Annotated in this window: 51 protein-coding genes and 1 tRNA gene (2 of these 52 cut by a window edge); 31 read left to right on the top strand and 21 right to left on the bottom strand. The window is 54.8% G+C overall.

The features are described 5' to 3' along the window. From infA to AC2TEM_RS15665, 6 genes are all read left to right on the top strand, one after another. Positions 1–165 carry the 3' portion of a translation initiation factor IF-1 gene (gene infA / locus AC2TEM_RS15640; RefSeq protein ID WP_005978431.1) on the top strand. It extends 54 nt beyond the left edge of the window, so 165 of the gene's 219 nt are visible here — the last part of the coding sequence; its start codon lies beyond the left edge, outside the window; it ends in the stop codon at positions 163–165. Between the two features lie 10 nt (positions 166–175). Continuing rightward, positions 176–754, top strand: coding sequence for a Maf family protein (locus tag AC2TEM_RS15645; RefSeq protein WP_170425063.1), 579 nt, complete (start codon positions 176–178; stop codon positions 752–754). Next, positions 751–1,773, top strand: a complete 1,023-nt coding sequence (locus tag AC2TEM_RS15650; RefSeq protein ID WP_170425060.1) for a ribonuclease E/G — start codon at positions 751–753, stop codon at positions 1,771–1,773. The genes AC2TEM_RS15645 and AC2TEM_RS15650 overlap by 4 nt, the downstream gene beginning before the upstream one ends. Continuing rightward, positions 1,770–1,952, top strand: a complete 183-nt coding sequence (locus AC2TEM_RS15655; protein WP_170402469.1) for a DNA gyrase inhibitor YacG — start codon at positions 1,770–1,772, stop codon at positions 1,950–1,952. Before AC2TEM_RS15650 ends, AC2TEM_RS15655 begins: the two co-directional genes overlap by 4 nt. A gap of 79 nt (positions 1,953–2,031) precedes the next feature. Then, positions 2,032–2,106: transfer RNA gene (locus AC2TEM_RS15660), tRNA-Phe, on the top strand. 313 nt (positions 2,107–2,419) lie between these two features. Beyond that, positions 2,420–4,513: a tetratricopeptide repeat-containing sulfotransferase family protein gene (locus tag AC2TEM_RS15665; RefSeq protein WP_170425051.1), complete on the top strand. Its 2,094-nt coding sequence runs from the start codon at positions 2,420–2,422 to the stop codon at positions 4,511–4,513. Between the two features lie 77 nt (positions 4,514–4,590). Here AC2TEM_RS15665 and AC2TEM_RS15670 read toward each other — a convergent pair whose 3' ends face one another. Together AC2TEM_RS15670 and xylB are read right to left on the bottom strand one after the other, a co-directional pair. After that, positions 4,591–7,686, bottom strand: a complete 3,096-nt coding sequence (locus tag AC2TEM_RS15670) for an autotransporter outer membrane beta-barrel domain-containing protein (protein ID WP_480856300.1) — start codon at positions 7,684–7,686, stop codon at positions 4,591–4,593. Between the two features lie 714 nt (positions 7,687–8,400). Continuing rightward, positions 8,401–9,837, bottom strand: a complete 1,437-nt coding sequence (gene xylB / locus AC2TEM_RS15675) for a xylulokinase (protein WP_170425045.1) — start codon at positions 9,835–9,837, stop codon at positions 8,401–8,403. Positions 9,838–9,958: 121 nt separating this feature from the next. Between xylB and AC2TEM_RS15680 the strand changes: the two genes are divergently transcribed. The 8 genes from AC2TEM_RS15680 (at position 9,959) to AC2TEM_RS15715 (ending at position 18,514) form a co-directional block, all read left to right on the top strand. Further along, on the top strand, positions 9,959–10,984 hold the full coding sequence (locus AC2TEM_RS15680) for a LacI family DNA-binding transcriptional regulator (protein WP_170425042.1): 1,026 nt from the start codon (positions 9,959–9,961) through the stop codon (positions 10,982–10,984). 95 nt (positions 10,985–11,079) lie between these two features. Then, entirely contained in the window at positions 11,080–12,384 is a 1,305-nt protein-coding gene (locus AC2TEM_RS15685) for an ABC transporter substrate-binding protein (protein ID WP_170392705.1), read from the top strand. Positions 12,385–12,493: 109 nt separating this feature from the next. Beyond that, positions 12,494–13,360 (top strand): carbohydrate ABC transporter permease, encoded by an 867-nt coding sequence (locus AC2TEM_RS15690; RefSeq protein WP_170392706.1) that lies wholly within the window; start codon positions 12,494–12,496, stop codon positions 13,358–13,360. Between the two features lie 12 nt (positions 13,361–13,372). Next, positions 13,373–14,203, top strand: a complete 831-nt coding sequence (locus AC2TEM_RS15695; protein ID WP_010443328.1) for a carbohydrate ABC transporter permease — start codon at positions 13,373–13,375, stop codon at positions 14,201–14,203. 11 nt (positions 14,204–14,214) lie between these two features. Continuing rightward, on the top strand, positions 14,215–15,219 hold the full coding sequence (locus tag AC2TEM_RS15700) for an ABC transporter ATP-binding protein (protein ID WP_170425039.1): 1,005 nt from the start codon (positions 14,215–14,217) through the stop codon (positions 15,217–15,219). Then, complete coding sequence (locus AC2TEM_RS15705; RefSeq protein ID WP_170392708.1) at positions 15,216–15,989, top strand: L-iditol 2-dehydrogenase; 774 nt, start codon at positions 15,216–15,218, stop codon at positions 15,987–15,989. The genes AC2TEM_RS15700 and AC2TEM_RS15705 overlap by 4 nt, the downstream gene beginning before the upstream one ends. Then, positions 15,989–17,488, top strand: coding sequence for a mannitol dehydrogenase family protein (locus AC2TEM_RS15710; RefSeq protein ID WP_170425036.1), 1,500 nt, complete (start codon positions 15,989–15,991; stop codon positions 17,486–17,488). Before AC2TEM_RS15705 ends, AC2TEM_RS15710 begins: the two co-directional genes overlap by 1 nt. 417 nt (positions 17,489–17,905) lie before the next feature. Then, a complete protein-coding gene (locus AC2TEM_RS15715) occupies positions 17,906–18,514 on the top strand; it encodes a histidine phosphatase family protein (protein ID WP_170425033.1) in 609 nt (202 codons plus the stop codon). A gap of 430 nt (positions 18,515–18,944) precedes the next feature. On the opposite strand, the gene AC2TEM_RS15720 is transcribed toward AC2TEM_RS15715, so the two are convergent. The 5 genes from AC2TEM_RS15720 to ugpB all read right to left on the bottom strand — a co-directional run bounded on the left by AC2TEM_RS15720 (position 18,945) and on the right by ugpB (position 24,061). Further along, positions 18,945–19,892 carry a glycerophosphodiester phosphodiesterase family protein gene (locus AC2TEM_RS15720; protein ID WP_480790566.1) on the bottom strand — a complete coding sequence of 316 codons (948 nt, stop codon included), beginning with the start codon at positions 19,890–19,892 and terminating at the stop codon, positions 18,945–18,947. After that, on the bottom strand, positions 19,892–20,947 hold the full coding sequence (gene ugpC / locus AC2TEM_RS15725; RefSeq protein ID WP_170425030.1) for a sn-glycerol-3-phosphate ABC transporter ATP-binding protein UgpC: 1,056 nt from the start codon (positions 20,945–20,947) through the stop codon (positions 19,892–19,894). The genes AC2TEM_RS15720 and ugpC overlap by 1 nt, the downstream gene beginning before the upstream one ends. A gap of 3 nt (positions 20,948–20,950) precedes the next feature. Beyond that, on the bottom strand, positions 20,951–21,787 hold the full coding sequence (ugpE, locus tag AC2TEM_RS15730; protein ID WP_170392936.1) for a sn-glycerol-3-phosphate ABC transporter permease UgpE: 837 nt from the start codon (positions 21,785–21,787) through the stop codon (positions 20,951–20,953). Positions 21,788–21,807: 20 nt separating this feature from the next. Beyond that, a complete protein-coding gene (gene ugpA, locus AC2TEM_RS15735; protein ID WP_155150415.1) occupies positions 21,808–22,689 on the bottom strand; it encodes a sn-glycerol-3-phosphate ABC transporter permease UgpA in 882 nt (293 codons plus the stop codon). Positions 22,690–22,750: 61 nt separating this feature from the next. Next, entirely contained in the window at positions 22,751–24,061 is a 1,311-nt protein-coding gene (gene ugpB, locus AC2TEM_RS15740; protein ID WP_170392713.1) for a sn-glycerol-3-phosphate ABC transporter substrate-binding protein UgpB, read from the bottom strand. A 181-nt stretch (positions 24,062–24,242) separates the two neighbouring features. Here ugpB and AC2TEM_RS15745 point away from each other — a divergent pair, with 181 nt between their 5' ends. Continuing rightward, on the top strand, positions 24,243–25,145 hold the full coding sequence (locus AC2TEM_RS15745) for a LysR substrate-binding domain-containing protein (protein WP_170392714.1): 903 nt from the start codon (positions 24,243–24,245) through the stop codon (positions 25,143–25,145). Between the two features lie 505 nt (positions 25,146–25,650). Further along, positions 25,651–26,487, top strand: coding sequence for a TauD/TfdA family dioxygenase (locus AC2TEM_RS15750; protein ID WP_170392715.1), 837 nt, complete (start codon positions 25,651–25,653; stop codon positions 26,485–26,487). Between the two features lie 328 nt (positions 26,488–26,815). Here the strand turns inward: AC2TEM_RS15750 and AC2TEM_RS15755 are convergent, their stop codons facing one another. Continuing rightward, the gene (locus tag AC2TEM_RS15755; RefSeq protein ID WP_170425027.1) at positions 26,816–27,571 is read right to left on the bottom strand and encodes an isochorismatase family protein; all 756 of its coding nucleotides are present in this window, start codon (positions 27,569–27,571) and stop codon (positions 26,816–26,818) included. A 27-nt stretch (positions 27,572–27,598) separates the two neighbouring features. Further along, a complete protein-coding gene (locus AC2TEM_RS15760; RefSeq protein ID WP_170425024.1) occupies positions 27,599–28,045 on the bottom strand; it encodes a VOC family protein in 447 nt (148 codons plus the stop codon). 70 nt (positions 28,046–28,115) lie between these two features. Between AC2TEM_RS15760 and AC2TEM_RS15765 the strand changes: the two genes are divergently transcribed. Beyond that, positions 28,116–29,012 (top strand): LysR family transcriptional regulator, encoded by an 897-nt coding sequence (locus AC2TEM_RS15765; RefSeq protein WP_170425021.1) that lies wholly within the window; start codon positions 28,116–28,118, stop codon positions 29,010–29,012. A gap of 231 nt (positions 29,013–29,243) precedes the next feature. Here AC2TEM_RS15765 and AC2TEM_RS15770 read toward each other — a convergent pair whose 3' ends face one another. Further along, positions 29,244–30,161, bottom strand: coding sequence for a LysR family transcriptional regulator (locus AC2TEM_RS15770; protein WP_170425018.1), 918 nt, complete (start codon positions 30,159–30,161; stop codon positions 29,244–29,246). Between the two features lie 103 nt (positions 30,162–30,264). On the opposite strand from AC2TEM_RS15770, the gene AC2TEM_RS15775 reads away from it, so the two are divergent. The 5 genes from AC2TEM_RS15775 to AC2TEM_RS15795 all read left to right on the top strand — a co-directional run bounded on the left by AC2TEM_RS15775 (position 30,265) and on the right by AC2TEM_RS15795 (position 35,328). Next, positions 30,265–31,224, top strand: a complete 960-nt coding sequence (locus tag AC2TEM_RS15775; RefSeq protein ID WP_170425015.1) for a tripartite tricarboxylate transporter substrate binding protein — start codon at positions 30,265–30,267, stop codon at positions 31,222–31,224. A gap of 69 nt (positions 31,225–31,293) precedes the next feature. Further along, positions 31,294–31,761, top strand: a complete 468-nt coding sequence (locus tag AC2TEM_RS15780) for a tripartite tricarboxylate transporter TctB family protein (RefSeq protein WP_170425010.1) — start codon at positions 31,294–31,296, stop codon at positions 31,759–31,761. Between the two features lie 6 nt (positions 31,762–31,767). After that, positions 31,768–33,282, top strand: coding sequence for a tripartite tricarboxylate transporter permease (locus tag AC2TEM_RS15785; protein WP_170425007.1), 1,515 nt, complete (start codon positions 31,768–31,770; stop codon positions 33,280–33,282). Next, entirely contained in the window at positions 33,275–34,390 is a 1,116-nt protein-coding gene (locus AC2TEM_RS15790) for a lyase family protein (protein WP_170425004.1), read from the top strand. Before AC2TEM_RS15785 ends, AC2TEM_RS15790 begins: the two co-directional genes overlap by 8 nt. A 56-nt stretch (positions 34,391–34,446) precedes the next feature. Further along, positions 34,447–35,328: an NmrA family NAD(P)-binding protein gene (locus AC2TEM_RS15795; protein ID WP_170425001.1), complete on the top strand. Its 882-nt coding sequence runs from the start codon at positions 34,447–34,449 to the stop codon at positions 35,326–35,328. Here the strand turns inward: AC2TEM_RS15795 and AC2TEM_RS15800 are convergent. Together AC2TEM_RS15800 and AC2TEM_RS15805 are read right to left on the bottom strand one after the other, a co-directional pair. After that, on the bottom strand, positions 35,325–35,963 hold the full coding sequence (locus tag AC2TEM_RS15800) for a substrate-binding domain-containing protein (protein ID WP_170424998.1): 639 nt from the start codon (positions 35,961–35,963) through the stop codon (positions 35,325–35,327). The two genes, AC2TEM_RS15795 and AC2TEM_RS15800, sit on opposite strands and share 4 nt — an antisense overlap. Positions 35,964–35,966: 3 nt before the next feature. Next, complete coding sequence (locus AC2TEM_RS15805) at positions 35,967–36,227, bottom strand: helix-turn-helix domain-containing protein (RefSeq protein WP_170424995.1); 261 nt, start codon at positions 36,225–36,227, stop codon at positions 35,967–35,969. A gap of 103 nt (positions 36,228–36,330) precedes the next feature. Here AC2TEM_RS15805 and AC2TEM_RS15810 point away from each other — a divergent pair, with 103 nt between their 5' ends. Beyond that, positions 36,331–36,567: a PACE efflux transporter gene (locus AC2TEM_RS15810; protein ID WP_170424990.1), complete on the top strand. Its 237-nt coding sequence runs from the start codon at positions 36,331–36,333 to the stop codon at positions 36,565–36,567. Between the two features lie 58 nt (positions 36,568–36,625). Here AC2TEM_RS15810 and AC2TEM_RS15815 read toward each other — a convergent pair whose 3' ends face one another. After that, on the bottom strand, positions 36,626–37,660 hold the full coding sequence (locus AC2TEM_RS15815; RefSeq protein ID WP_170609172.1) for a hypothetical protein: 1,035 nt from the start codon (positions 37,658–37,660) through the stop codon (positions 36,626–36,628). A 670-nt stretch (positions 37,661–38,330) separates the two neighbouring features. Here AC2TEM_RS15815 and AC2TEM_RS15820 point away from each other — a divergent pair. Continuing rightward, positions 38,331–41,423 carry a hypothetical protein gene (locus AC2TEM_RS15820; protein ID WP_480790564.1) on the top strand — a complete coding sequence of 1,031 codons (3,093 nt, stop codon included), beginning with the start codon at positions 38,331–38,333 and terminating at the stop codon, positions 41,421–41,423. A 226-nt stretch (positions 41,424–41,649) separates the two neighbouring features. On the opposite strand, the gene tcuB is transcribed toward AC2TEM_RS15820, so the two are convergent. Genes tcuB through AC2TEM_RS15835 form a run of 3 tightly spaced genes read right to left on the bottom strand, consistent with a single transcriptional unit; the run spans position 41,650 to position 44,796 of the window. Then, entirely contained in the window at positions 41,650–42,720 is a 1,071-nt protein-coding gene (gene tcuB / locus AC2TEM_RS15825) for a tricarballylate utilization 4Fe-4S protein TcuB (protein ID WP_170424983.1), read from the bottom strand. Further along, positions 42,710–44,104, bottom strand: a complete 1,395-nt coding sequence (tcuA, locus tag AC2TEM_RS15830) for an FAD-dependent tricarballylate dehydrogenase TcuA (RefSeq protein ID WP_170424980.1) — start codon at positions 44,102–44,104, stop codon at positions 42,710–42,712. The genes tcuB and tcuA overlap by 11 nt, the downstream gene beginning before the upstream one ends. A gap of 11 nt (positions 44,105–44,115) precedes the next feature. Next, positions 44,116–44,796: a GntR family transcriptional regulator gene (locus AC2TEM_RS15835; protein ID WP_170392730.1), complete on the bottom strand. Its 681-nt coding sequence runs from the start codon at positions 44,794–44,796 to the stop codon at positions 44,116–44,118. 78 nt (positions 44,797–44,874) lie between these two features. On the opposite strand from AC2TEM_RS15835, the gene AC2TEM_RS15840 reads away from it, so the two are divergent. Further along, on the top strand, positions 44,875–45,939 hold the full coding sequence (locus tag AC2TEM_RS15840) for an AbrB family transcriptional regulator (protein WP_170424977.1): 1,065 nt from the start codon (positions 44,875–44,877) through the stop codon (positions 45,937–45,939). Here the strand turns inward: AC2TEM_RS15840 and AC2TEM_RS15845 are convergent. The 5 genes from AC2TEM_RS15845 to AC2TEM_RS15865 form a co-directional block, all read right to left on the bottom strand. Next, positions 45,908–46,888: a D-2-hydroxyacid dehydrogenase family protein gene (locus AC2TEM_RS15845; protein ID WP_170402496.1), complete on the bottom strand. Its 981-nt coding sequence runs from the start codon at positions 46,886–46,888 to the stop codon at positions 45,908–45,910. The genes AC2TEM_RS15840 and AC2TEM_RS15845 overlap by 32 nt on opposite strands. Further along, positions 46,885–47,121 carry a hypothetical protein gene (locus AC2TEM_RS15850; protein WP_170391780.1) on the bottom strand — a complete coding sequence of 79 codons (237 nt, stop codon included), beginning with the start codon at positions 47,119–47,121 and terminating at the stop codon, positions 46,885–46,887. Before AC2TEM_RS15850 ends, AC2TEM_RS15845 begins: the two co-directional genes overlap by 4 nt. Positions 47,122–47,172: 51 nt before the next feature. Continuing rightward, complete coding sequence (locus AC2TEM_RS15855) at positions 47,173–48,261, bottom strand: 4-oxalomesaconate tautomerase (protein WP_170424974.1); 1,089 nt, start codon at positions 48,259–48,261, stop codon at positions 47,173–47,175. Positions 48,262–48,353: 92 nt separating this feature from the next. Beyond that, positions 48,354–50,384 (bottom strand): tripartite tricarboxylate transporter permease, encoded by a 2,031-nt coding sequence (locus AC2TEM_RS15860; protein ID WP_480856301.1) that lies wholly within the window; start codon positions 50,382–50,384, stop codon positions 48,354–48,356. 79 nt (positions 50,385–50,463) lie between these two features. After that, positions 50,464–51,552, bottom strand: a complete 1,089-nt coding sequence (locus AC2TEM_RS15865; protein WP_170402506.1) for a type 2 periplasmic-binding domain-containing protein — start codon at positions 51,550–51,552, stop codon at positions 50,464–50,466. 139 nt (positions 51,553–51,691) lie between these two features. Here AC2TEM_RS15865 and AC2TEM_RS15870 point away from each other — a divergent pair, with 139 nt between their 5' ends. The 6 genes from AC2TEM_RS15870 to kce all read left to right on the top strand — a co-directional run. After that, on the top strand, positions 51,692–52,360 hold the full coding sequence (locus AC2TEM_RS15870; protein ID WP_170424968.1) for a response regulator transcription factor: 669 nt from the start codon (positions 51,692–51,694) through the stop codon (positions 52,358–52,360). A 53-nt stretch (positions 52,361–52,413) separates the two neighbouring features. Further along, positions 52,414–53,724, top strand: a complete 1,311-nt coding sequence (locus tag AC2TEM_RS15875) for a sensor histidine kinase (RefSeq protein WP_480856302.1) — start codon at positions 52,414–52,416, stop codon at positions 53,722–53,724. Between the two features lie 190 nt (positions 53,725–53,914). Then, positions 53,915–55,036, top strand: coding sequence for a ring-hydroxylating oxygenase subunit alpha (locus AC2TEM_RS15880; protein WP_170424965.1), 1,122 nt, complete (start codon positions 53,915–53,917; stop codon positions 55,034–55,036). Further along, positions 55,033–56,559 (top strand): choline-sulfatase, encoded by a 1,527-nt coding sequence (betC, locus tag AC2TEM_RS15885; protein WP_170424962.1) that lies wholly within the window; start codon positions 55,033–55,035, stop codon positions 56,557–56,559. Before AC2TEM_RS15880 ends, betC begins: the two co-directional genes overlap by 4 nt. A gap of 32 nt (positions 56,560–56,591) precedes the next feature. Next, a complete protein-coding gene (locus tag AC2TEM_RS15890; RefSeq protein ID WP_255612000.1) occupies positions 56,592–57,359 on the top strand; it encodes an SDR family NAD(P)-dependent oxidoreductase in 768 nt (255 codons plus the stop codon). Then, positions 57,359–57,671, top strand: partial view of a 3,5-dioxohexanoate:acetyl-CoA acetone transferase gene (kce, locus tag AC2TEM_RS15895; protein WP_170395496.1) — the 5' end (the start) only. The gene runs 620 nt beyond the window's last position; 313 of the gene's 933 nt are visible here — the first part of the coding sequence; its start codon is at positions 57,359–57,361; the stop codon falls past the right edge of the window. The genes AC2TEM_RS15890 and kce overlap by 1 nt, the downstream gene beginning before the upstream one ends.

The following is a 57,671-nucleotide window of genomic DNA, read 5'->3' on the forward strand; positions in this document are numbered from 1 at the left end:
AATGCGACGTTTCGGGTCGAGCTGGAAAACGGCCATGAGATCATCGCACATACGGCAGGCAAGATGCGCAAGAACCGCATCCGTGTTCTGGCCGGCGACAAAGTTCAGGTCGAAATGACCCCATATGATCTGACCAAGGGTCGGATCAACTATCGCTTCAAGTAACGCTTCGTACATGGCGTTTATCCTCGGATCGGGCAGCCCGCGGCGGCTGGACCTGCTGGCGCAGCTTGGCGTTCGGCCCGATGCGATCCGTCCGCCGGATATCGATGAAACCCCGCTGAATGGCGAACTGCCAGCCCCCTATTGCAGCCGCATCACGCGGCAAAAAGTTCAGGCTCTTCAAGCTGATAGCGATGATATCACCTTATGTGCTGACACAACGGTCGCACTGGGTCGCCGCATTCTTGGCAAACCCGAAGACGCGGGACAAGCTGCAGAGTTTCTGCACGCCCTGTCCGGCCGACGCCATCGGGTGATCACTTCGGTCGCTGTGCGGCGCGGGGATAAAATCCTCCAGCGTGACGTGGTTTCTCAGGTAAAAGTGAAACGTCTGTCCGACAGCGAAATCAATGCCTATCTTGCGACGGATGACTGGCAGGGCAAGGCCGGAGCCTATGCAATACAAGGTCCTGCCGGCGCGTTCATCCCGTGGATTTCAGGCTCGTTCACCGGTATCGTCGGCCTGCCCCTGTCCGAAACTGCTGCACTGCTGCAAGGCATCGGCTATCCCTTATATCGCGAGGTTTCATGAAGGGTCGTACCATCATTCTGGATCATATTCAGGGACGCGAAGCTGCAGCTCTGATGGTGGATGGTATTCTCGACGATTTCCTGATCGCCACAGATGCCCCTGCGCCAGGTACGATCTACCGCGCCCGCGCCGATCGCCCGGTCAAAGGTCAGGGCGGCATGTTTCTCACCACACCCGACGGCCCGGCTTTTCTGAGGCAAGTCAAAGGGTTGGCGCCCGGTGCTTTGCTACTGGTGCAGGTGACTGGATACGCCGAGCCCGGCAAAGCCATACCCGTCTCGAACCGTATTTTGTTCAAAAGCCGCTTTGCGATCGTGACACCTGACGCGCCCGGCCTGAACATCTCGCGCCGTATCCGTGATGAAGATACGCGCGACCAACTTCTCGAAATCGCGCATGAGCAAATGGGAAACAGCACGCACGGCCTGATCCTGCGCTCGTGCTGTCAGACGGCGGATGCAGATGAAATCGCTGAAGATATCTCTGCCATGTTGGCACTTGCCGAGCAGGTATTGGCTGATACAGGCAGTGAACCAGAATTGCTGAGCGAGGGCGATGGTCCGCATATCCTGGCCTGGCGTGATTGGACGGACCCGGCCGAGGTCGTGACCACATCCGGCGGATTTGAGGACCACGGTGTCGTTGATGCGCTCGATACAGCAAAGGGGGTTTCCGAAACGCTTCCCGGTGGAGGACACCTCTATATCCAACCGACCCGCGCGCTGGTTGCGGTGGATGTGAACACCGGCGCCGACACATCTCTCGCGGCGGGAACCAAAGCTAACTTCGCCTGCGCCAAAGCCCTGCCGCGCGCCCTGCGCGTGCGCGGGTTGGGGGGGCAGATCACTCTGGACCTTGCACCGATGCCCAAGAAAGACCGGAGGGGTTTCGAATCGGCCTTGCGGTCGGCATTCAAGTCCGATCCTGACGAGACGATCCTGGCCGGTTGGACCCCGCTTGGCCATTTCGAACTACAGCGCAAACGTGGTCGTATCCCATTGACGGAGATCCTGAAATGAGCTGCCCGATCTGCGGAGAAGATACCCAGCAGGCTTTTCGACCATTCTGCTCCAAACGCTGCGCGGATATCGATCTGGCAAAATGGCTAAACGGTTCTTATGCGGTGCCATCGCAACGTGAAGAAGACGCCGAGACGACCTCGGAACCAACCGAAAGCCCCACGTCCCTCCCGCATTGAAAAAATGTCAAAAAGCCTCTGGACACCGCCTGTGGCAAGTCATAGAAGGCCTCCACCCAATGGCAAACGCCATTCCCGTGCCCGGGTAGCTCAGGGGTAGAGCAGTGGATTGAAAATCCTCGTGTCGGTGGTTCGATTCCGCCCCCGGGCACCATTCCCAACAGGTAAACTTCTGTTTCCCTTCAGCTTTAACCGGAGCTGATCAATGGCGTAATACATGCCCGAGAGCAAAACCGTTTCCGTCTCATTTACGAACGCAGGGGGTTTCTTAAGTTACTTAGCGGGTCGCAATGCATTGGTGCAGGCCACAAACGCCTCTAATAATCGTGTGTTTACGCTTGGAGCATCTGTCCGGGTTAACAGCCTGTTGAAATAACGCATACGGGTGTTAAACCCGAATTGCTCTGACAGGCAGTTGACACCGATATGGTGGCATCAATTCACTTTTTTTGCCGGAACTGAAACGCATGACACAAGGCCGTAGGATACCATTGAATGACGCTGTTAAATTGGGTGTGACGCATTTCAACAAAGGTGATTATCAAGCTTCAGAGACACTATTTTCCAACATTGTCCAAACAGTTCCGCAGCACGCGCTTTCGCATCAAATGCTTGGACTTATTGCCTTTCGCTCGGGCAGGCAGGAAGATGCTGTGCGTGCGATGACCGAAGCAGTTCGCTTAAAACCATATGACGCGACCTTTCTGGCAAATTTCACCGAGATTTTGCGCGCCTCTGGCAGGATCGAACGGGCCGTCGAAACCGGACTGAAAGCAGTTGGTATAGCCCCCGACAGCGCTGTTGCGCATTCAAACCTGGGCCTCGCATACTATGATCAGAACAGTCTGGAGCAGGCAGAAGCCTCGCAACAGCGTGCATTGGCCTTGAACCCTGATTTCGACCGTGCGCTGAATAACCTGGGCAGCATCGCAAGGGACAATGGGGACAGAGAGAACGCCGCGAAGCTTTATCGCAAAGCTTTGGACATCGCGCCGGGATCCAACGAAACGGTCAATAATCTCCTTTCCGTTCTGATCGAAGACGAAAAACTAAATGATGCGCTTGCGTTCGCTGAAGCGCGGCTTAGGCATTTTTCCAAAGATGCTGAGCTTCAACGAAATTTCGGTCGCATCTTCCTTTTGCAAGGCAAGCTGGACAAGGCCGAAAGCGCCTTTCGCAATGCGATTGCCCTGAACCAGAACAAGGCAGACAGCTATATCGGTCTGTCGCAGGTGTTGTTCGAAAAGAACCATCCAAAACTGGCTCTTATCGAGGCTGAACAGGCCCTTCGCCTTGAACCCGACTCTGCTTCGGCCCTCCACCAGTTTGCTTTGGCAACCGCGCATCTTGGCGATATCGACAGCGCGGTGTCACACTATCACAAAGCGCTTGAGCTGAAACCTGACATGGTAGCAAGCCGACTGGCGCTTGGGCATCTTGAGTTAGAAAAAGGAAACTTCGAAAACGCCCGCGCGCATTTTGAAAGCGCCGCCGGAATGGACGGCGACAAGCTGAGCGCGCTGATCGCCCTTTCAAAACTTGAAAAGGCGACGCCAGACAGTGACGTATTCAAATCACTGAAGCGGAGAGCCCGGGAAGCTGCCAAGATGCCTCCCCAAAAAGCGGTCGCATACCATTTCGCGATGGGTGAGTATTTCGAGCAGATGAATGAGTATGACAATGCGTTTCATCACTTTGACACGGGTGTCCGGCTAAAGCGTAAGTTGATCGACTATGACCCAGACGCGTCGGATCGTCTGACGGACTCGCTGATCGATGCCTTTGATCTCCAGACGATTGATCGTCTCCGGACCTGCGCGAACGACAGCACCTACCCGATTTTTGTCGTTGGCGTGCCGCGCTCGGGAACAACGATGACAGAATCCATCCTGAATGCGCATCCCAGCGTCTTTGGGGCCGGTGAACTGAACGACCTGCAGCAACAGTTTGGCAAGATCGGAGACCAGCAAACACATGTGCCCGAGGTACTGGCAGCACTTTCCGACGCTGAATTGAAACGTCGCGCCGACAATTACATAGGTATTCTGCGGCAACATGCGCCCGAGGCCAGACATGTCGTGGACAAAATGCCTGCGAACTTTCAGTTGATTGGCTTGATCCACGGCGTTCTGCCCAACGCGAAAATCATTCACGTTGCGCGTAATCCCTTTGACACCTGCCTGTCCTGCTACACCAGATTGTTCGAGCGCAGCCAGTTGCACAGCTATGATCTTGTCGAACTTGGGCGCTACTTCAACAACTACATCCGTATCATGAATCACTGGCAGAACACTCTGCCCTCGGATGCTTTTCTGACCGTACACTACGAGAATCTCGTTGATGACCTTGAACACGAGGCGCGGCAGATGATTGCGCATTGCGGGCTGGATTGGGATGACGCTTGTCTGGACTTCCACAAATCCAAACGTCGCGTTCGTACCGCAAGTATCCAGCAGGTTCGGAAACCACTGTATAAATCGTCAAAAGCCAAGTGGCGTAACTATGAAACGCAGTTGCAACCGCTGATCGATATTATTGGCGACAACGCAATCCGGTTCTGAGTGTCGGAACACCAAACGAAAAAGGCCGGTTGACTGACCGGCCTTGGATAAAACGATGTGCGTGGATCAACCTTCGATCAGAACCGCCACTCGTAAGACGCCCAAACCGCTTGCGTTGACACATCGGCACCGACGGTTGATCGGGCCTCAAGGTTCAACCTGCCGCCGTGATCAAATGCCTTTTGGTAGCTCAGACCAATTTCGCCAAAGGTTTCGGTGCCGCTGCCACCGGACGCCAGTTGGAGCGTATTGCCGAAGATTGTCACATCAACCGCAGACGGGGCATCCGAGTCGCGGTAAACCGCAGCCAGCGAGGCTGACAGCGTTCCGCTTGCCAGCGATGTCGAATAGCTTCCGCCCAACCGCGTTTCGTTGAACGTGACGTCTCGGTCTCCAACCGTCGCATTGGCGGATGAACCGGTTTCGGTATAACCATCCAGATCCTGCCGACCGTAGAGGAAACTCGCCCGAGGCGTGAGCACAGCACCGCTTTGCAACGTGTAATCGCGTTGAGCCGCGACCATGGCTGTGAACATATCACTGGAATAGTCTGCGTCGGCATCCGAGCCGCTAACGTCACGCGTTTCATTGTGGTCAAGATGGCCATAGCCCAGCCCGAAACTTAGATCCGCAAAGCCAAAGTTCTGGGCGACAAGCCCGCTGAGATACACACCCGTGGTGTCGAAAGACGCGGCACCAAAACTTCCATCATTTTCAAGGTAGCTGGCCCCAATACCGTACCGCAGACCTGTCCCCAGATCGCGCGTCGTACCGGCGCTGACACTCCACATGTTCGAGGACAGCGCGAGCGTGTCCGATCCCGCATCCGCGTCGCTTTGGCTGCCGCTGATCAGGAAGTATGGGCGGAACCCTTCAATCGGTCCGCTGCCGCTTGTGCTAAGTACCGTACGCTCACCACTACTACCCAGATCAGGGGACCCTTGCACCTGACGGGCAAGGTCATAGGACAAGCCCGCAATCTCGAAGGATTGGTTCAGATTCGGTTGTATTTCTTCTGCGTCAAAAGAGGCGTAGACCGGTGCCGACCCGCCTTCACCATCCACAAACCAGCCTTGGCTGGGCGCAGAGACCTTCGTTGCAAAGTCGCCCTGCGTGGTGTCGTCATCCTGAAAACGATAGACGGCCCTGCCACCCACATTTGTCAGGTTAACGTTGTGATCGCTGACCCGGATTGTTCCATCAATATCCGCAGTGGTCTCGATATTCAGCGTACCACCCCCGTCGCCCAGAAACACGGCGTAACTTTCACCGGACGACGTGGCAGAGATGTCGCCAGTGATATTGACCGTGCCTTCCGCCTCATCGACATACAGACCGTAGGCTTCCGCAAGGGTACCATCTGCAGATACCTGGATCGTACCGCTGTGTGTTATCACACCATCCTGTGACAGATTCCCTGCGCCAAGCCCGTAAGCGATTGCGTCTCCATCACCAGAGGCCGAGACGTCGATATCGCCGCTGTTTTGCAAGGACCCGCCGACGTCACTGGCAGCAATCCCCAGCGCAACGATCTCGGTCACAGATTTTGCGGTTGCATTGACAGTCACAGAGCCACTGTTGCTGAACGATCCGCCGGCGGCGATATCGTTTGGCTCAATCCCCAAAGCCTCTGCCCGCGATGCACCATCCACATCAAGCGATACCGCGATATTGCCCGAGTTGATGAAACTGCCTTCGATGTCAGATATGTCGATCCCGGTTGCATTAGCACTGACCACGCTTTGTGCTGTCGCGTCGATCTGAATCGCACCGGAATTTGAGAACGACCCGTCTGATGAGATATCGCCCAAATCCAGACCAAAGGCCTCAGCGATAAATCCATTCTGGGTTTGCAGGGTAACCTCTACGTCGCCAGTGTTTGAAAACACGCCGTCGATGTCGTCCCCGATTAGACCAAACGCTCTGGTTAAAAATGATCCATCCGACTTGATCTCAACGGAAACCGTACCTGAGTTCGCGAATGAGCCACTGTCTTCAAGGGTTCCCATCTCGACCCCGGCTGCATAGGCCGAAGACGATCCGTTGTTTCTGGCACTGACCTGAATAGTACCCGAGTTGGTGACATTGCCGCTGATATCGTCAATTTCCAGACCAGCCGCATTGGCCGAGGAAGTTCCAACCGCAGCGACCGTGATTGACGCCGAGTTCCGGAACTGTCCGGACACATCATCCATTTCGATGCCATCGGCGAAGGCAAAAGACCCTTCGGTTTCGACTTCGATCGATCCAGAGTTTGTGACCTGGCCCGTAATGTCACCCATGTCGATGCCATTGGCATGAGCTGACGACCCGGCAACCGCACGGACCTGGATACTGCCGCTGTTTTCAAACGTGCCCGAGACATCACGCAGATTGATACCTTCTGCAAACGCACTGGTTCCATCTGCCGTCGCCGTAATCGTACCCGAGTTGACAAATACTCCGGCAAGATTGCGCCCATTGATCCCGGCCGCAGTCGCCGAGGACGCCGCCGAAACTGAGACCGTCAGGTTTCCACTATTCTGCAACCGGTCAGAGATATCGCCAACGCCGATGGCTTCACCAACCGCTTGGTCCGCGTTGCCGGCGATGATGCTGACCGTACCGGTATTCGAGAGCGTTCCAACCACGTCACCTGTCAGGATGCCAACAGCTGCTCCAAAGTTCGAAGCAGAGTTCGCAATACGAATTGTGCCGGTACTCTGCAGCGAACCGGACACGTCACCCTGAATTTCGATCCCTGTCAGGACCGCAGCGGCGCCAGTTGCCGCGCCCATCGTGATTGTGCCTGAGTTCAGAAGCGAACCGGATAGGTCTCCGCTTACGACAATCCCGGCGTGGGTAGTGTTCAAACCTTCCGGCGACGACAGCAGCCCCGCGTTGGTAAGCACGCTGGAAAAATCCGGTACATTGACAACTACCAGACCCGAACCGGACAGTGGGTCCACTGTGATTGATCCTGAACTGGTAATCGTATGATCTTCATCTGATGCACTCACCAAAGGGGTGGTCCGCGCCGTCGAAACAACCTCTGCGCTTCCGATGCCGACAGAGAGGGCCACAATCGACGCTGTGCTTAGAAAGAGCGATGGCGCAATGCTTGCGACCTTACCCTTGAATTTCGTCAAACGACCACCACGCGCGTCTGCGCGTTTCTTCTGCTCTACCAGCATCAATTCCTGCCTCACCCGGCTAGGTTACCATTCCTCGCGCCCCCGGTTTGCTCCGGAGTACACACACTACGCGCCGCTTTTAGGCACGCCTCGGGAGGTTATAAAAGGGTAAATAGAGGCTGAATTATGGCTAAATCAGCACTTTAGGACTTTGGTTAATTTAACTTACGAGACCTTGCTCCACAATGAGACTTGAGACCCGTCATCTCGTTGTCTCACAGCCGGAAACTGGGGCGCTGGGGATCAAATTCAGGCGACGGATCCGCCATTCGTCAAATCTTCCAGCAGCGCGCCTTGCAATTGGATTTTTCCGGCATACCCCGATTTCTTTTAAACTGAACTCGTCTGTGTCTTGATAGTGCCTTCCTCTGCAATGCGAATTTCTGCCATCTCGGACGACTAGCAACCCTTGCTCAAAGGCCGGAAAACCTTGTGTTTGGCATCAGAAAACAGCAATTCCACAAAATAGGCGTCCAACAGGTCTTCGAGCGGTCTGGACGCGCGCTACTTTGCATTTCAAAGGCACCTCGTATCAGCACATCTTGAGGACCGCGTTCCCTGACACCACGACCGCGTCGAACATGGAAAGCATGATCAGTACGTCCCGGACATGGATATCCTCCCATTCGTCGATCCAAGCCATGCCCATTGCTTCACCGACGCAGGTCAATCTAACGCGGGGGACGATCTAGTTGCCGATGATTGTTGGGGCAATCAATTTACACCTTTAACCGCAGAATAAAGTCGGCGGAATTTCATCAACCGCTCGGAAAGTGCAGCCAATTCAGCGGGTTCAAACCTTTCGGTTGTGGGCGGCTGATATGCCAAATCGGCTTTCGTCAACGCGCCGAGACCACACGCCGCGAGCCGGGCTGCGCCATATGCCGGACCGGAATCCGCCCCATCAGATCGTACAATGGGTTTTCCAATCACCGTTGCGATCAAACCAAGCAACAATTCTGATCGGCTGCCTCTTCCTATGGCGGCCAATTCGGGCAGGTCGTCAATTGTGTCACCAAAACTGAGCGCTGCATCGGCAAAGCTAAACGCAATTGCCTCAACTACAGAGCGGCAGATGTCAGCACGTGTTGTTGAATCCTCCAGTCCAAAGAAACTGGCCCGAATACGTGGGTCTCCGTGCGGGCTGCGTTCACCCGTCAGATAGGGCAGAAAAATCGGAACGCGATCACTGTTGACCGTTTCAGCAAGCGCGACAACTTCGGCAGAAGTCAGCCCCAACTGATCCCCAATCCATGAAATGGGCCTTGCCCCGTTCAGCATCGCAGCCATTTGATACCAACGATCGGGCAGCGTGTGTGCAAAAGCATGAACATAGCGTTCAGGGTTAGGCTTATAACTTCGATTAGCCACAAATAGCTGACCGGATGTCCCAAGTGAGATGAACCCACGCCCTGGCTCGGTAGCACCCAATGACACCGCCCCTGTTGCCGCGTCCCCTCCTCCGGTCACGACGGGAATACCGGGTTTCAGCCTTGTCTCTGCCGCAGCTCGCGCGGTCACTTTCCCAACAACCGTTTGACCGTCGAATACTGGCGGTAACCAGTCGGGCTTTACAAATGTGGCTTCGGCGACAGCGGCATTCCATTTGCGCGACGCCTGATCAAGCCACATTGTTCCGGCCGCATCGGACGTATCGGTTGCCAATTCTCCATGCAGGCATAAGCCGATATAGTCTTTGGGCAGCAGTATATGGGCAAGTCGACCGTAATGTTCGGGCTCATGTTGTCTAAGCCATGCAATCTTAGGTGCGGTAAAGCCTGGCAAGGGCAGGACACTCGCAATCTGTCCAATCTGTGGTTCGGCCGCACGCAGTTCATCACACTCGCGTGCTGATCTGCTGTCATTCCAAAGGATCTCCGGGCGGATCGGACGCAGATCGCGGTCCAGCAAAACGGCTCCATGCATTTGACCGGACAATCCGACGGCCTTGATTTCGGACAATCCAATTCGGCCTGCAAGTTGGTTCAAAGCGTCTACTGTCGCCTTCCACCAAAGGTCCGGGTGCTGCTCAGACCAGCCGGGCTGGGGTGAAGATGTCTGTATCCCCACCGAAGATGTCGCGAGAATCCGGTCCCTATCCGCGTAGGCAAGCTTGACAGCCGAAGTTCCGATATCGATCCCGAGATACACTCAAACCCCTCGCCCCGTTCAACTACTCGGAGACCGTCTGGCTATTGATTTTTTAGCGCGCGCAAAGAATATGTAAAGATACGATAAAATCAAGGCGGCTATGATCCGCAGGCAGACTAGCATGACCAAGATTAAGAATATGGAAGAGTTCGCGGCCCTCAGCGGCATTTCGCGGCCCACAGTATCCAAATATTTCCATGATCCCGAAAGTGTTCGCCCGACGACAAGGGCGCGCATCGAAGAAGCGCTCGAACGGTTTGATTACCGCCCTAACATTTATGCGGTGAACCAGAACCGAAAGCTGACCAAGAATATCGGCATCGTCGTACCATATTTGTCTGACCCTTTCTTTGCAGAAATCGCACGGTATCTGGAACAATCCTGCATCGCGGCGGGCTATCGACCGTCTCTCTTCAGCTCACATGGCGAGCAAAAGCTCGAGAACGAAATTCTGGACGGCCTGCAATCCCTGAAACCCGCCGGGGTTTTGCTAGCCCCTTTGGGGCGTATCTCGGACCGATCCGCGATCGAGAAATTCTGTGCCAACGTGCCAACGGTCTTATTTGACAGTAACCTGGATGGTTTGGGGGCTGCCTTTGTTGGATCGGACAATTTCAGTTTTGTGTCACAAACCGTCGAATACATGACCCGCACGGGCGAACCGCCATCTTTCTTTGAAATGCGTACGCCTGCGAATCCGAACGCCAACAAACGTCGAAAAGCCTATGTTGAGGTGATGGAGCGTCTCGGGTTCGAGCCTCATATCATCAAAGTCGACGGCATAGGCTGGGCATTTGAAGAAATCGGTCACCGGGGCGCGTTGAAAGTTCTGGACGAGCGTCAATTGAGGACGAATTCAGTTCTATGCAGCAATGACCGACTGGCAATTGGCTTTCTCGCGGCCTGTTACGAACAGGGGATTCGGGTCGGACGCAAGAACGATTGTACGCTGCGCGTGGCCTCAAATGACGATCATCCGTTCGCAAAATTCACCTGCCCTTCTCTGACCTCAGCTGCGCATGACTACGACAACGTAGCCGGAAGAAGTGTCGAAACGCTGTTCGAACTCATTGAAAACGGGGGAGAATTTGAGACGCGAACAGAAACCCTTTTCCCTGCGCGGCTCGTATTAAGGAATTCGGCATAACTCGATAATTTTAACGCGCGTAAAGTTTTTATTGACGGCGCGACAATTTACGCTCTACGCTCTCTGCACGACATCCAAGCTCAGGGAGGACAGGGATGTATCTGAAGCACGCACTTCGCGCGGCGACTGCATTGACATTCGTCGCTACGGCCGCAGCCCACGCGCAATCTATCACGATCGCCACCGTGAATAATGGCGACATGATCCGGATGCAGGGCTATACTGACAAATTCACCGAAGCGACCGGTATCGACGTCGAATGGGTAACGCTGGAAGAGAACGTGCTGCGTCAGCGCGTCACCACCGACATCACGACCAAGGGCGGTCAGTTCGACATCATGACCATCGGCATGTACGAGACGCCCATCTGGGGCGCGAATGGCTGGTTGGTTCCGCTGGATGGTTTGTCCGAAGACTACGATGTCGGGGACATTCTGCCCGCAATGGCGGGGGGCCTAAGCCATGAAGGGACGCTGTACGCAGCGCCATTCTATGGTGAAAGCTCGATGATCATGTACCGCACTGACCTGATGGAACAGGCCGGCCTTGAAATGCCCGACGCGCCGACCTGGCAATTCATCCGCGAAGCTGCCGCTGCGATGACGGATCGGGACAATGACATCAACGGCATCTGCCTACGTGGCAAGGCTGGTTGGGGTGAAGGCGGCGCCTTTATCACCGTGACAGGCAATTCCTTCGGCGCACGCTGGTTTGACGAGGATTGGAAGCCCCAGTTCGATCAGCCGGAATGGAAAGAAGCGCTCACTTTCTTCGTCGACATGATGAATGAATCTGGCCCGGCAGGCTTCGCCACCAATGGGTTCAATGAAAACCTGTCGTTGTTCCAGCAGGGCAAGTGTGGCATGTGGATCGACGCAACCGTCGCGGCATCCTTCGTGACCAATCCTGACGACTCGACAGTGGCAGACAAGGTTGGTTTTGCACTGGCACCGAACTCGGAAGGCGTAGATAAACGCGCCAATTGGTTGTGGGCCTGGGCGCTAGCGATCCCAGCGGGCACGCAGCAAGAGGACGCGGCAAAGCAATTCATCGAATGGGCGACCTCGAAAGACTACATTGAGTTGGTGGCCGAAAATGAAGGCTGGGCCAATGTGCCGCCGGGCGCGCGAACCTCGCTCTATGAGAACCCGAACTACAAGGAAGTTCCCTTTGCGAACATGACCTTGGAGTCGATCCTGATGGCCGATCCACAGAATTGCTGCGCACAGCCGACGCCATACACGGGTATCCAGTTCGTCGCGATCCCCGAGTTTGCCGGTATCGCTACGCAAGTAAGTCAGGAGTTCTCGGCAGTTTATGCCGGACAGCAGTCAGTGGACGAAGCACTCGCCAAAGCGCAGGCCTTCACCACCGAAGAAATGGAAGCCGCAGGCTACTGAGGCATCCCTCCCCGGCGGGCGGGCAGAGGTCTGCCCCCCGCTCTACCCTTCCACAACTCGCGTTTTTCTCGCAGGCTTTGGTTATGCCTGAACAGAGAGGGTTTGCGTCATGGCAACTCAACATTCCCGATCCGTCGCGCGCCTGATGATGGCACCCGCAGTGGTCCTGCTACTTGGCTGGATGCTCGTGCCCCTGACGATGACGCTGTATTTTTCCTTCAAGAAATATCTGCCCCTTCGCGGTGGCGACTTGGGCTGGGTCGGGTTCGACAACTATGTCCGGTTTGTCTCGTCCAGCTCCTTCTGGCCCGCTGTGCAGGCAACGCTGATGATCGTAGGCGGCGTCTTGGTGATCACCGTAATTCTGGGCATTCTACTAGCGATGCTGCTGGATCAACCCATGTGGGGTCAGGGCGTTGTCCGTATCCTCGTGATCGCTCCCTTCTTTGTCATGCCCACCGTGTCTGCGTTGGTGTGGAAGAACATGTTCATGGATCCTGTGAATGGGTTGCTGGCCCATCTATGGCGCTTTTTCGGGGCCGAGCCGATCTCATGGCTATCCGAGGCCTCAATGACTTCGATCATCATGATCGTCTCATGGCAGTGGCTACCCTTCGCGACACTGATCCTGCTGACCGCAATTCAGTCACTGGACAGTGAACAGCTGGAAGCAGCCGAAATGGATGGTGCGCCAGTCCTGAAACGCTTTTATCACATCGTCCTGCCACATCTGAGCCGCGCGATAACCATCGTGATCCTGATCCAGACGATCTTTCTTCTGTCGATCTTCGCCGAAATCTTCGTGACCACCGGCGGCGCCTTCGGCACCCGCACCCTCACCTACCTGATCTTCCAGCGTGTGCTGGAAAGCCAGAATGTCGGCCTCGGATCAGCCGGAGGTGTCTACGCCATCATCCTTGCCAATATCGTTGCCATCTTCCTGATGCGCATCGTCGGCAAAAACCTGGACGCGTGAGGAGGAACGACCATGGCCCGCGCCGTCACATCCCGTCGTAAATCGCTGAACACCGCCCTTGCCTGGGCCGTTGGTCTGCTGATCTTTTTCCCGATCCTCTGGACGATCCTGACCAGCTTCAAAACCGAGGCTCAGGCGATCGCCAGCCCACCGCTGTTCCTGAACTTCGATTGGACGCTCGAGAACTATGCAATCGTACAGGAACGCTCGGATTACATGCGGTTCCTGTGGAATTCGGTGATCATCGCAGGTGGATCAACCATTCTGGGCGTGATCATCGCAGTGCCCGCAGCATGGGCCATGGCCTTCGTGCCGTCCAAGCGTACCAAGGACATCCTGCTGTGGATGCTGTCCACCAAGATGCTGCCCGCGGTGGGTGTTCTCTACCCGATCTATCTGCTGTTCATCCGGTTGGGCCTACTGGACACGCGCGGAGGGCTGGTCGTGGTGCTGATGCTGATCAACCTGCCGATCATCGTCTGGATGCTTTACACCTATTTCCGTGAAATCCCCGGTGAGATTCTGGAAGCCGCCCGGATGGATGGTGCCACGCTGAAAGAGGAAATCCTCTATGTGCTGACGCCGATGGCCGTGCCCGGCATCGCCTCGACGGTCTTGCTGAACTTCATCCTTGCATGGAACGAGGCATTCTGGACGCTCAACCTGACAGCCGTTGATGCGGCCCCGCTGACCGCCTTCATCGCCAGTTATTCCAGCCCCGAAGGCCTGTTCTTCGCCAAGCTCAGCGCGGCATCGACCATGGCGATCGCACCAATCCTCATCCTTGGCTGGTTCAGCCAGAAACAACTTGTCCGCGGCCTGACTTTCGGCGCTGTGAAATAAGGAAGACGACTATGGGACGTATCCAACTCAAGTCAGTGACCAAAAGCTTCGGTGACGTAGAGGTCATTCCACCACTAGATTTGACTATCGAGGACGGTGAATTCACCGTCTTCGTCGGGCCCTCTGGTTGTGGCAAGTCCACGCTGTTGCGGCTCATTGCGGGGCTAGAGGACATCACTTCGGGCTCCATCGACATTGATGGCGCGGATGCAACCGACGTACCGCCCGCCAAACGTGGTCTGGCAATGGTGTTCCAGTCTTATGCTCTGTACCCGCATATGAGTGTGCGCAAGAACATCGCCTTTCCCTTGCGTATGGCCAAGCTGGATCAGGCCGAAATCGACAAGCGGGTCGAAGGCGCAGCAAGCGTTCTGAACCTGAGCGATTATCTCGACCGCCGCCCGGGGCAGCTTTCAGGTGGGCAACGCCAGCGCGTTGCCATTGGTCGCGCCATTGTTCGTGAGCCCGCGGCATTCCTGTTCGACGAGCCCCTTTCAAACCTAGACGCGGCGCTGCGCGTCGGCATGCGGCTGGAGATCAGCGAACTGCACGAACGTCTGGCGACAACGATGATTTACGTGACGCACGATCAGGTTGAAGCCATGACAATGGCCGACAAGATCGTCGTGCTTCAGGCCGGTGTGATCGAACAGGTAGGCAGCCCGCTTGAATTATATCGGACGCCGCGCAACTTGTTTGTTGCAGGGTTCATCGGCTCGCCCAAAATGAACTTCATCGAAGGACCAGAGGCGACGAAACACGGTGCACAAACAATCGGTATTCGCCCGGAACACATCGCGGTTTCTGAAACTGAAGGTGAATGGTCCGGGATCGTCAGCGTTTCAGAACACTTGGGATCGGACACCTTTTTTCACGTCCACGAGACCGGCCTGGCCGAAACCATTACCGTCCGCGCAGATGGTGAGGTCGGCTTCCGCCATGGGGATCGAATTCACCTGACCCCGCGTGCAGATGTCATCCATCGGTTTGACGCGAAAGGCTTGCGGATCGAATGACACGCTTGGCAGGCAAAACCGCCCTGATCACCGGGGCTGCGCGAGGCATCGGATTGGCCTTTGCCAAAGCTTATGTTGCAGAAGGCGCGCGTGTTGCCATCGCCGATATCGACATCCAGCGTGCGAAAGACGCCGCCGCAGAATTGGGTCAGGTTGCATTCGCCATCGAGATGGACGTGACAAACCAACAAAGCATAGATGAGGCCGTCGCAAGAGCCGCTACACATTTCGGCCCTATCGACATTCTGATCAACAATGCGGCAATCTTCACCGCCGCCCCAATCGTTGAGATTGAGCGGGAAGACTACAACCGCGTGTTTGACATCAACGTCTCGGGTGCTTTGTTCACGATGCAGGCGGTCGCCCGGCACATGATCGAGCACGGGACCAAAGGTCGGATCATCAACATGGCATCTCAGGCTGGGCGAAGGGGGGAACCTTTGGTCGCGGTTTACTGCGCCAGCAAGGCGGCGATCATATCGCTGACCCAATCGGCAGGGCTGAACCTGATCGCTCATGGGATCAACGTGAACGCAATTGCTCCGGGTGTTGTTGATGGCGAGCATTGGGACGGCGTTGATGCGTTCTTTGCAAAACATGAAGATAAACCGCTCGGCCAAAAGAAACGCGAAGTGGCGGCAGCTGTTCCCTATGGGCGGATGGGTCGCGCAGAGGATCTGACCGGGATGGCGGTGTTTCTGGCCTCTGACGAAGCCAGATACATTGTCGCCCAGACATATAACGTTGATGGCGGAAACTGGATGAGCTGATGAACCCTGTGGCAAACGCAAATCCTGCAGTACATCTAAGGCGAGATAACCTTTCAAACCTGCCGACAACTGTCAGGACCCCATCTTACAGGTGCTCGGACCTGACGCCCGGCATTGTCCATATCGGTCTCGGGAATTTTCACCGCGCGCATCAGGCTTGGTATATCCACCAGTTGATGCAGCAAGGTCAGGCCCACGACTGGGCAATCATCGGAGCCGGTGTGCGAAGCTACGATTCCGAGATGCGAGGGCGTCTGCTGGCGCAGGACTGCTTGACGACATTGATCGAACTGGACCCGAAAGGGATGTCCGCCGAGGTAATTGGTCCGATGATCGATTATCTTCCGGTCGAGGCCGGCAATGCAGCGTTGATCCGCAAGATGTCCGAGCCTTCCATCAAGATTGTGTCTCTGACAGTGACCGAAGGTGGATATTACCGAGATGCCAACACGGGTGCCCTCGACACAGATCACCAAGAAATTCTTCATGATGCAGCAAATCCAAACCAGCCGCGCACGGCCTTCGGTGCGATCATTGCGGCGCTCAAGCAGCGCAGGGCGCAGGGCATCAAACCCTTCACCGCGCTGAGCTGCGATAACCTTAAGGATAATGGCGTTATCCTGAGGAACTGCGTTGTCGGTCTAGCACGCCTGTCTGACCCTGCTCTGGCCGACTGGATAGACCAGAACGGCGCATTCCCCAATTCAATGGTGGATTGCATCGTGCCTGCTACAACAGACCAAGTGATATCACAATGCCACGCACTTGGCGTCGATGACCAAGCACCCGTATCGCACGAGAACTATCGCCAATGGGTGATCGAGGACGATTTCTGCGCCGGGCGCCCACCCCTTGAACAGGTTGGCGTCACGCTGACCCGTGATGTCCAAAGCTATGAGACGATGAAACTGCGCATTTTGAACGGCGGTCACCAGTTGCTTGCTAATGTCGGCGAAATACTTAATGTCCCGACAATTTCGGATTGCATGCAGGACCGGGATATCCTGGCGTTTTTCAGAAAGGTCCAAGAAGAAGAAATTCTGCCTCATGTCGCAGCCGTCCCCGGAGCGACTGCAAATGAATACCTTGAGCAGGTTGAGACGCGATTTGCAAATACGGCCATTCACGACACGACGCGCCGGGTTGCTTTCGATGGATCGGCGCGACACCCCGGGTTCTTGCTGCCGTCACTTCGTGATGCACTTGCGGCAGGCTCTTCCATAAGCGGGCTCGCGCTGGCCGAAGCTTTCTGGTGCCGGATGTGTGCAGGATACCGTGAAGATGGCTCCGAAATCGCCCCCAATGACCCCCAATGGGAGAGTCTACAGAAAGCTTCGCTGGCTTCCAAAGACGATCCAGAACTCTGGGTCGGCCAGCAACACTATAGCGATGCTTGCGCCCTCGGCGCAGGCTTTCCCAGAGCTTTTGCCTTCTGGCTAACTACGATCTGGAAACACGGCAGTCGGGCAGCTATCGCGGAATATATCAATCGCAGTTGAGCCCTTTTCTGAACGCGCTTTGCAGAGCAGGGTCAGTCGCCGATACGAATATCGAGCGACACAGTATTCAGCCATCCGGCCTTAGCGAAGCCGTTGATTTTGATACGACCCCAATACCCACTACGCGCAAGTTTTGCGATTTTCGCCTATAAGTTCTTCCATCATGTCCACGCATCCGAGAAGTTGTCATCGAATTTAAGCGCAAACCAAGTCGGCGGAGAGCCCTTAAAGGATCAAAATGAGCGACGCCTCATTTAACGCACAGGTCGTGTAGCGGCCCTTCATTCGTGTTATCAATTGTGTCAACCAGAGGATTGGTTGCTTTTTTCGACAATAGTTGCCCGCTTAGACGAGACACTGCTTAAACTAAAAATCAGAATTACTTCGCTTTGCGTCGATGAATAAAGTAGTCAACAAGTGCGAGACCAGAACATCAGCCCAACCTTCTATTTGCTTCGTCACGGCGAGACCGAATGGAACTCCCAAAAACGGAGGCAAGGACGTCGGGACTCGCCCCTGACCGACCGAGGCATTCGTCAAGCATTGGCAAACGCAAGTAAACTACGAAGCCGCCTTTCTTTCGATCATTTGCTTTCAATATTTTCGAGCCCGCTTGGCCGAGCTGCACAGACAGCATCAATCGTGATCAAGGAACTAGGTCTGCCGCCAGAAATCATCGAGTACGAGACCAGTTTGGTGGAATGCAGTTTCGGGCAATGGGAAGGATTGACTGAAAAAGAGATCACTCGACAGTTTCCCAAGGAATGGGAAGCGCGATGCTCTGATCGCTGGAATTATCCACCCCCGGGTGGAGAGTCCTATGCTGACGTGCACAATCGTGTTTCCTCATGGTATTCGAGCAGCTCGTTCGAAGGAACAGTGATGATTGTTGGCCACAGATTAACATCCCGCGTGTTTCGAGGAATCTTCCTGGGCCTATCCGCACAAGAGGTATTTGAATTGAACGAACCTCAAGACGGCTTCATCAGGTTGCAAGACGGACATTCAGCCTACATTGAACACTAAAGCTTCGTTGATTGGGCATTTGTCCCGAGTATCCGGTTTTCCGTTGGTTGCAGGTCCAAATTATTATCTCGATGAAGCGGGGGATATCGGCTCATTCACCGCAAATTCAATACGACACTGAGTTTTCACAAACTGCGCCCCTCTAGTTGAATGCGCCACTTCAAGGATAGATTTGTTTTTCTCGGTATGTTTTTTGTTAGTGTAACACACTGTTCACGCCGACCTCTCCAAGCGAAGCAATTTCTGCTGCACACGGATCTTAATCGCATCCATTGGCCAGCCTTTCGGCATGATCCAATGCGGCTACCTAACAATTGCACGGTGCTTTAGACGATGGTTCTTTTGCAAATTTAGGCTAGTTGATGTGTCTGATCCTTCCCAACTGCAACTGAAAAGAACATGAACGGCATCAGGTTTTGTGGCGCGGTGCTCACCGGCAATCGACACTCCACCTCATGCCCAAATCCGACAGATGCCTTTGAACCCGCCCAGGATAATCAGATACAATTGCATCCACGCGCAGGTCGATCATTCTGCCTATTTCTTCGTGCGAATTGACCGTCCACACGGCAACACATAGGCCCAGTTCTTTTGCGCGCGCCACATTTTCAGCCGTTACATCCGTGTAGTATGGGCACCAAAGCGAACCGCCTGCTTGCTTGACCAAATTTGGAATTTCATCACGACGACCACGAAAGTCAGGGCAAACCGCTTTCGAGGAATCCTCACCAACATCCGCCGCGTTTTCCGGAAGCTGCGTCAGGTAGGAAGACGGCATGTCAGGAGCCTGCCGCTGACACTCCTCCAACAGGTTCCAATCAAAACTGTGGAGCACCGCGCGCGAAGACAATCCTTTGTCACGTACTTCTTGAAGAACCCGCCCGACAAATTTCTTCCTATAAAGCGCATCGTGAGCCAAATCCGGATCCGACTTCAGTTCGAGCATCAGATAGGCATCGCCGTATTTTGGATCATCAACCAGATCCAGCAAATCCTGCAACTTTGGAACACGGATGCCATCCAGTTGAGCCTGGTCCGGAAACCGTTGGCCATAAGCCGAATGACCATCCAACCGCCCGATGTCAAATTGCTGGATTTGCTCGAACGTCAATGACGAAACCTTCGGCTCTTCTCCGGTCAGAAACAGGCCATTTGCGTCACGAAAGCTAGGAGCGTGCAGCCGATGGTTGTGGGTTATGACCGGTACGTCATCGGCCGTCAGGACAACATCAAACTCAAGCAGCGGGACGCCGATAGAGAGCAAAAAGTCAAAGCCAATCATACTGTTTTCGGGCAGCACACCCCGCGCACCTCGATGCCCCACAACCCGGATCAGGTTTTTGCCACCACGAAAGGCTTCAACCTGTTGAAAGAGCATCAGCCTTCCAACCTCTTGCCGGATGAATGGTCAAACAGATGCATGTGCTCTGAGGCAACTGAGAACCGCATGCTCGGATGCCGGCCTTCGATTGGGTGGACACCCGGAAGACTTATCGTAATCGCGTCGCCTGCATCCGTGAGCTGGCCATGCAATAAGGTGTTTGCGCCTAGCGGTTCCGCCATCTGAATAGCGGCTTCCAACGGACCATTGTCGTCCAGAAACAGATGCTCTGGTCGGATTCCAAGCTTTAGTGGGGTATCAGGCCCCGTGGATGGACCAATCTCTAAGCCCCCTATCTTAACCGTTCCGTTTTCACGCTGAGCATCAAAGATATTCATTGCAGGGCTACCAATAAACTGAGCCGCGAAAAGGGTTCCTGGTGTTTCATATACCTCCAATGGCGTCCCAATCTGCTCAGCGATGCCTCCGTTCATCACGATCATCCTGTCTGCCATCGTCATCGCTTCGACCTGATCGTGAGTCACGTAAAGCGATGTAATTCCTAACTTTTCCTGAAGCTCGCGAATTTCTAAACGCATCTGAACACGCAGCTTGGCATCAAGATTTGAGAGTGGTTCATCAAACAGGAAAACCGCCGGCTCGCGAACAATTGCCCGCCCCATTGCCACCCTTTGGCGTTGACCGCCTGAAAGCTGCCGGGGTTTGCGGTCCAACAAAGCTTCCAGCTGCAACAGTTTGGCGGCCTCGGTCACCTTCTGGTCAATCTGGTTTTTTGGAAGCCCCGCGATTTTTAGCCCATACCCCATGTTCTGGCGCACCGACATATGTGGGTAGAGCGCATAATTCTGGAACACCATCGCGATATCGCGATCCATCGGCTCTTTGTCGTTGGCTCGTTCTCCTCCAATCCGGATTTCACCGGACGTTACGGTTTCAAGGCCCGCAACCATTCGCAAAAGCGTGGATTTTCCGCAGCCCGAAGGGCCAACAATCACAATGAATTCACCGTCCGCAATATCTATGTCGATGCCATGGATAACGTCCGTCGGGCCAAAGCTCTTTTTGACATTCTCTAAGTTTACTGTTGCCATTTTTTATTTCTCGCTATCGACAAGGCCGCGGACAAAGAGCTTTTGCATCGACACCACTACGATGACCGGCGGGATCATTGCCAAAATCGAAGTGGCCATGATGACCGGCCATTCCGCCACGTCGTCGCCGGATGGGAACATCTGTTTGATACCCATCACGATGGTGTTCATTTCAGGATCGGTAGTGATGAGCAGCGGCCAGAGATATTGATTCCACCCGTAGATAAAAAGGATCACGAATAGCGCCGCGATATTCGTTCGGCTCATGGGGACCACGATATCAATGAAGAACCGCATCGGGCGGGCACCATCGACGCGTGCAGCTTCGGCCAGTTCATCCGGGATCGTCAGAAAGAACTGCCGGAACAGGAACGTTGCCGTGGCCGAGGCGATTAAGGGGAAGATCAGCCCATAGTAGCTGTTGAGCATGCCGAACCCGGCGACAACTTCGAACGTCGGCACAATACGAACTTCGACCGGAAGCATCAGCGTTAGGAAGATCAGCCAAAAGAACGTCGTTCGCCCGGGAAAACGGAAATAGACGATCGCAAAAGCTGACAGCAGCGAAATTATGATCTTGCCCACTGCGATTCCGATGGCCATCACGAGACTGTTGAACAACATTGTGGCGACCGGGACGTTCACGCCGGAAAACAGCGCGGCCTTATAGTTTTCCCAGAATTGATCGCCGGGAAGAATGGGCATGGGCGGCGACACGATTTCCGGCTGGGTCACAGTCGATGCCACGAACGCCAGCCAGATCGGGAAAAAGATGATTAAGACGCCAAGGATCATCATGGCATGGGTCAACCAGATCCCCATGCCACGTTTTTCGACCATTCCGTGTTGTTGGGCTGCCATCAGTAGTGCACCCTTTTTTCCACGTATTTGAATTGGATGACGGTCAGCAGACCAACGACAATAAGCAGGATGACGGACTGAGCGGAGGACGAACCGAGATCTTGTCCAACGAACCCATCCGAGAAGACTTTGTAGACTAGAATGGTCGTCGCCTGCTGTGGGCCACCGCCAGTGATCGTGTGGATGACGCCAAAGGTCTCAAAGAATGCATAGACAACATTCACCACTAACAGGAAGAACGCGGTTGGCGACAAAAGCGGCAGCACGATTGTGAAGAACCGGCGCCAGAAGCGCGCGCCGTCAATTGCCGCAGCCTCGATCACCGATCTTGGGACCGACTGCAGCGCTGCGAAGAAGAACAAGAAGTTATAGCTGATACGCCCCCAGGCTGAGGCTACAACCACCAGGCCCATGGCCTCGGTGCCGTTCAGAACGTGGTTCCAGTCATAACCAAGCTGGCCGAGGTACCACGACACGACACCAACACGCGTGTTGAACATGAACAGCCACAGCACGCCTGCAACAGCGGGGGCAACGGCGTAGGGCCAGATCAGCAGCGTCCGGTAAACACCCGATCCTTTGATCAGGCGGTCCGCTATGACCGCCAGAAACAACGCCGGGATCATTGAACACAGTGTTACGAGCGTTGAAAACACCGCCGTCGTCACGAAAGATGCGCGATAGAACTTGTCGCTCAGCAGAAACTCGAAGTTACCCAATCCAACAAATTGGGACGACAGCCCAAATGGGTCAGGAATGAACAGGGACTGCCACACCGCCTGCCCGGCCGGATAGAAGAAGAAGACAGCGGAGATGATGACCTGCGGGGCAATCAGCGCCAATGGCAGAAGCCAGCCGCGAAAGGTGACGCGTTTTTCCATCCCGATAAACCACCGAATAAAGAAGATGCGGGCCCGAAACAGGCCCGCATCAAATTAGGACTTATTGATTGGCAGACTCGAACCGGCGCAGCAGGGCATCGCCGCGTTCTTTCGCACTGTCCATTGCTTCCTGAGCGGTCTTTTCACCGGACCAGACAGCCTCGAGCTCTTCGTCGATTATGCCGCGAATCTGGTCAAACGACCCCAGACGCAGACCCTTCGAATTCGCAGTCGGCTCTTTGGCGGTCATCTGTATGACAGCAATGTCAGTACCTGGGTTTTCTTCATAGAAACCAGCATTTCGGGTCGCGACGCCAGCTTCGGCGGTGATTGGAAGATACCCTGTGTTCTGATGCCAGTTCGCCTGAACGTCCGAAGACGAAAGGAAGCTCAGGAATTCACCGACACCTTTGTATTCTTCAGGATCGTGACCCTCCATCACCCAAAGCGAAGCGCCACCAATAATGGTGTTTTGCGGCTCGCTTACGACCGCCTCCCAATAGGGCAATGGGCGCACGTCGAATTCGAACTCAGCCTCAGAGCTAATGCCGGCATAACCTGCCGAACTTTCGGTGAATAGTGCGCATTCACCTGCCCGGAAGTTCGCGCCACCTTCGTTTCTGCGGCCGGTATAAATGAATTTGCCATCTTTTGCCCAGTCACCCATCGCGGTCAGGTGTGCTACCTGCGTCGGTCCGTTCAACATCAGCTCGGTGTCAAGACCGGCAAATCCATTGTCCTTCGATGCGAATGGGACGTCGTGATAGGCCGAAAGGTTCTCAAGGTGGATCCAGCTTTGCCAAGCAGTGACCAGCGGACAGTCTTCACCCCCAGCCTTAAGCTGGTCAAGAACGTCACCAACCTTTTCCCAGGTCGACAAATCCGTGTCAGGGTCAACACCCGCCGCTTCCATAGCATCGCGATTGACCCAGAGAACGGGTGTGGACGAGTTGAAGGGCAGCGACAGCATGTCCCCGTCAGTGGTCGTATAGTAGCCTTTGACGGCACCAATGTAGGCATCAGGATCGAATGATGCACCGCTTTCAGCCATCACTTCATACACGGGTTTGATAGCCCCTTCGGCCGACATCATCGTTGCCGTGCCTACTTCGAAAACCATCAGGATATGTGGTTGTTCACCTGCTCGGAAAGCAGCAATACCCGCATTCAAGGTTTCCGAATAGTTGCCTTTATGGCTTTCTACTACAGTGAACTCATCTTGGCTGGCATTGAACTCTTCAACCTGAGCCTTCACAAGATCGCCTAGTCGACCGGTGAAGGCATGCCAGAACTGAATTTCGGTTTGCGCCATAGCCGCCACCGGCGACAGAGCAGTTGTTAAGGCGAGAGCGCCTAGAAAATTCTTTTTCATGATTCCTCCCATGCATCAGGGGTTGATGCTTCGTTGAATACCGACCGCAACGCGTAATCAGCACACATGACGATTTCACGACGTTAACGTTACAATTTTATAATTCAAGCATTTAATTTTTGAGAAAAACATAACATTACATTATAAACCAACCAGGGAAACAACGAACCAGGTTCAAAATATGAGTCAAACTTTGCGGATCCGGCAATTGGAAGCGCTCATGGCCGTTTCCACCAATGGGTCGGTCACTGCTGCGGCAACGGATCTTGGGATAAGTCAGCCCGCAGTCAGCAGACTGCTTTCTGATTTGGAAAAATCACTTGGCTTTCAGCTTTTTGATCGCCGCGAAGGTCGCTTGGTGCCCTCGCAGGAGGTACGATATCTGCAACCCAGCGTAGAGCGCGTTCTGGAATTGATGAAGCAAATCTCGGATGTCAGTCAGGACATCACACAGCGCAAAGCGGGTCACATCCGCGTCGCTTGCTTACCGGGGTTCGCCACAAGTCATCTTCCCGATGTCGTCGCCAAGTTTTTGCAGGATCGGCCCGGCGTCACCCTGACGATTGAACCAGACCGACCGGAACGGATTCTCGAGTGGATGATAGGTGAGCAGTATGATTTCGGGATCACTGACAGCTTTAACGGTCACCCGGCCGTTGAAAGCAGAAACATCAATGTCCGCACAGTTTGTGTGTTTCCCACCGGACATGAATTGGAAAGCCTCTCTGAGGTGACACCAGCGGATATTACAGATGCTAAAATTATCCATACACGACGCGACAGCGACTTTTTTGTGCGGCTTTCCAAAGCGTTTCAGAGCGCCAACGTAGAGTTGAATTCCCACATCGAAGTCAGGCAGTTCACCGCAGCTTGTGAGTTGGCACTAAAAGGTGTCGGAGTTTCCGTGGTAAGCGAGTTGGACGCCGTCCAGTATTCAACGCGTGGATTGTGCTATAGGCCCTTCAAGCCATTGCTTCCACATACACTATCGCTTGTGCGCCCAATATTGAAACAACCGTCACTGGTGACACTCGAATTCATCGAACAGTTTCAAGAAAGCTTAAAACCGTTCAAAGCCCAATGAGCCCGTCAAAAAACTACGGCACATGAAAGAGCCTTTGCGCTGCCGACAAATCACCTACCCCTCTCTGCATAAGAAACATCAGAGTTTTGAGACCTCTGGGCATCATCCGGATCCAGCGCCAAAGCGATACACACCATTCAGCCATGATCAGTGAAACAGCCATAAATTTCGCAAAGGAGCATCAATTGCAAGCTTCCTAATCCTTGCTCGCCAAAATCCATTTGACCGCGCAAATAGCATTCGTCTGACCAACGCGCTAGCGCTGCAGTAAGAGGCAGGCTTATCCGTAGTGCAGGTTGATCGAAATGCGGGGACCGATGTTATCGAAGGTTAAGTTTGAACAACGCAAACGCACTTATGCTGAACCAGCGCACTGTACACGAAATGATCGAGCCAGTTCAGATGCAGGTTTTACGCAGCACCAACAAAACTGTGTCCAGATAGTTCAGTTTCTCCGATCATTGGCCACCCTTAAACTTCCGCCACTAGAGCAAGGAGCAGAATAATGGACATAAGACCACTGACAGGCGGTTTGGGAGCTGAGATCATGGATGCTGACATCCGCGACAGTACCCAGTTTGAAGATATTCACGCCGCGTTTGCAAAGTACTCTGTGATCGTCGTCAGAGATCAGCAGGTCAGCCCAGACGATCACCTGGAATTTGCCCGTCGCTTCGGTCCGATCAATGTCAATCGATTCTTCAGACCTGTCGATGGCCATCCTGAGATCGCCATGGTGCTTAAGGAAAAGGATCAAAGAGAAGCGGTCGGCGAAGGATGGCATACCGACCATTCGTACGATCAAGAACCCGCCATGGGTTCTATTCTCCATGCCATCGAAATGCCGCCATACGGCGGGGACACGCTTTTTGTTTCAATGGGCGCAGCCTATGACGCACTGTCCGTGCCGGTGCGCCAATTTCTGCATGGGCTTACAGCCATTCATTCATCGCGGCACGTCTTTGGTGCAGCTGCGCAAGAAAGCGAGGCTGCAACGAGCGGGCGTCTGAGCAACGCAGAAAACGCCGTTCAAGACGCACGCCACCCAGTAGTCATCACGCATCCCTTGAGTGGGCGTCGCGGATTATTCGTGAACCCGGTGTTTACCACGCATATCGAGGGCCTCTCCCGTGAGGAGTCCGATGCAATCCTTGCCATGCTCTATGAACATTGCAAACAACCTGAATTCCAATGCCGCGTCCGATGGCGGACTGGAGACATCACCATGTGGGACAACCGAGCGACATGGCACAAGGCCATCAACGACTATCACGGATTTCGACGCCTGATGCATCGAGTAACTGTGGAAGGCTCAGCTGTTTCCGCCATTCAGCCGATATAGAATACAGCCCCGAGGGTGCGCAAAATTGCCTATGGTGTGAGTTCGGACCATTAAATTGCCAATGTCGCGAATGCCTGATTTGACGGACCCAACCGTCACAATGGCAACCTCAAGCAAATGGTGGGTTCGGGCTGTTCTCGATTTTGGTGTTTGCGCCCGGAAGGACAAGTTGTTGCTGAACCGCAATCAGCAGCGGGGAGCTGTCCCAATCAGGTTCCCCATAGTAACAGACGCCGGCTTTCTAGAAATTGCTCAAGTGCAAACAGGCAAAGCCTGATTTCAAGCAGAATTCGTCGTCAGGGACCGAAGCCCCTGACAGATGTTGAATTTACCAGGTTGAGTCCGGGTCGACTTTGAAAAGATGCTCCATAAAAACGCGAGTGACGGCCTGCAGTTTATCGGTGCGCGCGTGGTCGCGTTGCAGTTCGGCTGGAACCACATTCCATGTTATAGGTTCAACACCAGCCTCGATCATGCGGCGCATGCCGTTTGCGTGGCTGGTCTGAGTGATCGATCCAACGGCATCTTCCGGAACGTAGACGTCATATCCGGCCAACTCGGCCTCAATCGCGGGATAAGCCAGACATACATCCGTCCAAAGACCGCCCATTATCAGCTTCTTTCGGCCCGTTGCTTCAACTGCAGCTACAAATTCAGGCTCTTCCCAAGCGTTCACATTGGTCCGGTCAACAAATACCGCGTTCGGGGCCAGTTCGCGCAAATCTTCGATCATAGGATCATAGCCGTTCAATCCTACGGCTACATGGCTGAATATGATCGGGATGTCGTAGATCACGGCGGTCTTTATCAGACCCGTGGTATTGTTGATCAGCTCTTCGTGGTTGATATTCTTAACCCCAGCCAAAATCGGCGGCTGGTAGTCGATAAGGATCAGCGCCGAGTTGGTCGGTGACAGAAACGGGTCAATATCTGCGGCTCGGACAGGCGTGCCTTGATAGCCGTCTGGGTATGTTGCGACACCATCCACTGTTTTGATCATAGGTATTTCTGCGGTTGCTGGGAGTGCTACGGCGCTGATCGTCAAGCTCAGGGCTGCGGCGAACGGTTTGATGAAAGTGGTCATGGGAGCATCTCCATTAATGATGGGGGTTCAACCGTGCACATGCTCGGCGATCAGTTGCGCGACAGATGGTCCGGGACCAACAAGTTCCAGGACATTACGATCCGGATCGCGGATGAAAATTGTCTTGGTACCGCGAAATTCTCGACGGCCTGTTATGGCTATGCTGCGTTCGGTAACAAAGGCCTCGGTTGCTTCGGCGTCCCTTACCTTGACGGCTAGGTGCGTGATGCCGGGAAACTTCTCGACCTCATCCATCAAGACGTTTTCACCAGCTTTAGCTGTAGCGGGGCCTAACAGGTTGATGTTGATCCCGGACGGATGCAGCATCACCAACGGATGGCCATGGTCATAGCCGCCATCCGCGATCAACTCGAATCCCAGCAACTCATAGAAGGCGACTGATGTATCGCGGTCGCTGATGCGGATGCCAATGTGATCGAAGTTTCTTATATCCAACATGGTTTGGCCTTTCATTACACTGCAACCAATGTAACTATACTTGTGTTGATGCTTAATAGCTCATCTGGAAGGTAATTTATTCCAAATGGATCATAATAAGGATTTGTTCGACGGCATGGTTCTGTTCTGCACAGTAGTGGAACAGGAAGGCATGAGTGCCGCCGCAAAACTGCTGGGCCATACGCCTAGCCATGTCAGTAAAGAAATCGGACGGCTTGAGGCCCGGCTTGGCGCCCGGTTATTGAATCGGACCACGCGTCGGATCAGCCTGACGGAATCAGGGCGCATATACTATGAAAACGCCCGCCGGATTGTGGATGACGCCCGCGCCGTACAAAACAGGTTGCATTCCATCGGCGACAGACCCTTTGGAGAGCTTCGGATGAGCGTTCCTGTGGTTTTTGCACATGGATGGCTGAACGATCGGTTGCCCGAATTTCTGCAGCGATACCCCGAAGTTGATCTGAACATTGACATATCCGAGCGCCGGGCCGACATGATCGGTGAAGGCATCGATCTGCTGGTGCGCATCGGTGATTTGCCTCCATCCGATTTGATTGCACGCGAACTTTTTCGCACACAAGGTCTTACAGTGGCTTCCCCCGCCTATCTGAAACGAAACGGCACGCCCCGCCACCCCGATGACCTAAAGGGGCATCAACTAATTGATTTTTCGTTTCACGGGGCCACCCAAAACTGGACCTACCCAGGACCAGATGGTGTGGCAATCGCAGTTCCAATCGCTCCTCGTATTCGATGCAACGATGGTCATACCGAAAAGGTGCTGGCCCTTGCTGGTCGTGGGATTACACGTCTGCCTCAGCTTTCTTGTCAGGCAGAACTGGATGCCGGGGCATTGGTGGCGATCTTACCCGATTTCAGCCCGCCTTCTATCGGAGTCCATGTGATCTATGCCAGCCGCGACAACCTGCCCGCAAAGACCCGCGCTATGATCGATTTTCTGGTCGAAATGAGCGGCTGAAGTCAGGTGCTGCCGAAGTTTCAAAGTCCTTCGTTTGATGTGAGCAGTCTTCTTGCAGACAGTATCGCACCTTGCAGCAATGTCTGATTTGTTCAACCACGTCATAGTTTTAGTTACGCCACGATAGGCAGCAATGAGCTGATTGATGGGAAGTAATGGGTAGAAAACTGCAATCATTACATCTTTCCCGTAAGTCCCAATCTGTCGAAACATGGAAGCCGGCAGACAGGGTCATTGAACACGTTCAAGCGTCGGGCTTAGTTGAGCCAACGCGTTGACCACGCCAAACAACTCATTTTCGAATGAAAGCAAGGCATCGGACTTCGCATCCACGATCGGGTAAAGCAGGCCAAACGTCATCCAGCGTTCAGGCGTCACCGGTACAAGTGCTAGTTTGTCCGAATTGGTTTGGGCGACGACCAACTCGTCCGCAACAGTTACACCAGCACCCTCTGCAACAAGCGAGCACGCGAGTTGAGATGCTGCCACTTCGCAAGTTTGCTTTGGTGTGACACCAGCAGAGTGAAAAATATCGTCCAATTGGTCGCGCAACAACAGACCGTGCATCAAGCGTATGATAGTTTCTTCCGCGAGATCACTCGCCGTAATTTCTTCTCGGATGGAAAGAGGATGATCCAATGGTAAGACCGCTTGTGCTCTCACTCTCAACAAAGGTTTAGTGACAATGCCTGGATGATCGACGGGCAAAGCACCAATACCGATATCGTATTCTCGTCCGGCCAACCATTTCCCCGCTTCACGTCTTGCCCGGACATCAAGGTTGATATTGGTGCCGGGGCTGGTCTTCATGAATCGCGCTACGGCCGGGGCTGACAGCGACTGCGCAATTCGGGGCATGGTTACAATCCTCAGAGTTTCCGTGCGACCTGCCCGGATTTCGGCAGCGATCCGAGGAACTTCATCAAGGTTGTCCAGGATACGGCCTGCCTCGCGGTAGAACGCCAACCCTTCGGGTGTCGGGGTCAGATTGCGGCCGCTGCGGTCAAACAGCGTCAGCTTGAGTTCGGCCTCGAGCCCCGAAATCAAGCGGCTGATCGCAGGCTGGCTAAGGTGCAGAATCTCGGATGCGGCAACCAGCGAGCCTTCGGACAATGTTGCGCGAAAGGCGCGTAGGGCCTTGGTGTTCATCAATCCATACTTTCAATTTTTGCAAGAGTAGATAACATATTTGCATTTTTTACAATTGATGTTTTCGCGTAATTTGATCCCAAGCGAATTTGGGAGGTTACTCATGAAACGCAGAACGCTTCTTGGTGCTGTTATTGCCGCCATAGCCGTCACCACGACTGCCACCGCAACCTTTGCAGCGGATTGGCCAAAACGACCAATCAACCTGGTTGTTCCCTACAAGGCCGGGGGTGGTACTGACGCCTATGCCCGCGCCATCTCGGCCGCGGCGGAAGGCACGTTGGATGTGCCCGTTGTTGTGGTCAACAAGCCGGGGTCGGGCGGCCTGAATGGGGCCAATGCGGTGGTTGGCGCACGGCCCGACGGGTATACTCTGATGATGACATCCGGAGGATCGTTCCTTTTGTCGACGATGACCCGAGATACTGACATTGATGCATTGGAGAGCTTCGATTTTGTCGCTCAGGTAGGACAATTGCAGACGTCGCTTATGGTACCAGTCAACAGTCCGTATCAGACCGTTCAGGATTTAATTGACGCGGCCAAGGCCAATCCCGGCGAGCTGCGTTGGGCACACTCGGGGCGTGGTGGATTCCACCACGTCGGTGGGTTGGGCTTTCTGGCCAGTAACGGGATTGACGCCCAGGATGTGCCGTTCAAAGGCGGCGGGCCGACCCGGGCTGCCCTGATCGGCGAGCAGGCTGATTTCGGGTTCCTTGGCGTTCAGCAACTTGCTGGTTTTCAAGAGCAGTTGAGGGCACTGGCCGTCAACAGTCAGGAGCGGGATGGGATCATGACTGATGTCCCCTCGTTTGGTGAGCTGGGCATTCCATTCGCTGCAGTATCATCCCCAGTGATCGTCTTTGCACCTAAGGGCACACCGGTAGAAGTGATTGCTGCGTTGGAGACCGCGCTGGAAGAAATTGCCGCCAAGCCAGAATTTGCGGAACTCCTTGCCTCACGCGGAACCGGCCCGGTCTACCAGAATGGAGCGGACGCAAAAACAACCCTATCCGCAATGAAAGAGGACGCCACTCCCTTGATCCAAAGCCTGACCAACTAATGTCCTCATGGTCGGGTGAACAATGGTCACCCGACCCCCTTGTTCATGTTGATATCTCGGAGGAAAGACATGCGTGCCTATGCAGAAGGTCTGGTGCTTGCCCTCATCTCAATCTTTGCAATCTGGGGGGCCTGGCAAGTACCGGCCGCATCTCCGGGCGATACATGGGCCGGGATTGTGCCATTCTCCGCCGCTCTCGCTCTACTTGCTCTGTCCGGTGTTATGGTGTTGAGCGCAACGCGCCAGACGGCGGGTGATACAAGTGACGATCAAGACAGCAACGCGACTTTACAGATCATAGGTCTGTTTATCATCGCTATGCTGTACCAGCAGTCGTTCCGTTGGTTCGGCTACCTGCTGCCGACTGCGATCGTGACGCCGATCGTCCTCTACATTTTCGGAGTACGCAGTCCGATCGGATTGGTTTTGTCGATCGTTCTTTGCCCGCTGGCCTTCCATCTCATCTTTTTTGTCCTGCTGGGTGTGTACCCGCCATATGGCGAAGTTTTCGACCTTCTCAGCTGGATTCAGGGGTAAAACATCATGGAGATCTTTCCTGCACTTCTGTCGGTGGTGACTGACCCTACATTGCTCTTTGCCATCGTACTTGCAGCGGCGGTTGGGATGGTGGTTGGTGCGACACCTGGTCTTACTGCCTCTGCGGCCATCGCGATGTTGCTTCCAATCACCTTTTATATGTCGCCGATCTTTGCGTTGGCATTTCTGTATGTGATCGGCAAGTCCGGTCGGTACGGCGGCTCGATCGCAGCAATCCTGTTCAACACACCCGGAACAGCGGCCAGTGCAGCGACTCAGATCGATGGCTATCCGTTGGCACGAGCGGGCAAAGCAGGAAAAGCTATGAAAGTGGCGACAATCTCGTCCGTCATCGGCGACCTGTTGGGGGATGTCCTGCTGGTCATCGGTGTAGGTTTCATCGCGGCCGTCGCACTGAAACTCGGCCCGCCTGAAACTTTCGCCATCTACTTTGCCGCTTTTGTCGTAATCGGTTCTGTCATTGGCAATTCCATCGTCAAGGGTCTGGCATCGGCCTTGATGGGCATTCTGATCGCCATGGTCGGGCTGGACCCGATTTCAAGCGAAGAGCGCTATGCATTCGGATCGTTCGATCTATCCAATGGCATCGGCTTGGTACCCCTGATGATAGGTGTTTTTGTATTGGGCGAAGTATTCGCGCAGCTAGAATCCCGCCGCAAGGCTACCGGGGAGACCAAAGAGAATGAAACCACAGCGGATGGCAACAGTCTGACCTGGGCGGAATACAAACCCTGTCTTCCGCACGCATTGCGTGGTGGGTTCATCGGCGCAGGCATCGGAGTATTGCCCGGCCTGGGATCGGCGATCGCGGCGTTCATCTCTTATGGAGAAGGCAAACGCCGCGCAAACAACTCCGAGATGTGGGGCAAGGGGGCACTAGAAGGCGTTGCCGCACCTGAGGCTGCCAATAATGCTGTGTCCGGTCCATCAATGGCTCCATTGCTGACGCTGGGCATTCCAGGTTCGACCATCGGGGCAATATTGCTGGGCGTTTTCCTGATCCACGGCATTCAGGTTGGTCCGACCTTATTCCTGACGGATAAGGAGCTGGTGTACAAACTTTTTGCATGCGGCATGCTGGGTATTCTGGCTTATGGCTTGATCGGTTATTTCGGCGCCACACAAGTTGCCCGCCTGATCCTGAAGATTCCGACCAATGTGCTGTATCCACTGATCTTCCTAACCGCGTTTGTAGCAGCCTATTCAGCCAGTGGATCGATGTTTGACGTAACCGTCATGACCGTAGCGGGGTTCGCCGGCTGGCTGATGCGGAAATACGACTTCAACGTTGCAGCGTTCGTAATTTCCTTTGTGCTGGCTAAGGGTGCCGAGGAAACCTTTCGCCAATCCCTACTGATGTCCGAAGGCGGCGCACTGATATTTGTCGAACGCCCCATAGCTCTTGCGTTCATCATCGTCGGCTTTGCTGCCATGGCGTTCCGAATCCGAGGTATCGTCAAAGAACGCCGCATCTCTCGTGGAGGGCTCGAAGATGCTTGAATACAGTATCTACCGAGATTGCTTTTCCAGCGCCGATATGCGGTCGATCTGGTCTGAGCACGCCACGATATCCGCCTGGCTTAAGGTCGAACAGGTTCTTGCGGCGCATCAAGCTGCGGCTGCTCTAATCCCGATTGAGGCTGCTGAAGCAATTGAGGAGATTTCGATCTGCGATCTGAACCATGAGGAATTGCGGAAAGAGATGATGTTTGTTGGCCGCCCCATCGTAGGACTGGCCAAACAGTTGCGCCAACTATTGCCAGAACACTCGGCCCATGTGCACTATCGTACGACCACGCAGGATGTGATGGACACGGCGTTGGCGATGCAGATGAAACTGGGGCTTGAGCAAATACAAAGCACCCTCGGCGATGTCATGGCTGCGATCGCTCATCATATTTCCGCCCATCCAGACACAATGATGATGGGAAGAACCAATGGTCAGCATGCTGTGCCCATTCGCCTTGCGACGAAGCTTGAAGTCTGGAGATCTGAACTGGGTCGGCGGTCTGAGGCACTTCAAGAGGCGGCAAAACGTGGATTGAATGTTCAGATTGGTGGCCCCGTCGGAGACTTGCGCGAATATGAAAATGGCATTGGTCGCCAGATTAAACAGGATGTTGCTCATTCACTCGGTCTGAACGTCGTCGAACCGCACTGGCAGAACGCTCGTGACGGTATCGCTGACATCGTCACCGCCCTTGGCTCGCTTTGCGGGACGCTGTGCAAAATCGCCCACAACGTCAATCAACTGTCATCATCCGACATCGGTGAATTCGCCGAAGTTCATGAACCTGGCAAAGGATCGTCTTCAGCGATGGCCCACAAACGAAATCAACGCGCATCGGAATTTGGGGAGGCCGTCGCTCGGCTGGGACGCCAACGGGCCGGACAAATAGGTGAACTGACCCATCATGAGCATGAACGATCGGGTGGCGTCTGGATTGGGGAATGGATCGTTGTTCCCGAGGTCTTTCTTTTGACTTCCGGCGCGCTGCATTGGTCGGAACGGATGTTCAAGAGTTTAGTGACCGATACTAACGCGATGGCGCTGCTGGTTTCGTCTTATCGCCCTGTGAATAGTATCTATCATCTAGATAGATCATAACTAAACACATCGCATCCTGACTTGTCGAAGCGTGGCAGAACACAGGAGATGCCACTATGACCAAGAAGATCACAATCATCGGTGCCACAGGCCATTTGGGGCATCGCGTGACCGCGAAACTTGTTGAGAAAGGTGCAGAAGTAACTGCCATCGTGCGTGATCCTGAGGCGGCAAAATCAATGCTTCCCACGCAAGTTCGGCTTATCCAGGGCGACGTGTCGGACTTGGCCAGCCTGAGATCAGCCCTTCACGGCACTGAGACGCTGTACATTACGCTGAATACCGAATCTCTGGACACCACCGCACCATTCCACACAGAGCGGGAAGGCGTAATTAACATTATCGCGGCAGCAAAAGAGGTCGATGTTCAGCACATCATGCCAATTGCAGGGGTCGACTACGCGTATCCGCAGTTTTCGACCGAGGGCATGGCCTATGGCACCAACGCGATACGCACGGGCGGGATCAATGCCATCAAAGCATCTGGCATTCCTTATACTTTTTTCTTTTGCTCCTTCTTTTTGGATTCATTGCCCAAGCTATTGATGGACAATCAATTGGCCGTAATCGGAAATCACATTCATCCAATCTGGTTCACCAATCCCAGCGATCTTGCAGAACTCGTCCACAATGCCATCAGTAACGATGCTGCCAAAAACATGGAATTTGCCGTGCAGGGTCAACAGGCCGTCACGTATACCGAAGCGGCCAAAGAATTCCTCGCTTCTTTCGCCCCCGAGGCGGAGGTGGTTGAGTTACCCATGGATGCTCTTGATGAAATGGGGCTGCCGGAAGAGCAGGCCGTTTTCATCGAACACGTTTTGACGTTTGTGCAACAGTTGCGGGAAGAGCAAGTGGACAGAGAAACCCGTGGGATTTTTGGAGCGCCAAAACACACCATTACCTCATTCGCCGAGGAGCTTCGAAATGAGGCTTAAGTCACGTTGGAATTTTGAATAACGGCTTTTTCAGCGAGCAACTCCTTAAGCCTTACCGTCGCTCGACCTATAGGCCTTTCGAAAGACCAGATCATATCCACCGAGCGTTCGGCGTAGTTCTTGGTCTCGAATTGCAGTGGCAGGATTTTTAACGCTCCGGTCTGAACAAAGACGTCCACCGCGTGCAATGGCAGCGCCGACCACCCTAGGCCGGCCTGCACAAGATCAATGGCTTCCGATGCAGTGCTGACCTGCCAAATAGACGACGATGCCTTAAGGATAGCGCTGTTGGGATTATCGGCTTCCTTCAATAATATCTGACGATGTAGTCGCAATTCTTCCCAAGAGACTGACGACATTTGAGCAAGCGGACCTTCGGGATGGCTGACACACACCAGCCTGAGCGTGCCCAATGAGCAAAAGTCTAGGGCCTGGGGGATGCCCTCAGGTTCCAGAATAACCCCCAAATCCACCACACCATCGACGATCAGTCGCTGAATCTCAGCGGCAGTAAAGGCACGTATCTCCACATCGACAGAAGGAAATTCTTCACTGAAGCTGCGAATGATCTCTCCCAGATTGGCCAGTTTGATGTGCGGCGCCATGGCGAGGGTAACGCGGTTTTCCAATGTCATGGACTAGGCATCTGCAACCGCTAGAAAACGGCTGCGCTGTTCCAACAGAATTTCGGCCGGTGAGATCAACGCCTCTCCTGCTTTGGTAAGCGAGGGATATCTTCGGCTGCGATCGAAAAGCTCGACATCCAGATCGACCTCTAGATTGGCGACCAAAGTGCTGATCACCGATTGTGCTTTGTTGCGTTTTCTGGCTGCGGCGGAAAAGGAACCTTCGTTATGGGTAGTAACGAACGCCGCCAACTGCTCGAATGACGCGCGCATCAGAACCCTCTTCCCATCTATCTATTATCAGTATGGTAGGCAGCTTTATGGATCGTAACAACAGTCCGTACTTGCCCAACGATATGAATTGAGGAGAACTTTCATGAGCTTTGCCGGTCGGATTGTGCACGCGGTGTTGTTCGAGATCTTTGCGCTTATAAGTATTGCCCTAATACTTCCGCTAATCACACATATCGACGCGCAGAAATCATTGATGCTTGGGGTGTTCTTCTCCTTGGCAGCGATGCTTTGGAGCGTTGACTTTAATATCACGTTTGATTGGTCGCATTTCAAACTGGTCAACCAGTCCAATTCGTCTGTTTCGAGTTATCGCAACTGACCAGTGATTACGCCCAATGCGTATGCCTTTATGCTGATGATGGGATTCTCATAATCCGCTAAAGGAACAGATATGGGGAACCATTGGGCCAGTGATCTTCAATCCTGGTCCGTTGAGCGTCGTCAAAGTTCAGGTGTGCGACCTGAGCATTTGTGAACTCTTCTCGCATGGCATGGATTAATCCTGCGGGTTTTATGGCATCGGGAATCTCTGCCGCCTTTTCAACATGGGGCTCGACTGCTGTTTCGCCCAATTTGATCGCCGGTCCGAGCAGTGCGAAGGCAGGATTGATGGACAGAGCTGCGATCGCACCAATGAATTCAGCGATGCCCGCGCCCCATTTCAATCTGACTGGTATTTTGGTGGCTGCAACAGCCTTTGCGTAGGCCTTAACCAGCGTCTCCATGCGCTCGCGCGCCTCTTGTTTGCTGGTTCCTCTCAAAGCTTCGACCGATGTCCAGGCACGCAAGGCGTTGCGGTGTTCCTGCACCTCAGGCATTGCGCAAAGATCAAGCGCGGCCTTGATCTGGTCTTGATGAGAGCGGGTCTTGCCCTCAGCAGTTTCGTGATGAGGAACCAGAAATTCCCAACCAAACGCGCGCAGCAAAGGTTCCTGCTCTGGAGTGTCATCAAGGAAAGCCTGAGGGCCATCATAGGCCGGGATAACTGCGACCTCGGTGAGAGGTATTCCCTTGATTAGCGCCCGGTTCCGTTTGGCATCCACGAAATCCTGAAGAACCCGACGGGTTAGGTGAAACGCAGGCGCATCGAAATCCTCTTCCTTTAGCGCTGCTTCGAATCCGGGCTGTTGCTGAAGATCGGCCACATCCATTTCGGCGTCCGTAGCGATCTTTCGTTTTTTCCACTCCATGTGGTGCGCGTTGTCCCAGGAAACCTCCATCAAACGATCTCTGGGAATCCAGCTTAGTATCTTGTCCTGGCGCACCGGGTTCCATTTTGCAGGCCAAGTCGCTCCTTGCGGTGGCCGGGGGATCACCAGTGTCTCGAAAAGCACCAACTCGGCGACGAAAGCGCTCGGTCGAAGATGATCGCGCACTGACATGGTGCCCCAAAGCTGCGACGAATTGTTCATGGCATTTCTCCTGCAATCGTCTTGCAGATCAGGTTACCATCTTTGTGCACCAACCCAAGATGGTTGCTTGGGTATGCCCAAACAAAGCTGATGTAGCTTATGCAACAGGAATGCGGAAAACTCATCTCGCCGCGCTCGCAATTCCGCGCCACCATTTCTAATAGCGCCCCAAATGCCAAGCGTTGTCGCGAACGACTGGTCAGGCAATGCAGCGGTGCGATAGGGCGGTATTTCCCGAAAATCCGGTCGCACCATTCTAGGCCATCAATGTGAATGTCCGCGTAGAGGATATTCATGGCTTCCTAGTCTGATGACCCTCTTCTTCAGCAACACAGTGATTACATCCGTGATGGCGTTGCAAATTCGATGCCAGTTGCACGGCGCTAACCGTTACATACCTACAGCTACAGCTCCGCCTTGACCGAGAGCCTCGGGTGAGCGGCGATAGCAAAACAAAGGTGATCGTGTCTTCAGGCTTAGCTGGCAGATTTTTGCGGGAATCGGCAATAAATGCTACGATAGCTTTGTTGGCAGGATCGCCGCTGGGTCTCTCCGGCCATCGCGCTTCGTTATTCTTTTTTATTACAACAAGTTCTTTTTTCTGCCGTTCGGCCGGGCGATCCGGGGCTTCTGGCCCAGCGTTTTAGAATGATTTTGAACGGAGGCAGACATGCCCGAAACAGTATTTGAACGCGCGCCAGACGGCGCGATCATTGGACTTCAGCATCATGGCGACCCTCTTGGAGGGCGTTCTAAAGGAACCAGTGCGCTGGATGTGGCACAGGCTTATGCCGCCGAAGTGGCGGGGCTTTACCGGATAAAGCCCGATTTTCTTGACAGGCTCGGCGAGAGTGTTTCAGGCAAGTATAATCGCGAGGAGGGCAGCAAGCTGCGGCTGGAAGAAGCCAAGGCAGTACAGTCCTTTCTGGTCTACACATTTCGTCAGACACATCACGGCATCCCGGTCTGGGAGCGCGGTCTGACACTGCGCATGGCCGGCCCAGACAATGTGGTCACCGGTTCGTCCTCAAGTGTTGCTGCCGATATCGAACTCAGCAACGCCCCTACTCCGCCTGCTGGCCGCGACAAACAAGCTGGCACGGTTCTGCGCGAAGCTGTGAAAGGGGCCAAGTTCACAAAATTCAAGGTTAATGACACCCGGGACTTTGTCTATCGCTACGACACAGAACATCGCCTGCCACACAAAGAACCGGGCGAGATCGAAGGGGCCGAGTTAACCCCGCTGCCAGAGATTGGTCGTGTGCCAAAGGGCATCAAGGACGGCGAATGGCGTTTCGTAAGCCTTGTACATTTTGGCTGCAAAATTCCCGACTACGGAGAGCTGAACTGGCGAGCATTGGTCGATTGGGAAACCGGCGCGGTGCTTTACATCCGGCCATTGGTGGGGTGTGTTTCGGGTTACGTCTTCACAGACGACCCGATATCACTTTCAGGAGATTCAGAGCTTGATCCGACGGCCCCGGTTGCGCTTTTGGATGCGCAACGCGAACTGGTGGCGCTGGAACGGTTGATATTACCGGGCGGTGGCGCACCGGTGGAACTAAGCGGCGAATTGGTGGCGGTACGGGATCTCGACACACCAAACATCGCCCCACCGACTGAAAACGCCGGTGCAGCATCGATCTTTGATTATCCCGCCGACAGCGACGATTTCGCGGCGGTCTGTGCGTACTACAACCATGATTTCCTGTATCGCTTCGTCCAGTCTTTGGGCTTCGATCTGCCCAGCTATTTCGACGGGGTGACCTTCCCAGTGGATGTTGATCACCGCTGGTTCAATCCCATTGCAGGACCGGTGAATGCTCAGGCGCCAGGCAATGCCATAGGCAATGGTGTGCTACGCTTTCGTTATGCGCTTGCGGCAAATGGCTCCACAGTCGGCATGGCCACAGACTCGCGCGTATCGGCGCATGAATTCGGGCACGCGGTGCTATGGGATCATCTCAATTGGCCCAATTTCGGCTTTTGTCATGGGTTTGGTGACGCGCTGGCGGCAATACTCTACGATCCTCAAGGTATTGCGCCGGATCGTTTCCGTACCTTCCCCTTCAGCAACCTAATCACCCGGCGATGGGACCGGTCGGTCGCCTCGGGTTGGGGCTGGGGTGGCACGATGGACGTGGGCGGATATCGGTCGACCGAGATCAATGCCACTACGTTAGGCCGAATCTATCGATCTCTCGGAGGTGATTCCACAGAACTCGACGACAGGCTGCATGCCAGCCGCTACACGATCTATCTGATCCTGCAGGCGGTGCCGCTTTTGGCCGGGATCGTGCCCAACACAGTCGAAGGTTTTTCCCGCGCCTTGCAGGAATCAGACGAGAACACCGCTCAATTCGACGGTGCAGCCGGAGGCTGGGCACACAAAGTGGTACGCTGGGGCTTTGAGAAACAGGCGCTCTACAACGGATCCCCGCCTGATGTTGACGTCTTCATTGATGACGGACGACAGGGTGAATACCCTTGGCACCAACCGGGCAACAATGCTCCCGGCTTCTGGAATCGGCACCGCCCTGACGGCGGCACCGACCACGAGACTCCGCGCCGCTGCGTCGAGAATTATCTGTATGTCCGGATCGGCAATCGCGGCAACTACCCAGCCCAATCAGTGACTTTGTCACTAGCCCGCGCGACGGAAGGCAAGGGCACCACATGGCCGGATGACTGGGATCCGCTTATCGTAGGCGAACCTATCGGCCAATCAGTGCATTGTGGCGACGAAGTGATCGTCGGCCCGATCCCATGGTGCCCCGAGGACCTGTGCGAGGAATACATTCTTGCCAGCGTGGATACGCCAGAAGACCGCAGCAATGTCGAAACGATCGCAGGCAGTCTGCCTGTCGATCGACTGGCGCTTGGTGACAACAACGTCGCCCTTCGCCGAATGGAGGTGAACCGCGCCGAAGATGACACCCCTTGCTGCGAGGAGGAAGAACCGAAGATGACGTATCGTTACGCTGTCAAGTTCGTCTGCGGCTGTTCCAAGGGCCGCATTTTGTCCCAGGGCCGCTATCACACAGCAATCAACATCGGAAACGGCAGCGGCGATGCTGTGCGTTTTCGTAAACGGGTGTCGTCGGCCTTGCCAAACGAAAAACCGGGCAATGTCTCGGCCAGAACGAAAAACAAACTCGGTCCCTGGGAATCGATGGAGATCGATTGCGAGGATGTGGCACGACACCTGCGGGTGGCCGAATGCTGTTTCCTGAAAGGGTTTGTCTTTATCGACAGCGAAACACCGCTGGACGTGGTCGCGGTATACACCGCTGCCCATGGTGAAGGCGAAGTGGAAACCATCGATGTCGAACCAGTCGTGCCTCGGCTGATCAAAAAGGTACCGCCCCCGCCACCGCCACCTCCGCCGCCGCCTCCACCCGAGGACAAGCCGGACCTGATCCCGGTGCAGCCCTTCCCTCCCGGCCCGCCACCCTTCCCGGCTTGGTATTGTGAGGAGCCGCGCAAGTTGAGGATCATCGTGCGTAACATTGGTGCAGGGGCTGCCGGGCCTTCGACCACGCGGGTCGATTTCTTCCAGAGCGGCGTGGTGGTCGATCTGCCGACACCGGCACTGGGGCCAAACGGGGATGAGACCACGCTATCGCTCGAATTCCCGGACGAGGTCAAAGGTGGCGAGCAGATCCCCTTCAAGATCACCGTCAATGCCAATCCGGCCGATGGTGTGACGGAGACAGACACCACCAACAACAGCGACTCTTCCTCCTGCGGCCTGGCCAGCTAAAGCAAACTGGGAGTGGCCCGGGCCATTATCGGCCCGGGCTGCGCGATCTAGAGGTGCTGGTCGCAAGGCTGCATCATGATCGTGATTGCGCTCTACGTACGGGAGGGCAATTTGCTTCAACGACACCAAGGTGGGACCGCCCTGTCTGATCCCAAAGTCAGACCTCAAGCTGCGATTTAAGTTTACTTTTTCACCGTTTCCCAAGGAGCGACAGGGTCGCCGCAGCCTAGTAACTATCTCTTTTCCGTTGCGCATCCTTAATAAGAGCAGCAAGCCGATAGAAACCGTGGGCCATCTTGGTGTAGGGCGTTAGCAGGAAGAATGTCAGGACCGATCCAAGATGAATAGCAAGCAACGCGGGCATCAAAGCCGTTGATCCGAAAGCGTAAAGAACAAGTCCGCTAAAACCGACGAATCCCAGCAACAGGATGAAACCGATATCGCCGCCCCATGCCGAAGCATCACCTAGATTACGATCGGACCTTTGCTTGAGAATTACCATGGCGCAGCAACCCACTGTCAACATCACACCGCCGGAAATTCCGAATAGTTTGGGCAAAGACCAGAACCCGTACGGCGCGTGAATTCCAAAGCCATAATGCATAACCGTTGCAATCGAGGTCGACGCGAAGCAAAGCAGGAAGCCATACATGATCGCGTGGTGAATATGACGTCGCGCCTGACTGAACCGGTCTTCTTCTTCAAAATTACAGCCTTCACCATGACCTGCGGCAAGATCCTGCATTTTGCCCGCTCGTTTGAAGGCGGCCAGCAGGTCCGCCATTTTGATGGGTTTTCCCCCCACCTCGGCCCAATAGCGCCTTAGGCTGATGGCAATGCTAAAGAGTGGCAGCAAGAATGCCGGAGCAAAAATCGCAACCATCGCATTATGCGACAGAACGGCATAAAACCCGTCCCCTCCGCTGGAACCTATCGCGCGAATTGCCCAGAACAACAGGGCAAATCCGACCACAAGTGCCAGCGCAATCGCCCCGCCATGGGTGTGAAATCGGCGCGCCAGCGGCTGCGGCCATGCGAAGCTTTCCCAGCTGTCCCTCCGTACCTCGGCCAGAGCCTTCGGCAAATTCAGGTCGAACTCGTGCGGGGCTGTGTACTGGCAGGCGTAGTAGCAGCCGCGGCAGTTGTGGCACAGGTTGGCCAGTTGCGTGATGTCCCCATCCGAGAACGCGCGTTCCGCATGAAGCGACGGAAAGACCGAGCAATAGCCCTCGCAATAGCGGCAGGCGTTGCAAATTTCAGCCTGACGGCGGGCTTCCTGTATCAATTCAATTTGCATAAGCGGCGGCCTCACGTCCTGCGATGCGTCCAAAGACGGTTCCGATGGTCATGCCGAAACCGGCTAGATAGCCTTGCCCAAGGATCGAGCCCGCCATGGTTTCGCCAGCCGCCCACATGTTTTTGATCTTGCCGTCGGCGCTCGAACATTGCGCGGCATCGTCGACTTTGAGGCCCAAATAGGTGAAGGTTACGCCCGTACGCAGCGAATAGCCGTAAAATGGCGGCTCGGTGATCGGACGCGCCCAGTTGGTCTTGGGCGGGTTCAAGCCAGATGTTGAAACGCCGTCCAGCTCTGTCGGATGAAAGGCGCTGGTGTCTCCGCAGGCGGCGTTGAATTCAGCGATTGTTGCGGCCAACTTTTCGGCAGGCAGGCCCATCATCCCGGCCAGTTCTTCCAACGTATCTGCCTTCAGCGGTGGAAACACCGACGGCATGAACAGATTCAACGAATTGGCGTCGATGATCACATAGCCAACTTGATCCGGTTGGGCTGCCACCAAGCGCCCCCAGATTGCATAGCGCTTGGGCCAGACATCCTCGCCCTCATCGTAGAAGCGCTCGGCATCCTTGTTCACGACGATCGAAAACGGCACGCAATCCAGACGGGTGACAATACCACCGTCAAATTTCGGTGCACGCCCATCAATAGCAACGGCGTGGCATTGGGTCGGGTCGCCAACACTCTCGACGCCTTGGTCCAGAAGATCAGCCAGGACCACGCCTCGGTTATAAGGAGTGCCTCGGATCAGAAAGTTTTTTGCAGGCTCACCCCATGCACGGGTCAGCCAATCCGTATCGGCCTGAAACCCGCCCGAGGCGACGATGACTGCCTTTGGCATTATCCGGTGGTTTTGACCTTCATAGGTATAGTCGACCCATTCGATCCGATCCCCGTTCAGCTCCAAATGCGTGACGGCGGCTTCGTACAAAACATCGATACCCAAACCCGCCGCAGTTCGGTAATAAGCATTCACCAGAGACTTCCCGCCTCCCATAAAAAAGGCATTTGTCCGCGCCAAAGAAAGTGTTCCGGAAAGAGAGGGTTGAAACCTGACACCGTGCTCTTCCATCCATGGCAGGCATTCCTCGGAAGTGCGGATCGCGAGGCGGGCCAGATGCTCGTCAGTTTTGCCGCCGGTGACCTTCATCAAGTCCGCGAGGTATTCGTCTTCGCTATACTCTTCGATCAACGGGCCCAAAGGGCCACCATGCATGCAGCGAAAATTGCGCGTATGGCGCGAGTTTCCTCCGCGATAGGGTTTTGGTGCGGTTTCCAGTATCAGAACGCGGGCACCGGCTTCCGCGGCGGTCATCGCGGCGCATAAAGCAGCGTTCCCGCCACCGATCACAGCGATATCGTAAGCTTCCTTTTGGGTGGCCATATCCTGTCTACCTAGTGATTTTCGTCGGTTGTCCGATCGCGTTCCTGCAACGCCCGGATACGCATTCGTTGTGCGGCCTGAATATGCCCGCGCATTTCTGTCTCGGCCGCCGCGCCATCACGTGCCTTCAGCGCGGCCATGATACGCCGATGTTCAGCGACTGCCGCTTCGGCCCGATCTCCGTCCAACAATTGCGACGGCCCAAGGATCAGCAGCGCCTTCTGCAAGGACAACATGGATTTCGCGAGAAATCGGTTCTTGGCTGCATCCAAAAGTGTGGCATGAAATATCCGGTTGATCCGAGCCGCGTCTGGACCTGTGCCAGCCTCGGCCAAACGATCATTCAAAACGTCCAACTCGTCCAATTCGACATCCGACGCCGCACGCGCTGCTAGACGGGCCGCAGTGCCTTCGAGCACTGCGCGCATCTCATAGAGCTCCATCACCTCGGCGTAATCCAGACTGCGGACGGTCGCGCCCTGCCGCGGTACATGCGTGACCAGGCCGTCGGTCTCCAGCTGCCGGATCGCCTCGCGCACCGGTGTTCGGCTGACACCCAACCGTTCAGACAGCTCAATCTCGCGCAGGCGCTCGCCGGGCAGAAGGGTGCCCTCGCGAATCTCATCCAACAGGCGTTGATACGCCGAATTGCCTTGCGGGCCAGGCTGTAAGGGGTCGTCCTGAATGGTCATCGCGTGCTCACTTGTCTTCTTGCGTCCATTTGTATACATTTGGATACATAGTGAGTCAATATTGTCGGAAGCTGCACTTTGCCCACCCAGAACAAAACACCTTCTCTCCTCGCAAAGCGGGCCCTAACACTGGGCTTGGCACTTCTTGGCACAGGGCTATTCTGGGCGTTGGATCTGCCATTGCCTTTTCTGTTCGGCCCGATGAGCGCGTGTCTGATTGCGGCTCTGGCTCATGCGCCAATGGAAGGCTTTGGTCAGGTCTCGATTGCGGCGCGCACCATACTTGGCGTGGCTGTGGGGGCTTCGATTACCCCAGCCCTATTTGCAGAACTGCCGAAGATGGCAGCGTCGATTGCACTGATCCCGTTCTTTATCCTGCTGATCGCGCTGGTCGGAGTGCCATTCTTCCGCAAGGTCTGGGGCTTTGATACCACGACCGCGTTTTACGCGGCCATGCCCGGCGGATTGCAGGATATGATCATCTTCGGGGCCGAGGCTGGCGCTAACCCGCGAACGCTGTCCCTGATCCACGGAACCCGCGTTCTGATTATTGTAACGCTGGCCCCTCTGTTTCTTACGGTGTTTTACGACGCCCAACTCACTAACCCAATCGGAGAACCCGCGCGCAACCTGCCGATACATGAATTGGCGCTGATGGTTCTTGCTGCCTTTGTCGGCTGGAAAGGCGGTGAGCGGATCGGCTTGTTCGGAGCGTCGATTCTAGGGCCAATGATCCTGACGGCTGCGTTGTCACTGGGCGACTTCATTCACACCCGACCGCCTCGCGAGGCCATCCTTGCAGCTCAGTTCTTTATCGGCTGCGGTATCGGCGTGAAATTCGTAGGTGTCACATGGGTCGAACTACGCCGTGTGGTAGCGGCGGGATTCGCCTATGTCATTGTCCTCGCCGTTCTGGCGGCCGCTTTCACTGCCGTTGTCACCACCTTGGGGCTGGGCCAACCGGTCGAGGCATTTTTGGCCTTTGCCCCCGGCGGGCAGGCAGAAATGACAGTTCTGGCCATCGTCTCAGGCGCGGATCTGGGCTTTGTGATCACGCATCATCTGACAAGGATCGTGTTGGTAATCATCGGTGCGCCGATAGCGGCCAACCTTATCCTGCGCTGGTCCAAACCTCGGGGTTGATCATGTGAACCGGAGCGCCTGCAGCGTAGGCGTTCACTTGATCGAAAATGTCCGAAAATTGCAGATCGAACTCATCCTCGGTCACAAAGCCGATATGCGGCGTCGCAATCAGATTTGGATGCGAAAGCAAGGGGTCTTTCGGATCATTGAGGGGTTCGGAATCGAAGACATCGATTGCGGCCTTCCCGGGATGGCCGGCATTCAGCGCCCCAAGCAATGCCCCTTTTGCAATAAGGCCAGCACGAGATGTATTCACAAACAGTGATCCCGGCTTCATGTGCGCGAAGTCTGACGCAGTAATGATGCCGTTTGTGCCTGGCTTTAGGCGAACATGGATCGAGACAACATCGCTGTTCGCAAAGAAAGCTTCGCGGTTCGCGGCGACCTGAACACCATCTGCCTGCGCCCGAACCCGGCCTTCATCTGAGGACCACCAGACTACATTCATTCCAAATGCCTCGGCGTAGCCCGCGACAACGCGTGCGATACGGCCATAGCCGTACAGTCCCAGCTGCCGCCCTCTCAGCGTCTTGCCAACTCCGGCCTGCCACCGCCCCGCTTTGACCGAGGCCATCTGCGCCGGTAAATCGCGCATCCCAGCCATGATCAGCGCCCAAGTGAGTTCGGCTGCAGCATATGAAGGCGTTCCACCATGCATGTTCGAACACAGCAGAACACCGTTGTCCGAGCATGCCTGCACATCAACGTGCGGATACACGCTGCGCTGACTTATCAATCTCAGGTTCGGCAGCTTTTCGATCAACTCGCGGGTAACTTTGGTGCGTTCGCGAAACAGAACTAACGCTTCGGCCTTCTGCAACCGTGCTGCCAATTCATCGGTATCCTCGACATGATCTGTCCAGATCTTCACTTCATGGTCGGATAGCTTTCCAAAACAAGGCAAGCCCTGCAGAGTATCAAACCAATCATCCAGAATGTGAACCTTCATCGACTTTCCACGCCCTGCCCGGTGTTCAGTTTTCTTGGCGTCGGCACAAAATGCAGCGTATCGAGTGCTGCAAGCGCATTGCGGACCCGCTCGCTTTGATCCAGCAAATGGTTGAACTGCTCATCGCACCCGGCGATCGGTGTCGGGTATTCCGCAATGTCCCGCCGCAGGACCGACTGCGCCAGCCTTAGTTCCTGACGCGCAATATCGAGGCATTCAGAATAATTGTTCATCGTGGCACCTTCATATTGTATACCTTAGTATACATAACGGAGATCCCAGTTTCAACTGCCACTCCACACAGATCCGGGTATATAGACATGCCCATCTGCAAGCTTTCGCGCAGTCCGCACCAGACCAGCAGACTTTACGTTGAAGTCCCCGTCATTCGAGAAGTCCACCAGCACATCAATCTTCCCAGAAGCGTGTTCCAGCACAACTTCAGCCGGGCTTGCCTTAGGTCGGTCCAACAACCCATCAGCGACGGTTCCGGGCGTCAAAGCACAAGACGCCATGCACTGCGCACCCGTAACGGCCATTGTCGGGTGAGTTTTCCATGGCATGAAATACCGAACTGCAAGGGTTCCGCCCTCTTTGGCTGGTGCCAACAGCCCGAATTTGGGGGTTACCGATTTCGATACATCCCCCATACCCATCAGTTCCCCGGCTTCGATCCGAACTGCCTCCATCCGGGCAAAGAACGAGCGGTTGGCGTCCAGTTCTTCCGCGCTTTCATACCCATTTAGTCCAAAATCGGTGGCGCGGGCCATAGCCATAGGCATCGCGACATCCATACAGGTCAGTTCGACCCCTTGCACCGTATCGCGCAGATTTCCGGTGGGCAGAAATGCACCTGTTGCCGAACCCACAACTCCCATAAAACTCAGTTGTACCGGTGCAGATTGCCCAGGAACTCCGGCAATCTCGGCATCGCCCTCATAGGCCAGTTCACCACCCGGGGTCTGCACTTTGGCAACCACTCGCGCACCCGTATTAACTGCGCGTATCCGGACCACGGTCTCATCGCCTTGAGGCTGAAACAAACCCATTTCAATTGCGGCCGGAGCGACGCCGGAAAGAATGTTTCCGCAAGTTGGCTTGAAGTCGACCAGCTTTTCCTCAACCGAAACCTGCGCGAAGAAATAATCGATATCGGCCCATTCATCATCGCTGACAGATAACATGGCTACCTTGGTCGTCACAGCATTACCGCCACCGATTCCGTCAATGTTAAACGCCTGCCCGGCCCCTAGGGCAGCGACCAGCACATCAGCCAACGTGTCCATATCCACGGGCAGGTCAGAGCGACGAAAATAGGGCCCCCGCGAAGTGCCGCCACGCATGAAGATATACGGGATTGCTGTCTGGGTCATTTCGAACCCCTCCTCTACAAACCGTCAAAAACTGTTGTGTTTTCAGCTTTGTCCGACCTGCCTGCTTCGCAGGCCGGACCTCAGTGGAGCATTCATTTCAGTGGCCATGGCAGGTTCACCATGTCTTGCAACAGCCCCGGTGGGAAATCCCGGTTCAGAGCGCCTGCCATGACGCACATGAAACCGATGCCGCAGGCTGTCAGGATCAGCGTCATCTGCCAGCTTGAACCGGCTCGAATGCGGAAGAAGGCAATCAGAAACCCGATCAGGGCTAGGATGAAACCAACAACCCACGTTGCCGCGATAAGACCTGCAAACCACGCCAACGTCGACCAAAGCCCATGCGGAGCGCTCGCATCTTCACCGGCAATTTCCTTATCGGCAAAGATTGCATCACCCTCGGGTCTCCGCATCATCTGGATCAGCAGGATCACGCAGCAGAACAAGGACACACTGCCGATCACCAACGGGATGATCTTGTCGGTCATGTTGTAGTCTGGGATCATGTTGGCGTTGATCAATGCCGCGATTAGGTAGGCCATGATCACCAGCAGGAAGATCAACGGCGCGCGCTTGCTGCCAGACTGGACTTCACCTTCGGCCATGATCATCTTAGCCTGCCGAATTCCTAAAATGACCGAAGCCACAGTGACCAAGATCAGAACAATCACGATCGGGCTGAAGACATACTCCATGCCCTCACCAAAGCTTTTGCGGAACCGGAATGAGGCAATCTGAAACGCCTGATTGGTAAACTTCTCAACCGGGTTCGACAGCACGAACCCAATAAGAAAGGCCGGACGCGACCAATCGAACCGGCGCAGGAAGATCCCGATCAGGCCGATCACAAACAGCGCCAGAAGGTCTTCGAAGTTCTGACCGGACTGGAAGGCTGCAAAGCTGATCAGCATGAACAGGAAAGGTGCCAGATAGGTGAAGCGGATCGTTGTCAGCTTGGCGATGCCTCCGGAAGCCGCGATGCACAGGATGGTGCCCACGACGTTGGCAAGCGCCAACAACCAAACGATCGAATAGGTGATGTCGAGATTGTCCTTGAGCATGCTTGGACCGACCTCGATGTCACCAGATCCCAACAGAGCCACTGCACCGATGAAGATCGCCATCGAGCCCGAGCCGGGAATGCCGAACAGTAGCGTAGGCACCAGCCCGCCGCCTTCCTTGGCGTTGTTTGAGCTTTCCGGCCCGATGACGCCACGCACTTCGCCCTTGCCGAAGTTGCTTTTATCTTTGGTCGATTGAACCGAATGGCCGTAAGCGATCCAGTCGACGACCGAACCGCCTAGGCCGGGAATGACGCCAACGACCACCCCGATGATCGAGCAGCGAACAGACAGCCAGATATTCGCGGCCCAGTCTTTGACGCCGTCCAGCCAACCCGCCCCCAGCGAAGCCCCTTTGGCAATCGATCGATCCTGCCGCAGCAGCGAGACGATTTCGGGAACGGCAAAGATGCCCAATCCAACGATGACCAGCTTCAAACCATCTGTCAGATACGGAATGTCATAGGTTGCCATACGGAGCGAACCGCCAGCGTCCGCCTCACCAATTGTGCCAACCATCAACCCAAGCCCAGCAGCTGCGATGCCCTTTAAGGGGATGCGCCCAGCCAGAATGGCAACCATGGAAAGGCCGAGGATGGTGATCATCAACATCTCTGGTAGACCAAACGCCAGAACGATGGGCCGCGCGACCAGAATGAACATTGTTAGGAAGGTTGCGCCGACCAAACCGCCAAACAGCGATGAAGCGAACGCGGCAGACAATGCCCGCGCGGCCTCACCCTTCTTCGCCATTGGGAAGCCGTCCAGGACAGTTGCCTGAGAGGCGGAACTGCCGGGGATCCCCATAAGAACAGAAGCAAAGGTGTCAGAGGTCGGAACAACGGCGACCATCCCGATCATCAGCGCCAATCCAAGGATCGGGTCCATCCCGAACATGAAAGGCAGCAACAGGGACAGACCAGCAATACCGCCAAGTCCCGGGAAAACACCTACGGCCAGTCCCATAACGACACCGAGAACAAGATACCCCAGTACGATAGGTTGCAGGATCAAACCCCACGCATCATTGAGCGCAGGAAGAGCGGTGGCGAAAACCTCCATAGCGGCCGCCTTTCATATACTGTCTTGTGTTTGAAAAAGCGCGCACCCGACATTGGGGTGCGCGCTGTGGTGTGTGGGTTTAGTTCAGCTCGACACCGTAGGCTTCTTTGAGCCAGTTCAGAACGTAGCCTTTGGCATTGTCGTCGACGTTTGTCGCGGTTTGCAGCGCCGCCTTGGAACCGTCGCCCACAAATACCGGGTACTTACCGACGCGTTTGGACGAAATATCAGCAAAGTCGCCGCGCTCGGTCACAGCCTGAAACGCTGCGGTGTAGGCGTCGACCACTTCCTGTGGTGTATCACCAGGCAGAAAAGCCAACTTCTGAACCGGGAAACCCGCGACAAAGAACGCTTTCCAAGCGTCCCACGCCTCGCCACTGGTTTCACAACCATCCGTTGCCTCGCAAACCTCTTTGAAGGTTGGAATATCAGGGAAGGTCGGGTCGCGGACGATATTTCCATCGGCATCCAGCGCCCCCCAGGTCATCATCGGCACAGCCTGACCGGCCTCAACCAGCGGGGCGGATCCACCCAAATAGCCGGATGAGGTCTGATAGTCGATGTTAGCTTCGCCACGTTCGAACATCAGACGACCATCGCCACGGCCTTTGATGCCGAAGACTGGCTCAACGTTCATACCCAGCATTTGCCATGCCAACAGCGGCACGAGATCCAGACGCGTTGCGCCCTGCGAGCCGTAGATGAAGTTCGTGTCTTTCAACGCATTTGCGGAGCCATCAAACTTGGCACCATCTTCTGCGTTCAAATAGGCGACACCACCCGTCCCGGACGCCATAACCGGGATCCAGTCGTTGTATTCATAACGCACGCGCGGATCGCTCAGCAGATAAGGGAATTGAGTTGAACCGGAAGTGCCGAACAACAAGGTTCCATCATCGTGGCTTTGTTCCTGGAACCAGTTTGCGCCTTTGGTCGAACCAGCACCCGGCATGAATTTCACGACCACGGTCGGTTGACCCGGAAGAGCTTCGGACAGAAGCGGCGCAAAGAAGTTGGCCCATTTCGCCGAACCACCCGTTTCCGAGAACGGGATGACCCATTCGATGGTCTTGCCCGAGAAATCAACCTCGGCAGCGGCAGGTGCGGCGATACCGGCGGCGGCGATCAGCCCCACGACGGCGCGACGGGTGAAGTTGGAAATGGTCATTGGTTCCTCCCTGTTGACCAGACAATCACGTCATCGCCCCCGGCGCTACCGTGATCGCAAATAGAACTGTGGGGTTGATTCCCCCTCCCATCTGGCAATCATGGAGCGCCAACCTTGCGCGAAACTTGCGGGAGACCTAATGCGGATCGTCATAGTCGAGGACAATGAGCCACTCGCCAATGCCATTGCTTATCGCCTTCGTGACCGAGGTCATGCGGCGGATATACTGACTGACGGAGATGCGGCCGACCTGTACCTTCAACAAGAAGGCGCGGATTTGATCGTTTTGGATATCAACCTACCCGGCCGGTCAGGGTTGGACATCCTGAGATCGCTTCGCGAACGTGGTGACAGTGCGCCCGTGATCCTGCTAACAGCGCGCACCGAAACAAGCGACCGGGTGACCGGTTTGGATATGGGCGCAGATGACTATCTGGTCAAACCCTTCGAAATGGACGAGTTAGAAGCACGCGTCCGAGCGCTTTCTCGGCGCAAAGAGCTTGACTACGGAGCGCGGGAGAGCATCGGTAGCCTGGAATTCGACCGTGCATCGCGTCAGGTTAGTGTTCAGGGCGAAGTCATGGATATACCACGGCGGGAAATAGCGGTGCTTGAATGCCTGTTGGAGCGTCGGGGCAGAATTGTTCCTAAAAGCCAACTCACAGATTATGTCTATGGCGTTGGGGCCGATGTCGATGACTCAGCTGTTGAACCTCATGTGTCGCGGTTACGAAAACGCCTTCAGAATCTCGGCATTAAGATCAAGACAGCGCGCGGTCTGGGGTACCTTCTTGAGGTGCAGAAGTGATCAGGCACGGCTCCCTCAGGCTACGACTCTTCATTCTTATCCTGACGCCCTTGGTGTTGCTTGCGATCCTTCTTGGGCTTTGGCGCTTCATGATTGCCCAGGAAACGGCTCAGGAGCTGTTTGACGACAGCCTGCTATCTGCCGGTCTTGCAATTTCACGAGATGTCGCGATTTCAGGAGGTGACGCACTTTCGCCCACCACGCGCAGCTTGATCCGCGACGCGTCGGGCGGAGAGATCTTTTATCATGTTACGGGCCCGGGTGGCATCTACGTGACCGGCTATGCATACCCTCCGGCACCCGCGAACCCGTCTGCTCAAGAGGCGAACAGGCCGCAGTTTTTCGAAGCACTCTATCGCGACGAGCCGGTACGAGTTCTTAAGCTGACAGAACGTGTGACCATAGAAAATTTGATAGGAGATGCGACGGTCACAGTTTGGCAACGTATGGCGGATCGCAACGCGTTTGCAAATGAGCTGTCAATCCGCGCAGGAATTCTCATGGGAATCCTACTTGCCACTCTGGCATTTGTGGTATGGTTCGGAGTTGCTCGCGGGCTGCGGCCCCTCCTGGATTTACAGGACGCAATCGACCTGCGCTCACCAGATGACCTGAGTGAGATCAAACGCCCGGTACCGATCGAGGTTCAAGGTGTCGTCAAAACCTTGAATCGACTCTTTGGACAGGTGGAAAAAAGTATCAATGCCCATCAGGTGTTCATATCCGAAGCGGCACATCAGCTACGTAACCCTGCGGCCGCCGTTCAATCGATGGCCGAAGCGCTTCGAGATGCGAAAACCGATGAAGACCGCGATAAACGCATCATCGAGCTTGTCGTAGCGGCAAAGAACTCAGCAACTGTCGCTGAACAACTGCTATCACTTGAACGGCTCAGGCAACCGACGCACCAAGATCAAATGGTTGAAATTGATTTCCGCTCGGTTGTCGAAGAAGCCTGCGCAGAAATGGGAGTTCACATTCTTGCAAAAGGCATCGAGTTTGATGTCACGATGCCAGAGACGGCGGTCACAGTATCAGGTGATCAGGTGTTTCTAACTGAAGCTCTAAAGAACCTGTTAGACAATGCTGTTAAGCACGGTGGCGCTAAACTGAGCCGCATTTCAGTCGTGCTGCGTTCTGACGGCGGAAACGTTTGGCTTACTGTCGCTGATGACGGCGCTGGCCTTTCGCCCGACCAAAGCGAAGCTGCATTTAGTCGGTTCTCCCAGTTGGAATATTCCGAAGGCAGTGGCCTGGGTTTGTCAATCGTCTCTGCGGTTGCCCAGCGCCACGAAGGATCAGTCTTAATCAACCAGGTCGAAAGAGGAGCGAGCGTTACGCTTGAGCTTCCGATAATCCTTTGAATTGTTTCGTTTTTGACAAGTCCGACACGTATAAGGGTTGAATTGCTCCTCGACTAAATCCGGCGCTCGAGAGATTGAAACAGAGTCCCCTCAGGTCAAATAACTGTCGAAGATGATCAAACTAGCGGCCGATTAAGCATATCCCCGAATCTCACTTGAAATAGGTTTAAGTTTAACGGGAGAGGGCAGCATGACCGATTCAGAAACAATTTCCTTGGGCTATCACGTCGATCCATCACGCTCTAGCTCGTTACAGGCTGCGGCATACACACAGGACAAGTGGTTTGACGCAGACCTTCGCTCCATCCTCTCCAAAACTTGGCAATGGGTGTGTCATGTCGAGAAAACACGAGAGCCGGGGTCCTTTGTAACGGTGGATGTTGCCGGTCAACCTATTGCGGTTGTGCGCGACAAAGAGGGTAAGCTTCGCGCCTTTTACAACGTATGCAAACACCGTGCTCATGAACTGCTATCAGGCGAAGGCAATACCACACGGATTATGTGCCCCTATCATGCCTGGGTCTATAAACTTGACGGGCAATTGGCGCGTGCGCCACATACTGAAAACCTCGAAGACTTCAACAAGGATGAGATTTGTCTCGATGCTGTACAGGTTGAAGAATTCTGCGGTTTTGTTTTTGTCAATTTGGATCCGACGGCTGCCTCTTTGTCAGAGCAATCCGGAAACCTAGAAACCGAGGTGCGCCATTGGGCACCGGATGTGGATCAACTCACTTTTGGCCACCGTCTGACCTACGACATCAAGTCGAATTGGAAGAACGTCGTGGACAATTTCCTTGAGTGCTATCATTGCCCTACGGCCCATAAGGATTTTTGTGACCTCGTGGATATGGATACCTACAAGGTTACGACCTACGGCATTTACTCAAGCCATATGGCTGACGCAGGCAACAGTCCAAATACCGCCTATGACGTCTCGAACGCCACGGTAAAAACCCACGCGGTTTGGTGGCTCTATCCTACCACTTGCCTGATGCGATATCCGGGACGGTCCAGCATGATCGTGTTGAACATTATCCCTGTTGGGCCAGATCGGACGCTTGAAACTTACGACTTCTTCCTTGAGACGCCGGAACCTGACGCGATGGAGCTGGATGCAATTCGCTATCTGGACGAGGTACTTCAGGTCGAAGATATCAGCCTCGTCGAAAGCGTGCAGCGCGGGATGAAAACGCCTGCGTTCACACAAGGTCGGATCGTCAATGACCCGGATGGGTCTGGCAAGTCCGAGCACGCCGTTCATCACTTCCATGGCTTGGTCTTGGACGCTTACGCAAGAGGTGCCACGTGACGCGGCCAAACATCCTTGTGGTCATGGCGGACCAATTGGCTCCGCATTTCACAGGGGCGTACGGGCATAAGGTCGCCAAGACGCCACATCTTGACGCGTTGGCCGCGCGCGGCATGCGCTTCGATGCAGCTTACTGCAATTCCCCTCTCTGTGCGCCTTCACGGTTTTCCTTTATGTCGGGTCAGCACATCAGTCGCATCGCAGCTTACGACAATGCATCCGAGTTCAAGGCTTCGGTGCCGACATTTGCGCATTATCTGAAATCGCTGGGCTATCGTACATGTTTGGCAGGCAAGATGCATTTTGTCGGGCCGGATCAGATGCATGGATTTGAGGATCGTGTGACAACCGACATCTATCCTGCTGATTTTGCGTGGACCCCGGATTGGGAGGCCCCGGACGAGCGGATCGACAAGTGGTATCACAATATGCAAACGGTCAAGGAAAGCGGCGTTGCCCACGCTACCTTCCAGATCGACTATGACGACGAAGTTGGCTTTGCCGCCAATCGCTGGCTCTTCGATGTTGCCCGAGACAAAGCACGTGGGAACGATGCGCCCTTTGCGATGGTGGTGAGCTTCATTCACCCGCATGATCCTTACGTTGCGCGGCCCGAATGGTGGAACCTGTATACAGATGATGAAATTGACTTGCCCGCGTTTGTGCCCGCGTTGGAGGATCAAGACCCCTTTTCACGACGTTTATTGGATGGGATCGAAGCGTCTTATGTGCCACTGACCGAGGAAGAAATCCTGCGCGCGCGCCATGCCTACTTGGCAAACGTCAGTTACTTCGACAGCAAAATCGGAGAGCTGGTTCAAACCCTCGAAGAAACGGGCGAGTTGGACAGCACCATTGTGATTGTCACAGCCGACCATGGCGACATGCTGGGTGAACGTGGGCTGTGGTACAAAATGAACTTCTTCGAGCACTCAGCACGAATTCCATTGGTCATGGCCGGACCAGGCATCGCTGTTGGGGCCGCTCAAAATGCAGTGTCACTGGTTGATCTATTGCCGACATTTATCGACATCGGTGGCGGTGATGAGACGATGATCGGAGAGCCGATCGACGGTCGTAGCCTTATGCCTCTGGCTCGGGGTGAAGAAGATCCAGTTGATGAGGCGATCGGAGAATATTGTGCCGAGATGACGGGCTATCCTGTGATCATGATCCGGCGCGGGCCCTTAAAATATATTCATTGTGATAGCGACCCACCGCAGCTCTATGACCTGAGTGCTGACCCGATGGAAACGAAGAATTTAGCTTCGGACCCAAGCTACTCCGACGCGAAAACTCGTTTTGCAGCCGAAGTCGCCGAACGGTGGGACGGCAGTGCTTTGCGAAAGAAGATAATCGCCACGCAAAAATCGCGCCGTGCATTACATGCCGCGATGGAGGCCGGTGCCAGCGAGCCTTGGGACTACAACCCGCCGTCCGATGCAAGTCAGCAGTATGTACGTAACAATATGGATTGGACAGTGGCTGCACGCCGCTACCGCTATCCGCCATTGAAGGATTGAAACCAATGATGCTGAACGGAAAAGTTGCTCTCGTGACTGGTGCCCGCGGTGGAATCGGGCGCGCGATTGTCGCTCGGTTTCTAAGAGAAGGCGCAACGGTATTTGCCGCTGACCTCACACCGGAAGGGTCGTTAGATCAACACGACGATGATGGCAGTCATTTTGTTAAGCTGGATGTGACTCAAGAAGCAGACTCGGTTGCGGCGATGGATCATGTGCGCGCCGCACACGGAAAGTTGGACATCCTAGTGAACGCGGCGGGGATCGAGATCGAAAAAACGGTTGAAGAGACCACGTTGGAGGAATGGAATCAAAGCTTTGCGGTTAATTCCACGGGCACGTTCCTGACCTCGAAATACGCCCTCCCCCTAATGCGCGAAGCGGCGAAGACAGGGAATAGCGCTAGCCTTATCAATTTTGGCTCCTACGACGGGTTCATCGCAGATCCAGGGCTTGCGGCCTATTGCGCGACCAAGGGTGCAGTTCACGCTTTGACCCGCGCAATGGCTTGCGATCATGGCCCAGAAGGTATCCGGGTGAATGCCATCTGCCCTGGCTATATCGACACTCCAATGCTGCAGAGCTTCTTCAACGGCGATGGATCCGGCGGAGGAGGTGGCAACATTGAAACGCTGCAAAAGGCCGTGCGCGATGTTCATCCGATGCGGACCTACGGGACGCCCGAGGATATTGCAAATCTGGTCAACTGGCTTGCCTCGGACGAGGCGCGCTATGCCTCTGGCCAGTTGTGGGTTCTGGACGGGGGGCTGTCTGCACAAGTGCAGCAGATGAAGCTCTGATGCCCAAGCCAGTCATTATCACTTGCGCGCCGACCGGAGGCATCCATACGCCGTCAATGTCACCGCATCTGCCGATTACACCGGCAGAGATTGCGACGGCCAGTATTGAGGCGGCCCAGGCAGGGGCATCAATCATTCACCTGCACGCACGGCACCCGGAGACAGGAAAACCCGATCCCCGACCTGAGCTGTTCAAGCAGTTTCTACCCGTAATCAAGCAGTCCACCGATGTTGTGATGAATGTCTCGACCGGCGGCGGCTTGGGGATGTCGATGGATGAGCGGCTGCTGGCGGCGACATCTACCAGCCCAG

The sequence above is a fragment of the Ruegeria sp. HKCCD3925 genome, assembly GCF_057221175.1.

Bases quoted from the DNA above. Each gene is read 5' to 3' on its own strand.
- AC2TEM_RS15645 (WP_170425063.1), top strand. From the start codon at position 176: ATGGCGTTTATCCTCGGATCGGGCAGCCCGCGGCGGCTGGACCTGCTG.
- AC2TEM_RS15650 (WP_170425060.1), top strand. From the start codon at position 751: ATGAAGGGTCGTACCATCATTCTGGATCATATTCAGGGACGCGAAGCT.
- AC2TEM_RS15655 (WP_170402469.1), top strand. From the start codon at position 1,770: ATGAGCTGCCCGATCTGCGGAGAAGATACCCAGCAGGCTTTTCGACCA.
- AC2TEM_RS15665 (WP_170425051.1), top strand. From the start codon at position 2,420: ATGACACAAGGCCGTAGGATACCATTGAATGACGCTGTTAAATTGGGT.
- AC2TEM_RS15670 (WP_480856300.1), bottom strand. From the start codon at position 7,686: ATGCTGGTAGAGCAGAAGAAACGCGCAGACGCGCGTGGTGGTCGTTTG.
- AC2TEM_RS15680 (WP_170425042.1), top strand. From the start codon at position 9,959: ATGACCAAGATTAAGAATATGGAAGAGTTCGCGGCCCTCAGCGGCATT.
- AC2TEM_RS15685 (WP_170392705.1), top strand. From the start codon at position 11,080: ATGTATCTGAAGCACGCACTTCGCGCGGCGACTGCATTGACATTCGTC.
- AC2TEM_RS15690 (WP_170392706.1), top strand. From the start codon at position 12,494: ATGGCAACTCAACATTCCCGATCCGTCGCGCGCCTGATGATGGCACCC.
- AC2TEM_RS15695 (WP_010443328.1), top strand. From the start codon at position 13,373: ATGGCCCGCGCCGTCACATCCCGTCGTAAATCGCTGAACACCGCCCTT.
- AC2TEM_RS15700 (WP_170425039.1), top strand. From the start codon at position 14,215: ATGGGACGTATCCAACTCAAGTCAGTGACCAAAAGCTTCGGTGACGTA.
- AC2TEM_RS15705 (WP_170392708.1), top strand. From the start codon at position 15,216: ATGACACGCTTGGCAGGCAAAACCGCCCTGATCACCGGGGCTGCGCGA.
- AC2TEM_RS15710 (WP_170425036.1), top strand. From the start codon at position 15,989: ATGAACCCTGTGGCAAACGCAAATCCTGCAGTACATCTAAGGCGAGAT.
- AC2TEM_RS15720 (WP_480790566.1), bottom strand. From the start codon at position 19,892: ATGCTCTTTCAACAGGTTGAAGCCTTTCGTGGTGGCAAAAACCTGATC.
- ugpC (WP_170425030.1), bottom strand. From the start codon at position 20,947: ATGGCAACAGTAAACTTAGAGAATGTCAAAAAGAGCTTTGGCCCGACG.
- ugpE (WP_170392936.1), bottom strand. From the start codon at position 21,787: ATGGTCGAAAAACGTGGCATGGGGATCTGGTTGACCCATGCCATGATG.
- ugpA (WP_155150415.1), bottom strand. From the start codon at position 22,689: ATGGAAAAACGCGTCACCTTTCGCGGCTGGCTTCTGCCATTGGCGCTG.
- ugpB (WP_170392713.1), bottom strand. From the start codon at position 24,061: ATGAAAAAGAATTTTCTAGGCGCTCTCGCCTTAACAACTGCTCTGTCG.
- AC2TEM_RS15745 (WP_170392714.1), top strand. From the start codon at position 24,243: ATGAGTCAAACTTTGCGGATCCGGCAATTGGAAGCGCTCATGGCCGTT.
- AC2TEM_RS15750 (WP_170392715.1), top strand. From the start codon at position 25,651: ATGGACATAAGACCACTGACAGGCGGTTTGGGAGCTGAGATCATGGAT.
- AC2TEM_RS15755 (WP_170425027.1), bottom strand. From the start codon at position 27,571: ATGACCACTTTCATCAAACCGTTCGCCGCAGCCCTGAGCTTGACGATC.
- AC2TEM_RS15760 (WP_170425024.1), bottom strand. From the start codon at position 28,045: ATGAAAGGCCAAACCATGTTGGATATAAGAAACTTCGATCACATTGGC.
- AC2TEM_RS15765 (WP_170425021.1), top strand. From the start codon at position 28,116: ATGGATCATAATAAGGATTTGTTCGACGGCATGGTTCTGTTCTGCACA.
- AC2TEM_RS15770 (WP_170425018.1), bottom strand. From the start codon at position 30,161: ATGAACACCAAGGCCCTACGCGCCTTTCGCGCAACATTGTCCGAAGGC.
- AC2TEM_RS15775 (WP_170425015.1), top strand. From the start codon at position 30,265: ATGAAACGCAGAACGCTTCTTGGTGCTGTTATTGCCGCCATAGCCGTC.
- AC2TEM_RS15780 (WP_170425010.1), top strand. From the start codon at position 31,294: ATGCGTGCCTATGCAGAAGGTCTGGTGCTTGCCCTCATCTCAATCTTT.
- AC2TEM_RS15785 (WP_170425007.1), top strand. From the start codon at position 31,768: ATGGAGATCTTTCCTGCACTTCTGTCGGTGGTGACTGACCCTACATTG.
- AC2TEM_RS15790 (WP_170425004.1), top strand. From the start codon at position 33,275: ATGCTTGAATACAGTATCTACCGAGATTGCTTTTCCAGCGCCGATATG.
- AC2TEM_RS15795 (WP_170425001.1), top strand. From the start codon at position 34,447: ATGACCAAGAAGATCACAATCATCGGTGCCACAGGCCATTTGGGGCAT.
- AC2TEM_RS15800 (WP_170424998.1), bottom strand. From the start codon at position 35,963: ATGACATTGGAAAACCGCGTTACCCTCGCCATGGCGCCGCACATCAAA.
- AC2TEM_RS15805 (WP_170424995.1), bottom strand. From the start codon at position 36,227: ATGCGCGCGTCATTCGAGCAGTTGGCGGCGTTCGTTACTACCCATAAC.
- AC2TEM_RS15810 (WP_170424990.1), top strand. From the start codon at position 36,331: ATGAGCTTTGCCGGTCGGATTGTGCACGCGGTGTTGTTCGAGATCTTT.
- AC2TEM_RS15815 (WP_170609172.1), bottom strand. From the start codon at position 37,660: ATGAACAATTCGTCGCAGCTTTGGGGCACCATGTCAGTGCGCGATCAT.
- AC2TEM_RS15820 (WP_480790564.1), top strand. From the start codon at position 38,331: ATGCCCGAAACAGTATTTGAACGCGCGCCAGACGGCGCGATCATTGGA.
- tcuB (WP_170424983.1), bottom strand. From the start codon at position 42,720: ATGCAAATTGAATTGATACAGGAAGCCCGCCGTCAGGCTGAAATTTGC.
- tcuA (WP_170424980.1), bottom strand. From the start codon at position 44,104: ATGGCCACCCAAAAGGAAGCTTACGATATCGCTGTGATCGGTGGCGGG.
- AC2TEM_RS15835 (WP_170392730.1), bottom strand. From the start codon at position 44,796: ATGACCATTCAGGACGACCCCTTACAGCCTGGCCCGCAAGGCAATTCG.
- AC2TEM_RS15845 (WP_170402496.1), bottom strand. From the start codon at position 46,888: ATGAAGGTTCACATTCTGGATGATTGGTTTGATACTCTGCAGGGCTTG.
- AC2TEM_RS15850 (WP_170391780.1), bottom strand. From the start codon at position 47,121: ATGAACAATTATTCTGAATGCCTCGATATTGCGCGTCAGGAACTAAGG.
- AC2TEM_RS15855 (WP_170424974.1), bottom strand. From the start codon at position 48,261: ATGACCCAGACAGCAATCCCGTATATCTTCATGCGTGGCGGCACTTCG.
- AC2TEM_RS15860 (WP_480856301.1), bottom strand. From the start codon at position 50,384: ATGGAGGTTTTCGCCACCGCTCTTCCTGCGCTCAATGATGCGTGGGGT.
- AC2TEM_RS15865 (WP_170402506.1), bottom strand. From the start codon at position 51,552: ATGACCATTTCCAACTTCACCCGTCGCGCCGTCGTGGGGCTGATCGCC.
- AC2TEM_RS15870 (WP_170424968.1), top strand. From the start codon at position 51,692: ATGCGGATCGTCATAGTCGAGGACAATGAGCCACTCGCCAATGCCATT.
- AC2TEM_RS15880 (WP_170424965.1), top strand. From the start codon at position 53,915: ATGACCGATTCAGAAACAATTTCCTTGGGCTATCACGTCGATCCATCA.